Here is a 56,282-nt window from a genome sequence, read left to right on the forward strand (position 1 = left end):
CGCACAATGTCGACCAGGCAACCGCCGGCACGACCGAACTCAGCCGCAATATCGTGGGTGTTCAGCAGGCCGCCGGCCAGACGGGGTCAGCGTCCGGCGAAGTCCTCGCCGCCTCGAAGGTGCTGACCGAAGGGTCGGCAAAACTGAAGGGCATGATCGAGGAGTTTCTTGGAGCCGTCCAGGCAGCCTGAGCGGCTGACACAGGCCTTCTATGCCCGGCCAGATCGGCGCCTGCCTTACATCTGCCAGGACCAGCAGCTTCATCTTGGCCTTGCGCGCGGTCGCCCGCGCCGGGGCAAGTATGGTCTGGGCAGCGCCAAGCGTCAGCATCGGGGTGTTTTGGTGACAGAGAGAAGTGCTGACGCCATCGATTGGGCGGGGTGGGGGAGTGTGTGTGGGGGGGAAATGTCTGTGTTCAACCCCAATGGACCGACCGCAGTCGAAAAGGAATCCAAGGCGCTCGCCTGCATCACGAGGCCCTGCAGGTATTGTCTTTCGTAGCGCTAAGCGCTACTCTTTGAGAGTGATCAAAAGCTTTGCCGACAAGCGCACTGAAGTCGCCTTCAGCGGAACCTTCGATAAGGGCTTCCCGCAGGATATTCAGAAGCGCGCGCGCCGCAAGCTGGAGATGCTGAACGCCGCGACTGTCCTTGACGACCTGAGAAACCCGCCCGGCAATCGCCTGCACGCTTTGACGGGCGACTTCGCCGGGTTCTAAGCCATCTCGATCAACGACCAATGGCGCGTGATCTTTCGCTGGAACGGCCAGGACGCCACCGACGTCGAGATACTGGACTATCATTAGGAGGGATCGAAACCATGGCGACAGTTACATTGGCACCGATGCACCCCGGCGAAGTCCTTCGCGAGGAATTCATGGTGCCGCTCAACCTGACATCCTACAGCCTCGGCAAGCGCCTTGGTATTGACCGGCAGAGGATCGAACGGATCATAAAGGAGAAGGCATCCATGACGCCCGATACCGCCATTCGCCTTGCAAAGGCGTTCAGCGTGACTGCTGAGTTCTGGATGAACCTTCAGGCACGGTATGATCTCCTGACAACGTCCGAAAGACTGAAGCCGCAGATCGAACACATCAAACCGTATCAGCTTGCCGGCTGAAAGACTGCCACAGTCTTCCCGCGAAACATGTCTTGCCCGCCGATAACGGCAATGTGCCTGCGGGCCGGGTGTTCGTGATTGGTAAAGCCCGGCCCGATCGGGCTCACTATGGCCGTCTTGGACCGGACATGTAGCCGGTTTCCAAGCGCGGATGTGGCGGGCAGGTCTGGATGCGGGTGCGGAGCATGACAGGGTTCGGAGCGTGACAGGTTGAGCGTGTTTTTCCGCCCGACGGCATCGGAGAACGCAGCGTTCTTTCCGGCGGCCTGTAACCGGACGCTCTCACAGGGCGAATGCAGCAATGGACAAGGTTGATCGCTTCGCAGCCGCGTTGCGCCCTTTGTGGGTGCGGGCCCAGTCGGGGGACGAGGCAGCCTATGCCCAGGCCTTGCATCTCATTGCCGGGCGCCTGAGAAGCTATTTCAGACGTCGGTTGTCTTCGCTGTCCGACGAAACGGAGGATCTTGTGCAGGAAACGCTGCTCGCCTTGCACGCCAAGCGCGGTACCCATGATCCGGTCTTGCCGGTGTCGAACTGGGTGTTTGCGATTGCCGGCTACAAGCTCGTCGATTTCTGGCGGCGGCATGGGCGGCGCGAAGCCCTGCATCAGCCGCTCGATGTGACGGATGATGACCTGCTTGTTTACGAAACGGGCGTGGATGTCGCTGCCGGCCAGGACATTCGCGTTCTTCTTGATACCCTGCCCGCGCCACAGCGACGGGCGATTGTGCTCACCAGGCTCGAAGGCCTGTCCATGTCGGAAGCATCCAGACGGAGCGGCGTCTCCGTTTCCGCCCTCAAGGTGCAGGTGCATCGCGGACTGAAACAGCTCATGGTGATGGTCAGGACACAGCAATGAATACCAACACATTGATTGCGGGTCTCGCCTCAGGCGCCGGACCCGCCCGCAGAGTGTTCATTGGCCGCGATCTGGCGCTGATCGCATGTTCGGGCATGATTTTTTGCGCCGCCGTTTCGCTTGGCCTGCGTGAATTCGTGCCGCAGGCCATGTGGACCGGCGCGGCGCTCTGGACAAAGCTTGCCTATGCCCTGGCGCTGGCGGCAAGCAGCGCCTGGTGCCTGAATATGCTGGCTTTTCCCGGTAAACGCGCCGCTCCGGCCTTCCGCATCATTGTCATGGTCGTCCTGACCATGGCAGATATCGGCACGGTTTCGGTTCTCAATGTTCCTGTCGGCGAAAAACTGCCCTACATCCTCGGGAAATTTGCACTGACCTGCCCCTGGGCCATTCCTGTGCTTTCGCTCCCGACACTGATCAGTCTCTTGCGGCTGACACGGCGCTTTGCGCCAACCGATCTGCGCTGGGCCGGGTTTGCAGCCGGGCTTCTCGCAGGCTCGCTCGCGGCTGCCGGCTATGCCCTGACGTGCGAGGAAGACGCAATCGGCTTTGTGGCCCTCTGGTACAGCCTTGGCATCATGCTGTCTGCGGGTATGGGTGCGCTGGCGGGGCCACGCCTGCTTCGCTGGTAGGTGAGGCAGGTTTCAAAAAAAGGAATTTCGAGCTGTAACCTTTGCATCGGCCAGGGCGAATGACGGAATGCAGATCGATAAAACGTCGGTCATGCCCCTGTTAAAGCCGGGGAACCCAATCCGTCGGAGAAAATCCATGTCAGTTCTTTCGCAATCCCTGTCGCGCCTGCTTCGTGGCGCGAGCATTGCTGCGGTGGTTTCGATTGCTCCCTTTATGGCCGGTAGTCTGATTTCGGCGCAGGCATATGACATTACGTCAAAGGCTGCGGTCAACGTGACATCTTCCAGAGTAGCGCTTCAGAGCCATGATCCGGTCGCCTACCAAACCGTTGGCAAGCCGGTGCTGGGTCAGGAAAAGTTTTCTGCTGAACATGAAGGGGCGATCTATCGCTTTTCATCAGAAGAAAACCTCAAGGCATTCAAGGCTGACCCGGTCAAGTATGCCCCGCTCTATGGCGGTTTCTGCCAGCAGGGGGCCGCAGGCGGCAAGAAGCTGGATGGCGATCCGACCATCTTCCGGGTTGCCGATGGCAAGCTCGCTGTCTTCTCCTACAAGGCAGCCCTGGACGGCTTCCTGAAGGATCCGGCAGGCAATGCTGCCAAGGCCAATGACAACTGGTCGAAGATCGTGGACAAGACACCGCGCGAGCTTTTCGGCTTCTGATCCAATCTGTGAGCCGCCGGCTTCATGTATACGAAGCCGGCGGTTTCATGCCGCACTTGCGACATGGTGCCTGAATAATCTGAACAGTCTTGATGACTGGCTCCGGGGAGCGCCGCTCGCAAGCTCAATCTGCCAGACACATCACTGAGATTTTCCTGACGTTGTGACATCCGGACGCCCATTTTCCGAGGCAAGCCCCGCCAGCGTCTGCATCCATGAATAGGCCGATAAAATCCAGAAAGCCGATGTCGCCGTGCCGAAGGCAACGCAAACGGCGGCGACGAAATGCGTCGTCGGCCCGACGCGCTGCCAGCCAAACAGCATGATGCCAAGGCAAACAGCATGATGCCAAGGAAGGTGGCTTCGAGAAAGAAGGCGGTCAGTACCTCATAGGCCAGCAACGGCCCCGGCACACTGCCGGCAACATCCGAAAAGACAGCCCGATTGGTGCCGAACTGGCAGCTCATGACCACGCCCGCGACGACGCCCATGCCACAGGCGATGGTGAAGGCAAACGCAAACGCGACAGAATTTCGGCATCGAAGGACATAAGTCACTTAAGCCAGACAAGTTCCAGCGCTCGAAGCCTGTCGCGCATCCACCTTGCATGGATGCACGACTGATGGTCCATGATCGTCACAGCGGCCGTTATGCCTTGCAGATAAAACCACACCCTGTCTGCTCCGTGACAATGCAACGACAGACGGCAAAGACTGCGACGGCGTTCCAACAAATCAATCGACTCGATTTGTCATCGGCTGTAAAGCCGGGTCCCGTCCGCTCACATCAGCTCATTAAAATGGCAAGGTCGAGCGCCTTTGATTTTCTGATAAAAACATCAATAGCTTGCTATCTTATCAAGGATTTACCTCATGACGCCGGTTATCGAGGAACGCGTTTCCAGGCTCATCGCGCGTATTGCATCGCGTGACTATACAATCGGCATCATTGGTCTGGGGTATGTCGGAATTCCGCTCGCGCTCAGCGCAGTCAAGGCAGGATTCCCGATCCTTGGGTTTGATATCGATGACAACCGGGTTGCCCAGATCAATCGCGGTCAAAGCTTTATCCCGCACATCCCGACCGAGCTGATCAACGATGCGGTCAAGGCGGGGCGGTTCTGCGCTACCGCCGACTTCGCCCGACTGAGTGAAGTCGACGCCATCATCATTGCCGTTCCAACCCCGCTGTCGCGGCAACGCGAGCCTGATCTCAGCTTTGTCGAGAGCACGGCGAATTCCATTGCACCGCGCTTGCACAGGGATCAGCTGGTAGTCCTTGAATCAACGACCTGGCCGGGGACAACCGAAGAGGTGATGCGCCCCTTGCTGGAGCGCAGCGGGCTTAAAAGCGGTACCGATTTTTTTCTCGCCTATTCGCCCGAGCGCGAGGATCCCGGCAATCAGACGTTCACCACTTCAACCATCCCCAAGATTGTCGGCGGCGATGGTGCCGACGCCCTGCGGCTGGCCTGCGCCGTTTATGACGCGCTGGTGGTCCAGACCGTGCCGGTATCCTCATCGGCAACGGCTGAAGCCGTCAAGCTCACGGAGAATATTTTCAGGGCGGTCAATATCGCCCTCGTCAATGAACTGAAGGTCATCTACGAGAAAATGGGCATCGATATCTGGGAAGTGATTGACGCTGCCAAGACCAAACCCTTCGGCTTCATGCCGTTTTATCCAGGGCCCGGACTTGGGGGACATTGCATCCCCATCGATCCCTTCTATCTGACATGGAAAGCGCGCGAATTCGACGTCACGACCCGCTTCATCGAATTGGCCGGGCAAATCAATACGAGCATGCCCCTTTACGTCGTCGACAAGGTTGGCGAGGCACTGGACCGGACCTTTGGCAAGGGGCTCAGCGTTTCGCGCGTTCTTGTCATGGGTATCGCCTACAAGAAGAACATTGCAGATATGCGCGAGAGCCCGTCACTGCGACTGATCGAACTCCTGGAACAACGCGGTGCCACGACCGCTTTTCACGACCCCTATGTTCCGGTTATACCGAAAACGCGAGAGCATGCGGCTCTCGCCGGGCGGCAGTCGATTGAGCTTAATGATCATCTCATCAAAGATTTCGACGCTGTGCTCATCGCCACCGATCACGATGCGATCGATTATGCCGCCCTGGCCGCGAGCGCCAGACTTGTTATCGATACGCGAAATGCCTGCGCGCGCGCCGGTGTCAGCGGGGATCATATCATCAAGGCCTGATGTCGGGCCGGGTTTGTCAGGTTATCCAAAATGACCAATTATGCTTTGATCGGCGCAGCCGGTTACATCGCCCCTCGTCACATGCGCGCTATCAAAGCCGTCGGCGGCGACCTCAAAGTTGCCTATGATCCCAACGACTCGGTTGGCGTCATCGACAGTCATTTCCCCCACGCTTATTTCTTTACCGAATTCGAACGCTTCGACCATCATGTCGACCAGCTGCGCCGCGAGGGTGCGGCGATTGATTATGTCAGCATCTGCTCGCCTAACTATCTCCATGACGTCCATATCCGCTTTGGACTGCGTGCGGGCGCGCATGTCATTTGTGAAAAGCCGCTGGTACTGAATCCGCAGGACATTGACGGGCTTGCCAAAGTCGAGGCCGAAACGGGTGGCAAGATCTACACGATCCTGCAATTGCGGCTGCATCCGGCTATTCTGGCGCTGCGCGACAGGATCGCCGCATCTGGTCGCCGCCATGCGGTTGATCTGACCTACATAACGTCGCGCGGGCGCTGGTACCACGCCTCATGGAAGGGCGAAAACGCCAAATCCGGCGGTGTGGCCACCAATATCGGTGTGCATTTTTTTGATATGCTGGCCTTCGTCTTCGGCCCTCTCCAAGGCCAGCAGGCGCATCTGCGCGAGGATAGCCGGGCTGGCGGCTTCCTGCAGTATGAAAAGGCGGATGTGCGGTGGTTCCTGTCGGTTGACCGTGATGATCTGCCGGCGGCCGTTCGCGGATCAAAGCCTACCTATCGCTCGATCACGGTCGATGGGGAGGAGATCGAATTTTCAGAAGGTTTCACCGACCTCCACACCCGCTCCTATGAGGACGTCCTCGCCGGCAAGGGTTTTGGCGTCGACGATGTGCGTTTCTCGATCGAGGTTGTGTCAGCCTTCCGCCACCTGCCGCTCACCAGCAGCGGCGAGCGCCATCCGATGGTTGCCGCCAAAACAAACGGCTGACCGCCACAGAAAAACGTTTCGCATCGACAAAAGCTGGTGCGATAGACCGCACCCGAAGACTGAAGGGCGCCGGTGCGCTGATCTTGCCGGCCATCAACACTATAACGGCCCAACTGCAGTCGATGACGGGCCGGTGCGGGGAATTCGTGCGGGATCGATGCCGGTGAGCTTCTCGTAAAGCGCCGCATCGGTTGCGCCCTCGGTATTGAAAAGAAGCACGCGCGCGGTGTGCCCCAGTTCAAGCACGGTGCGCGCGGTCTCATCATCAAGGCAGGTCATCAGGCCCGCAAGACCCGCCGCCCCGCTTTCCCCGGCAATGATCGTGCAATCGCTTTCTGCTGGCCGGGCAAACTCATTCATCGCGACGATCGCACTGTCTTCACTAACGGCAACAAAACCCTCTGCAAGGGATTGCACGACCTCGAAAGCAAGCGGCGATGGTTCGGCGCATTCGAGCATTGCCATCACGGTTGGCAATCCGTGCGCCACCGTGGTGACGCGGCCTGCCTCAGCGCTTGCCAGCAGACAGGCGGCGCGCTCCGGCTCGACAATGACGATCTTCGGCATCGCCTGCCCGTAAACCGCCAGGGCGTGGGCCGTGACCGCCGCAGCGACACCGCCCACACCGGCCTGAATGAAAATATGAGTCGGTGGTTGCGGCAATTCCTCGAACGCTTCGCCCGCTGTCACTGTGTAGCCCTGCATGACGGTGAGGGGAATATCCTCATAGCCCTCCCACGATGTATCGGAGACGACCGTCCAGCCATGGCGGCTGGCCTGGCGCGCCGCCTCGACAACTGAGTCATCATAGCTGCCGGCGACGCGGACGATCTCGCCCCCGAAGGCGGCGATTGCGGCGGCGCGAGGTTCGCTCACGCCTTCATGCATAAAGATGATGGAGCGGCAACCAACAAGACGCGCGCCGGCGGCGACCGCGCGCCCGTGATTGCCATCCGTGGCGCACACCATCGTCATGCCGGCAGCGATCGCGCGCATGGCAGGTGATTGCATTTCCGCCGGATCGACGGTCCGACCCCACCTCCTCGCCGCTTCATCGGCGACAAGGCGCATCACCGCATAGGCGCCGCCCAACGCCTTGAAGCTGGTGAGACCGAGGCGATAGCCTTCATCCTTCACGTGGAGAGACGCGAGGCCGAGCCGCGCGGCCAAAGCTGGCAGAGCGTGCAGGGGCGTCGGGCGATGGCGCGGGCAGGAAAGCAGAAAACGCGAGGCCTGCGCCCTGCCCTCGTGCCCCAGAGCCAAGAGAAGATGTGGCCTTGGCAGCGGCGCCTGTGCCTTGCGGGTGTTGATCAGGAACATATGACGCCTCTGCCCGATTACGCGTTCTTGCATGTCATAACGCAAAATTGCCGATGCTTGGCAAGGATATCGCCTGATCACGTTGGGCTGGCGGTCAAGTACAGCGCGAGAATCCGCAGCGGTACGAAATTCATGAATTTCGACTTCAAACACTGCACTTGCCGTGATTCAATACCACCGGCGGCGTCATGATGCAGCGAGAGGATACGGGTATGATGGAAGCGTTGATCGACCATGCCCACCATCACCCGCTTGGATGGCCCTGCAGGATGCGCATCTGTGGGCAATATGAAGCGCGCCAGTATGTCGACCTCTGGCAGCCGACGCACCTTGTCAGCATCAAGCAGCGGGAGCGGCCCTATCGTGGCCCGCCGTTTCCAGCCGAGCGCCATCTCGTGCTGGAATTCGAGGATGTCACGGATGCCTCGCACCCTGGCGCACCCACCAACGCGCATCTTGATGCGGTTCTGACCTTCATTGACGCCGTGCCACAGGAGGCTTGCGTCCTCATCCACTGCCTGCAAGGCCTGAGCCGCTCGACCGCTCTGGCCATGGGCCTTCTGGCGCGCGAAGTTCAACCTCTGCGCGCAGCCTATCTGCTGCATGGGCTGCGGCCGCAAGCCGTACCAAATCCATTACTGGTGAGGCTCTGGGATGAGCGTCTTGACCTGCATGGCGAACTGGCGAAAGAAGGTGCCCGCTTCCCCTGTCAGGTGTGGCGACATGGCGACGGGCTGGGGAATTTTCCGCACCGGCGCCGCAAGCGCAGTCATCAATGATCTTGCACGAAAAGCGACCGCGCGCAAACGCGGTCGCCTGTCGTCAACGATTAAGTGCGGCAGAGCATTTGTGTGCCGATCCGCCGCCGCAAGCTCACGCAACCTTGCGCAGCTCGACCTTCGGGAAGTCGATGTCGGTCTTGGCTACTTCATTGATGTAATTGGTCAGCGTGTTGAGGGCGACATGGGCGACGATCTCGACGATCTCGTCATCGCCGTAGCCGGCGGCCTTCACCGCGCTGACGTCGGCATCCGAGACATGGCCGCGCTCGCGCACGATCTTGGCGGCAAAGCGCACAGCGGCATCGGCCTTGGGATCATTCGAGGCGCCGTTACGGTTTGCCGTGATCTCGGCATCGTCCAGCTTGGCGAGGTTCTTGCCCAGATAGGTGTGGGCCGACAGGCAGTAGCCGCAGCCATTGATTTCGGCAACGGCAAGCGCAATGCGCTCACGGGTCTTGCCGTCAAGCTTGCCCTTGCCGAGCGCGCCATTGAGGCCGAGGAAGCCTTCGAGGGCGGCGGGGCTGTTGCCCAGGACGCGGAAGATGTTCGGGGCCGAACCCAGCTGCTTGGTGACGGCTTGCAGCAAAGGCTGGGACGCAGCGGGAGAAGCTTCGATCGAGGCGGGGGTGGCAATGCGGGTCATGGGCGTTTTCCTTTGGTTGAAACTTAGGTCTGAGAAGCGAAACCAGGACTTGTTTCAGGCTCGGCGAGCCCGACGAGCGGTGATATGCACCCTTCCGAGACTGATGAGTATCTGCTAAAATCAGGAAAGATAATCTCATAAAATGGAACAATCCTATGGACCAGCTGGAAGCCATTTCAACCTTTGTCGCGGTCGCCGATGAAGGCGGGTTCTCGGCCGCCTCGCGCCGGCTGCGGGTGCCGCTGGCGACGATCAGCCGGCGTGTCAGCGATCTTGAAGGAGAACTCGGCGCGCAATTGCTGACGCGCACCACGCGCAAGGTCGTGCTGACCGAGATCGGCGCGCAATATCTGTCGACGTGTCGGCGCGTGCTGGAGGACCTGGATGAAGCCAAGCGGCTGGCGGCTGGCGAATATCGCGCACCGCGCGGAGAACTGGTCGTCTCGGCACCAACCGGACTTGGCAATATCCATCTGATGCCGATCCTGACCGAGTTCCTGGCGGCCTATCCTGATATCGATATCGATCTGCGGCTGAGTGACCACATTGTCAGCCTGGTTGACGAACATATCGATGTGGCGCTGCGCATCGGTCATCTCGAAGACAGTGGCCTCATCGCCGCGAAAATTGGCGCGGTGCGCCATGTGGTTTGCGCGAGCCCCGACTATCTCGGTGAATTTGGTGAACCAACCCAGCTCAACGAAATGGCGGACCATGTCTGCGTGACGTTTACGGCCTTTGGCACATCGCGCGAGTGGATTTTTCGCAACAAGGATCGCATCGTGCGGCTGCCGGTCAAATCACGCCTGGCCGCAACCACCGCCGAGGCGGCTGTTCACGCGGCGATCTCCGGCATCGGCATTACAAGACTGCTATGCTATCAGGTGGCGCAGGCGATTGGCGAGGGCAGGCTGCGCCTCGTGCTTCGCCAGAACGAACCAGACCCCTTGCCAGTCAGCTTTATCTACCCCAGCGGACGGCTGGTCGCGCAGAAACTCAAAGCGTTTCTCGAATTTGTCATTCCTCGCCTCAAGGCGCGGCTTGTTTTCGATCATTGATCGGGCGCTGCCGGGATTCGGCTTGGCCCACCGATGCCCACGGCGTAGAAGACACGCAACTCGACCAGATGAACAGGAGCGCTTGATGCAGATCCGTGCTGAATACCACTTGCGCGCCGTGGTCCGGCCGGGTGACGAACCCTTCGTCGCCTCGCCCCTGCCGGGCGTGACCCGATTGATGCTCGATCGCGAGGGCGGCGAAGTGGCCCGCGCAACGACCATCGTGCGCTACGCCAGGGGCTCGCGATTCTCATCGCACGACCACGCGATGGGCGAGGAATTTCTGGTCCTTGCCGGCGTCTTTTGCGACGAGCATGGCGCCTATCCCGCCGGCACCTATGTGCGCAATCCGCCAGGCTCACACCACGCGCCCTTCAGCACCGAAGGCTGCATGATATTTGTAAAACTGCGTCAGTTCGCGCCAGATGATCGCAAACAGCTTGTCGTCGATACGACGACAGCCGCGTGGCAGAATGGCAGCAAGGAGGGTGATCATATCCTGCCGCTCCATCATCACGATCACGAGCGAGTGGCCATGATCCGCCTTGGCGCCGGCAGCCGCTATGAGCCAGCAAAAGATCAGGGCGGGACGGAGATTCTGATCATCGAGGGCATGCTTTACGATGGCGCCAGTGCTTATCCCGGCGGAAGCTGGTTGCGCCTGCCGGCGGGCGATTGCGCCAGTCTGTCAACGCGCGAGGGCTGCACGTTCTATATCAAGAGCGGCCATCTGGGCTGAGACTTGCTGGTGACGCGGATCGTCACAGATCGATGAAAGAGCAGAATGGTCCTTGATAGGTCGGATACTTCCTCGACAGAGAAGTTCGCGGAGGTTCCGGTGGCTGGCACAGCCAATGCAACCCTAACCGCGCCGTTGAACGGGACCAGCGAAGCGTCGGCGCAATGGAACTTCACCCAGTTACCGTACGTTGCCGGGCATCCTGAAAAGCCGGTAATTTGGCGATTATTTCACGCCGGCGAATAAAAAATTTACCATACGATAATTTATCCCGAACAATCTGAATGTAATTTAGTAGTTACATAAGGAATAACTATGACTTACGCAAAAAATTCTACTCAGGATACAGATTTATCCTCACGTCTGAATTTCATGAAGATCGACGCTGAAAGTCGGGAGGCGCTGCGCCGGTTCTGGCCGCATGTTCACAAGGCACTGCCGACCATTCTCGACAAGTTCTACGCGCATGTGACGTCTGAACCCTATCTGGCGAAGCTTGTCGGCAACGATGTGCCGCGTCTCAAGAGCGCACAGGGATCGCATTGGGAAAAGCTGTTCAGCGGGACATTCGACGACGCTTACGTCACCAGCGTGCGCACCATCGGCACCATCCACAATCGGATCGGGCTTGAACCGCGCTGGTATATCGGTGGCTATAATCTGATCCTGGGTGAACTGGCCGGTCTGGTGATGCGGCGGGCGGGTTGGGGTGGGCGTACACGTCACAATCTGATGCGCGCGGTGACCGCTGCGGTCATGCTCGACATGGATATCGCCATTTCGGTCTATCAGGAGGCAATGCTTGCCGACCGGCAGAAGCGCCAGACAAAGGTCGACGCCATCATCGGCGATTTCGGGTCGCGCTTCACCGGCATGCTGGAAGAGATCAGCGGCACGGCGACTGACCTTGCCGCCACGGCCAAAACCCTTTCAGGCGCGGCTGATACATCGGCGGCGCAGCTGACAACTGTCGCCTCAGCCTCGGAGGAAAGCGCTGCCAACATCCAGGGCGTGGCAGGTGCTACCGAAGAAATGTCGGTGACGCTCGCCGAAATCACCCGGCGGGCAAGTGAATCGGTACGCATCACCGGCGATGCGGTGACGCAGACCGAACACGCCAATCAGACGATGCAGAACCTGCAGAAGGTCGCCAATGATATCGGCGCCGTGGTGAGCCTGATCAGCGATATCGCCGGCCAGACCAATCTGCTGGCTCTCAACGCCACCATCGAGGCGGCGCGGGCAGGCGAGATGGGCAAGGGTTTTGCCATCGTCGCCTCCGAGGTCAAGACCCTGGCGCAGCAGACTGCCAAGGCCACTGACGACATCCGCAGTCAGATCGAGCTTATCCAGCGCTCCGCCGGCGCTTCGGTGAAAGACATCGCCACGATCACGACCGTCATCACGACCATCAGCGAGGCGGCAACCGCCATCTCCGGCGTGGTGGAGGAGCAGGACACGGCGACAAAGGAAATTTCGCACAACATCCAGGACGTTTCGACGGCGATCAGGCAGATTTCGCAGAGCCTTTCAGCGTCCAACGAGGCGGCCGGACAAGTCCGCAGCATTGCCGACACGGTCCTTACCGTTTCTGATCGTGTCATGAGGCAGGAACAGCGTCTGCAATCGGCCCTCTCGTCCTTCTTCGACGAGATCCGCGCCGCCTGAAGACGAACATCAGCAAGTTCGGGATGGCGGCAGCATGAATCGCAAGGCGATCGTGCTGGCAACACAGTGCGCTTTGGACTAAAGCCAGATTACGCTTGTCCTTTGACGCTTTTCCAGCCAAGCGCCACTGATCGGCAAGCGCTGCAATTAGCCCGCCTTCCAGCGTCGATGATCGCCACCCTCTTCGCAAGCAAAGCCCGGCGGGGAGACTGACGGAAACGAATGATAAAGGAGACGTCGCGTCCATGGCCGGTTTCGCATGAGCTTTCTCGACAACCTCTTTGGCCTGACTGGCAAGACAGCGCTCGTCACCGGCGGCGCGAGCGGTATCGGACGCATGTGTGCTGAGGCGCTAGTCAGGGCGGGCGCGCGCGTCATGATCGCATCACGCAAGGGTGCGGCGTGCGAAGCGGTCGCAAGCAGCCTCAACGCCTTGGGGGCTCCGGGCAAGGCGGAAGGCTTTGCCGGTGATGTAGCGACTGACGCCGGCGTCAAGGCGCTGGCAGCAGAGGTGGGCAGCCGGGCGACGCAGCTTGATATTCTCGTCAACAATGCCGGACGCAGCTGGGGCGAGCCAATGGAAACATTCCCCTTCGCGGCCTGGGAAAGCGTCATGGCGCTCAACGTCGCCGGCCTCTTCACCCTCACCCGCGATCTGCTGCCGCTCCTGAGGGCTGCTGCCACGCCAGACACGCCAGCGCGTGTGATCAATCTGGGCTCGGTGATGGGGACGCTGCCGCTCGGTGATGGCGCCTATTCCTACGCGGCATCCAAAGCAGCCGTCCACCACCTCACGCGCATCCTTGCCAAGGAGCTGGCCGCTGCGCACATCACGGTCAACGCCTTTGCTCCAGGCCCCTTTGCAAGCAAGATGACGGCATTCGCCACGGCGGACGAAAAACGCCGCGAGAAGGTGGCGCAGGTGGTGCCGCTCGGGCGCATCGGGACGCCCGAGGATATCGCCGGCGCCCTTCTCTATTTGTGCGGGCGCGGCGGGGCCTATATCACCGGGGCGGTGCTGCCGATCGATGGCGGTCTGGCGGTTGGCATCGGCGAAAATCTTTTTCCAGAAGCTGAGTAACAGTGGAGCACGCCGACGATGAGTATTCGATTTGACCAGCGCGTCGCTATCGTCACCGGCGCTGGCAACGGGCTTGGCCGAGCGCACGCGCTGGGTCTGGCGGCGCGGGGCGCCAAGGTTGTCGTCAACGATCTTGGCGGCGCGCTTGATGGCAGCGGCAGCTCGGCACGCGCGGCGGAACGCGTCGCGGACGAGATCAACGCCGCCGGTGGCGAGGCCTTTGCTGATGCCAGTAATGTGGCGGATGCGGCAGCGGTCGAGGCGATGGTCTCCACAACATTGTCGCGCTATGGCCGCGTCGATATTCTCGTCAACAATGCCGGCATCCTGCGCGACAAGAGTTTCGCCAAGATGGAGTTGAGCGATTTCCGCACCGTCATGGATGTCCATGTCATGGGCGCGGTTCATTGCACGAAAGCGGTCTGGGAGACCATGCGCACGCAAAATTACGGGCGCATCCTCTTCACCACATCATCATCCGGCCTTTACGGCAATTTCGGCCAGGCCAATTACGCAGCTGCCAAGGCGGCACTCATCGGCCTGATGAATACGCTTCATCTTGAAGGAGCAAAATACAATATCCGCCTCAACGCACTGGCGCCGGTGGCGGCGACCCGCATGACGCAGGAGCTGATGCCGAAGGAGGCGCTTGGCCTGCTGAAGCCGGAAGCCGTGACGCCGGGTGTCCTCTTTCTGATGAGCGAGAACGCGCCCTCGCGGGTCATTCTTGCCGCAGGAGCGGGAGGCTTCGCCGTGACCCATATCATCGAGAGCGAGGGATTGCAGCTTCCCGGAGACCCCGTAACTCCGGAGGCGATCGCTGCGGCCTTCGCCGATATCAGCGACGCCGAAAACGGCAAGGCCCTGCAGGGTGCCTTCGAGCAGACAGCCAAGTTCGTCACCCGCGCCCTTGCGGCCGCGCCCAAATCATGAGCGGCGCGAAGGAAAGGATCGCGCTGACCTCGATTGCCGCATCGGCCGCGCTGACGATAGGCAAATTCGTGGCGGCCCTTCTGTCGGGGTCGCTGGCGCTGTTGTCGGAAGCGCTGCACGGGCTCATCGATACCGCCGCAACCATCATGACCTGGCTCGCCGTGCGTTTTGGCGACAAGCCCGCCGATGATGACCATCAATTCGGCCATGGCAAGATCGAGAGCATCGCGGCTCTGGTCGAGGTCGGCCTGCTGATCGCACTTGCCGCCGGTGTTGCCTATGAAGGGATAAGGCGGTTGTTCGGGGCCGCCAGCGATGTCGAAGCCTCGCCGCTTGCCATCGGCGTTCTCGTCGTCTCCATTATCGTGGACTTCTTCCGTGCCCGCGCGCTGAACAAGGTCGCGAAGGAAACCGACAGCCATGCGCTGGAAGCGGACGCCTTGCACTTCTCGACTGATATGTGGTCGTCAGCTTTCGTCATTGTCGGGCTCGTTGCTGTGGGCGCCGGCTTTCCCCAAGGCGATGCGCTGGCAGCGCTGGTTGTCAGCATGACGATCGCGATTGCCGCCTGGATGCTCGGCAAGCGGACGATAGATGCGCTGATGGATGCCGCGCCAACGGGGGCAGCCGACAGCGTGCGACAGGCAGCACAAAGTGTGCGCGGTGTCATCGAGGTCGAACAGGTGCGCACCCGCAAGGTGGGCGCGACGCTGTTCGCCGATGTCACGGTGGCGGTGCCGCGCATGCTGCCGCTTGACAAGGTGGCGCAGGTCAAAAGCCAGATCGTCGCGGCGGTTCGCGCAGAGATCCCCGGCGCCGAGATGACGGTGACAACCCACCCGCGGGCGCTTGATGACGAAAGCCTGCTGGAGCGGGTGCTGCTGATTGCGGCAACGCGCCGGGTGCCGGTCCATCACGTGACGGTCCAGCAGATCGAGGAGCATCTGGCGGTCGCCTGCGACATCGAGGTCGATGGCCGCATGAGCCTTGAGGCGGCGCATGTCATCGCCAGCCGCTTCGAGGCGGCGCTGCGCGATGAGTTTGGTGCGCAGACCGAGGTTGAAACCCATATCGAGCCGCTTGATCCGCACGGGATCAGGGGGCGCGATGTGATGGAGGAAGAACGCGCCTCTCTCGCCACTGCGATCACTGCGGCAGCGCGCGCGCACCCGATGCTGGGTGACATCCACGACGTCAGAGTACGCGAAACAGCCAAGGGGCGGGTGGTTCATTTTCATTGCCTTGCGGACCCCAAGCACACGGTGGCCGAGGTCCATCAGGTCATCGATGCGTTCGAGCATGATATCAGGCGCATCGACCCGGGCATCGTCAGGGTTGTGAGCCATGCTGAGCCCCGGCGCGGGGACGCGGCGCGCCCTTGATGCTGCCATCACACCGGCCTAATTCTTGGCTATGAGCACACCCGAATCATCTCCGACCATTCGACTGAGCGACTATCGCCCGCCCGATCATCTCATTGCCCGTGTTGATCTGGATATCCGCCTTGAACGCAAGGCGAGTGAAGTCTTCGCCCGCCTTGGCGTGAAGCCTCATCCGCAAGGGGTGGCTGGCGCACCGTTGGTCCTTCACCGCGACCATGTCATGCCCGCGCGCATTCTGCTCGATGGGCGAGCGTTGCGCGCCGATGAGATCGTGGTTGAGGCAAGACAGCTGATCCTGCACAAGGTGCCGGACAGGCCCTTCACGCTCGATCTCCTGAACGTCGTCGACGCCGAGGCCAATACGACGTTGAACGGGCTTTATCTGTCAAATGACGTGTTCTGCACGCAGTGCGAGGCCGAAGGCTTTCGCCGTATCACGCCCTTCATCGATCGGCCTGATGTGCTGGCGCGCTATCGCACCCGGATCGAGGCAAGAAAATCCGAGACGCGCTATCTTCTGGCAAACGGCAACCCGATTGCCAGTGGGGATCTGGCCGAGGGACGCCACTTCGCGCTGTGGGATGATCCGTGGCCGAAGCCGTCCTATCTCTTTGCGCTGGTGGCGGGCAATCTGGCGCGGGTGAGCGACACCTTCCTCACGCGATCAGGGCGCGAGGTCCGGCTTGATATCTTTGTCGAGGACGGGAAGGAGGAGCGCTGCGCTTTCGCGATGGAAAGCCTGAAGCGGGCGATGGCGTGGGACGAGCAGGCGTTCGGGCGCGAATATGATCTCGATGTCTTCATGCTGGTCGCCGTCAGCGATTTCAACATGGGAGCGATGGAGAACAAGGGTCTCAACATCTTCAACGACAAATATGTGCTTGCCGATCCCAGGCGCGCGACCGACAGCGATTTCATCGATATTGAAGCGATCATCGGCCATGAATATTTCCACAACTGGACAGGCAACCGCATCACCTGCCGCGACTGGTTCCAGCTGTGCGTGAAGGAGGGCTTGACGGTCTTTCGCGACCAGGAATTCACCGCCGCCATGCGCTCTCCTGCGGTCAAGCGGATCATGGATGTGCGGCGGCTGCGATCAGCGCAATTCGTCGAGGATCAGGGTCCGCTTGCTCACCCAGTGCGCCCCAATTCCTATAAGGAAATCAATAATTTCTATACGGCCACCGTTTATGAAAAGGGCGCCGAGATCATCCGTATGCTGCGCACCCTGATTGGCGAGGAGCATTTCTCCACCGGGATGACCCTCTATTTCGAGCGCCATGACGGGCAGGCGGTGACGGTCGAAGATTTCATCACCTGCTTTGCCGAGACAAGCGGGCGCGATCTGGCGCCTTTCATGCGCTGGTATGCGCAGGCTGGCACGCCGGTTGTATCCGTCGATATCGCTTACGATGCGGTGGCACAAACGGCGACCCTGGCCTTCAAACAGACCTTGTCGCCGGCAGCAGGGGACAACGCCTTGCCGCAGACCATTCCCGTCCATATCGGACTGCTCGACCCTCAGGGGCGGGACATGGAGTTGCACACCGCTGATGGCGCAATGGCCGGTAACGTCATCATTCTTGATGAGGCGACATGCAAGGTGACTTTCCATCGCATAGAGCAACGGCCCGTTCCCTCTCTTCTTAGAGGGTTTTCGGCACCCGTTCGCCTTGACGTCTCGCTGTCTGATGATGATCTCGTTTTTCTGCTCACCCACGACAGCGACAGCTTCAATCGCTGGCAGGCAGGTCAGACGTTGGCAACGCGGCAGATGGCGGCAGCGGCGAGCGGCCGGCAGATCAAGGCCGCAGGTGTCAAGGCCTACCTGCATGCTCTGGCACAAGCGATCGAGGCCAGCGGCACTGACGACGCGTTCCTGGCCCTTCTGCTCACGCTGCCAAGCGAGAGCGATATCGCCCGCGAGATCGGCACCAACATTGATCCTGAAGCCATCCATATCGCCAGACGCGATCTGCGTCGGCGCATCGGCTTATCTCTGCGAGAGCAGCTGATCACGCGCTGCACGGCCCTGCCCGCCGATGATGTTCAGTCAATGGGCGGAACGGCAACTGCGCGGCGAGCCTTGCGCAATGCCTTGCTCGATTTGCTATGCACGCAGGCTGATGAACATGTACTCGATATGGCGGAGCGTCAGTTCCGCGATGGCCAGACGATGACCGAGGTTTATGGCGCCCTCATTGCCTTGTCACAGCACGATTGCAGGCAGCGCAGCGAGGCGCTCGCGGCGTTCTATGATCGGCACAAGGGCGACGCGCTGGTCATTGATAAGTGGCTCGCCGTTCAGGCGATGGTGGGCGAAACACAGACATTGAGACAGGTCGAGGAGCTGACCAGGCATCCGGCTTTCCGCCTGACCAATCCAAACCGGGTGCGGGCTTTGCTGTCGACGTTTGCTTTTTCCAATCCCAGCCAGTTCAATCGGCAGGATGGGGCGGGGTATCGTTTCATCGCTGATCAGGTGATGGCGCTTGATCGCATCAACCCGCAGATAGCGGCGAGGCTGGCAACGGCTTTTCGTGCCTGGGCCATACTTGAACCCGGACGCCGGCACCTGGCGCGGGCGGAACTCGAGCGTATCGCCAGCGGTGGTGAGCTGTCGCCGGACCTGGCAGAAATGGTCCAAAGGACGCTTCAAATCTAGGGTCGATGACCCGTCGACAAATTTTCCACAGTCACCGTCAATAAATTATGGACAAGACGATTCGCGTCGATTCTACTCGTGCTGATTCGGCCTGGTGTACGGCGTTTTTTTCATCCAGGACGGCGGATTTCCATCTGTAGCATTCCAAGTAACTGCTTTTCTGGAGAGGCTCTGCATGCCGCGGGAGCTAACTTCGCGCCGTGGCGCGGAGGCGCGCGTTCTGTTGTCTGTGAGGCGTTGGCTTGCGGCGAATGCAGCACGGCTGACCGGCTCAAACTGGCTTCTTCGAAGCAGCGTGCCTGCCCTTGTGATCCTGTTTATCGCGTCCTTCGGCGTTTCAACTTTTGTCGCGCTGTTCCAGGAGCGCGATGACGCCCTCAATGATGCGCGGCTCGACATGCGTCTGATGGCTCAGACGCTGGCAAATGGATTGCGTGACGCAACCGACAAGGAAGAAGCCGGCCGGGCTTTCGACCAGGCGATCAATGCGCTCGGCACGAGCGCCGATGAGCGGCGGATTGGCCAGGGACGCGCCCACCTTCTGATCGATCCGGATGGACGGATCGCCTACTCCACCGCGCCGCAGGACTATCCCCCGGGTACTCTTTTGTTATCGCAAGCTCCCGGTCTGGATTCGCTCCTGCGGTCGGGGGATGTCGGCGGTGTCACTGAGTTTTCCCGGCCTAATGGCCAATTAATGCTGACGGCCATCCAGCGATTGCCCAAGCGCACTGGAACCATTGTCGAGATACAGGCGATGGCCCATGCGCTGGCGCAATGGCGTCAGCGAGCGGTCACCCAGGTCTCATTGTTTATTGTCACCAGCTTCGTTGTCCTCATGCTGGGGTTTGCATTCCACTGGCAGGCATTGCGCGCGCGCGAAGCCAATATTGTCAGCGACAGGACGCGGGCCCGCCTCGATCTGGCGCTGGATCGCGGACGTTGCGGGCTGTGGGATTGCGACCTGCGCAATGGCCGGATCTACTGGTCGACATCGATGTATGACATTCTCGGGCGAACACCGAGCGAGGCAGCGCTGTCTTATGGCGACCTGGCCGAATGGCTGCATGAAGATGATCACTCGATCATCAACGATATGGCCACCAGCGCGGCGACACGCCGCCCCATTGACCGCGAAATACGCCTCGCGCACGCTGAAGGTGGATGGGTGTGGGTTCGAGCCCGTGCCGAGGTGGCGGCCGCGCAAAGCGATGACGATCTCCATCTCATCGGCGTCGCGCTTGATGTCACCGAGCAGCGCACACTCGCAGACCAGCGCAATCAGGCTGACATGCGGCTGCGGGCAGCACTCGACAGCATCGGCGAGGCGTTCGTTCTGTGGGATGCCGATAATCGCCTGATCCTGTGCAATTCCAAATTTCAACAACAGCACGATCTGACCGATGCCCAGGTTGCGCAGGGCAGTCTCTATGACGACGTCATCGCGGCGGGGCGACGCCCGGTCTTTGTTCGAACCACCCGACAGGATCGACGCGTGAGGGCGGAAGCGGGCGTTACCGCCGATCTGCCGGGCGCCGCGCCGGAGAGCGGCGAGACGAGCGCAGATCGGCCTGTACCGACGCTTTCGCGTCACGCCCTCGGTGACGAGAACGCGCTCAACGCCAGTAATTTCGAGGCTTTGCTTGAGGATGGCCGCTGGCTCAACGTCAGCGAGCGGCGGACGCGTGATGGCGGATTTGTTTCGGTCGCGACCGACATCACCGCCCTCAAGCGCAACGAGGAAACACTGACACAGAGCGACCGACGTCTGCGAAAAATGGTCGTTGATCTGACAGTTTCACGGCAGGCGCTGGAAATGCAATCGCGCAGCCTGAGCGAAGTGGCGGAAAAATACGCCAACGAAAAGCGCCGCGCTGATGATGCCAAGCGCAAGGCCGAGGCTGCGAACCTGGCAAAATCCGATTTTCTTGCCAATATCAGTCATGAGTTGCGCACCCCGCTTAACGCCATCATCGGCTTCTCGGAAATCATGCGCCACGCCATGTTCGGACCGCTGGGCTCGCAGCGTTATATCGACTACACGCGCGACATTCATAACTCCGGCCAGTACCTGATGGATGTCATCAACGATATCCTCGACATGGCAAAGCTCGAATCGGGGCGTCGCACGATCAATTGGGAAGAGGTCGACATCGACGAACTGCTCGCCGATGTCGCCCGCGTCATCGGGGTCAAGGCACAAGAGGATTCAATTGCACTCCACGTGCCGGCGCCGACGCATTATCGCATTATCGCCGACCAGCGCGCGCTGAAACAGATCCTGCTCAACCTGTTGTCCAACGCCGTTAAATTTACGCCGCCACGCGGTAATGTCGAAATACTCGCAAAAACAAGCAATGGGCGTCTGCTTATTTCTATTCGCGATGATGGCATCGGCATTCCCAAAGACAAAATCGACAAGCTGGGGCAACCCTTCGTCCAGGTGGAAAATCAATACACCAAATTCCACAAGGGATCCGGACTTGGCCTGGCAATCTCGCGATCTCTGGCGACCATGCAAGGCGGAGACCTGACCATTTCGTCCATGCCCGGCGAAGGGACCACCGTCACGGTCAGCCTGCCGCTGCAAAAGACAGACAAAACCGACTGTTAGGGTCAGGCCCCGTTAATTTGGGCGAAACGGTGGGAGGGACATGGCGCGAGGTTGAGGAGCAAGCCTGCAGGAAGTCGTCTGACTTTCAAAGGCTTGCGACATAAAGATAAAGATCGCGTCATTTCACCCCATCCGAAGGACAAGGCACGAATGGCAAACTGGTTCGTCGACGCCCTCAACCATACCAAAGGGTATGCTTTTCGGGCTTCTCCTGCCATTTTATCCATTCGCGCCATGCCGTTTTGCCTAAATTAATGGGTCCTGACCCTAAGTGTGTCCAGGCTGGCCGTAGCCGCGCGATCCCCACTGACCGGCGAGGACACCGCGAACCGCCTGTGCATGAGTTTCGAGAGCGAGTGCCACAGCCGGCATATCGCTCAGCCCGCTTGTTTCGACCAGCAGAGCACTCAGCGCGGGTGAGGCATCAGCCAGGCTGACACCAGGCTCAAGGCACAGGCGCGACAATTGCAGGAGATGAGTGAAGAAGCGCCATGCTGACGACAGTTTTTCTGCATCATCGGGAGCGATCAACGCGGCGCTCGCGGCTTGGCCGAAAAGAGTGTCGCCAAAATTGCCAGCCAGATCGCGATGGTCCGCAGCATGCCGTAAAACCAGATACTGGCTGAAGAAATCAATATCCGTCAGACCGCCCAGGCGTTGGCGGATATCCCACAGGTCGCGCGGCGGCTTTTCCTTCAGCAGCAGGAGGCGCATATCGACAACATCGCGGGCCATCGGCTCGGGGCTCTGAGGCTGGACGAGGATACGGTTCAGTATTGAGCCGAGCCGGTCGCCGAAGGCGGGATCGTTCGTCGACACAATGCGGGCCCTGGTCAGCGCCATGCGTTCCCACGTCCACGCTTCGCCCGCGTGATATTCACGAAAGGCACGCAGGCTGCTGGCAAGCGGCCCCTTATTGCCCGACGGGCGCAGGCGAAAATCAACTGCATAGGCAATACCTTCAGCCGTCGGGGCTGAAAGGGCCGCCACCAGGCGCTGCGTCAGACGGGTATAATACTCGGCGGCATAGAGGCTCTTGCGGCCATTGGATGGAGCATCGTGATCATCTTCGTAGACGAGCAGGAGATCGACATCCGAGGTCGCAGTCATTTCCCGCGATCCCAGCCGCCCCAGTGCAATGATGGCGTGCGCCGGCACAGGCGTCACGCCGTAGCGCTCGACATGCTCCGCGAGGACACGGTTATGCAGCGCTTTGATGATGACGTCGGCAATACGGCTATAGGCCTTTCCTGCAGCAAGCGGGGAGAGACGACGCGCGACGATATAAGTGCCGACCAGAAATATCATTTCCTGGGTCGTACGCCGCGCCTGATCAAGCGCCTCGCCATAGTCGACATCGTGGCCAAGCCCGCGCTGGACCTGGCTTGCGAGTTCGGCGAGCGGATCGCCACTCTCACCCTGCAGGCTATCGATCAGGCCGTCGATCAATCGCGGACGTCGGGCCAGATCCTGCGACAGGCGGGGCGCGGTTGACAAAATGCGGGTGATCAGATCGAGCAGACCGGGATTGGAGCGCAACAGCGAAAAGAACTGCACGCCATAAGGCAGCTGCGATAAAAAGCGATCAAAGGCCACCAATGTCGCCTCCGGCTCGCCCCCCGCGCTAATTGCTTCGAGGAGGCGCGGGGTGATTTCAGCCAGCCGCGCACGCGCCGGCGTCGAGCGGGTAGCCGGATATCGCCCGCGCTGCCAGCCCTGGATGATGTCAGCGATGCGGTCGGGATCCTCAAAGCCGATCTCGCCGAGCGCTCGGCGTACGTCGACATTTCCAACACCGGATGAGAAATCAACATGCTGCAGCGCCGAGGCGGTCTTCGGCTTATCCTCGAAGAGCACACTGTAATGACCCCTCACGCAGGCCACCGTATCGCGGACCACCCGTTCAAGGGTCTTTGCGGCCTTGAACCCGGCAAACCGCGCGAACGCATCAAGTGCGGCTGGCTCGTCAGGCAAGCGGTGCGTCTGCGCGTCGTCAACCATCTGCAGGCGATGCTCGAGGCGCCGCAACTCGCCATAGGCAGCGGTGAGATCGCGGCGTGTGCTGGCGCTGATCCACTGGCGCTTTTCAAGAGCCGCCATAACGTCCAGCGTCGGTGTCTGGCGCAATGTCTGGTCGCGTCCGCCGCCGATCAGCTGTTGTGTCTGGACAAAAAATTCAATCTCCCGGATACCACCAGCACCGAGCTTGAGATCGCGGCCTGCAATATCAGTCCCGGTCAGATCCTTGGCTTCTTCGATCATGCGCTTCATCGCATGGATTTCGGCAATCGCCGCGTAGTCGAGATATTTGCGCCAGATAAAAGGAGCAACATCGCTGAGGAACAGATCGGCTGCCTCGCGATCGCCAGCAATCGGCCTGGCCTTGATATAGGCGGCCCGCTCCCAGTTCTGACCGATCGACTCGTAATAGTTGCGTGCCAGCCCTGTCGAGATCGCCAGAGGATATGTACCTGGATCGGGACGCAATCTGAGATCGACGCGAAAGACAAATCCGTCGTGATCACGATGTGACAGGATACGGGAAAGCTGTTGGGTCAGCCGGACAAAAAAAGCCTGATGCTCATCGGGCCGGCGCAACGCGACCTTGTCCTGCTCATAAAAGGCGATGAGATCGATATCGGAAGAATAATTGAGTTCGCCCGCGCCCAGCTTCCCCATCGCCAGCAGGAAATATCCGCAGTCTTTCTGCGGCCGCGCGTGCGAAGGAAGCTGGATGTCACCCCTGTCTGCCGCACGGCGCAGCAGGATATCAAGAACAGCGTTCACAGCGTGCTCGGCAAAGTCGCTGAGGCGGGCAATAACGGTCGTCACGTTCCACACGCCGCCGAGATCGGCGAGTGCAATCAGCAGGGCCTGTTCCTGCCGCATCAAGCGAAGATCGTGCATGAGGGCCGCATCGTCGGGCGCTGTTTTGCCAAGCGCCGACAACGCAGTGATCAACCGGTCGAAACTGTGCGCGGGGGTATCGCCAAGGAGGCGCAGAAAGCGGGGCACATCGCGTGAAACAAGATCAAACAGAAAGGGGGAACCGGCAAAGACACCGGCAATGAACGCTGCCAGTTGTTCGTTGTCCGCCAGAAGCCCGCCAAGTTTCGCCTGCTCGTCCTTGTTGAGCGTTTTTATCCAGGCGTGGAAACGCTTGCGGGCTGTGGCGTTCGCCACCGGCGCTGCGTCCAGAGCAATGGCTTTGGCCAGAACACTCATGCCGGCGCCGCCAGTGGCATGGTGATGACCACACGCAATCCCGGCTGGTTATCTTCCAGAAGGAGCGTGCCATGATGCAGGCGTATGATAGCCAGGACCAGTGACAATCCCAGGCCCGCGCCGGGCTGCGAGCGGCTTTTTTCCAGCCGGACGAAACGTTCGAGAACACGGCTGCGATCAGCCTCGAGGATGCCCGGACCGCGATCAGAAACGCTCAGTCTGGTCTGACCATCGACCAGCGCCAGCGAGATGGTGATGGTCGGCGGCGGCAGGCTCGCGGCCGGCCGGCTGAACTTGATGGCGTTGTCGATCAGGTTCGAGAGCGCGCGGGCCAGCAGCTCGCGATTGCCTCGTATCACCGCACTGCCTGGCGCCTCGATCATCAGTTGAAATCCCGCCTCTTCGGCAACCACATCGTAGAGATCGCCAATCCCGTTGACGACGTCACGCAGATCGATGCGTGCCAGACCCGCCGCCCCCTCGCCACCCTCGGCGCGCGCGATCAGCAGCAGCGCATCGAAGGTGCGGATCAACCCATCCGTTTCAGACAGAACCGCAGACAATTCCTCGCGCGCCTGGTCGCTCGTCAGCGTCTGGCGGAGCGCACCCTCGACGCGGCTGCGCAGACGGTTCAGCGGCGTTTTGAGATCATGGGCGATGTTATCTGATACTTCCTTCAGCCCATGCATCAATTCCTCGATGCGCGCTAACATCGTATTGACGCTGCCGCCCAGGCGATCAAATTCGTCACCAGAGCCGGACAGCGGCAGACGCTTGCTGAGATCGCCCGCCATGATGGCGTGGCTTGAGGCCGTCATGTCATCGATGCGCCGGGCGATACGCATCGCAACCAGCGAGCCGCCGCCAAGGCCGAATGCCAGGACAACGATACCAGCAGCAATCGCGGCGTTGACCACGATCGCCCGCAGCCGCGCCTGCTCGGCAAGATCACGGCCGACAACGAGACGAAACCCGCCGGGCATCTCGACGATACGCACAGACGCCTCGCGCTGGCGCGTATCGGATGGATCATCGTGTGAATAGGTAATGAGGCGGGGACCAAGGTCGCTCAGTATACCAGGCTGCAGCGACAGCAGATTGCCGGCAAGCGGCTGGCCCTGGGGATTGGTGAGCAGATAGAGATAGGCGCCGGGGCGGTTGGCGCGCCGGGTGACCGCCAGATAAAGGCCGCGCAGACCGGTCGTGCGGTAGGTCGTTGCCAGTGCGTCAATTTCTTCCTTTAGGGCGGTTTCGCTCTGCTCACGCAACAGGTTCTGGGCCTGATAGGAAATAACCGCAATGAGGGTCGCCGCAACCAGGGCTGCCAGCGCCACAAAGGCCAGAGACAGCCTGAAAGCTGTTGTGCGGATGAGCCTAACGAGACGCGTCACGGACCATGTATCCAGCACCGCGGACGGTATGAAGGAGCGGGCTTGCAAAACCGCGATCGATCTTGCCGCGCAAGCGCGACATGTGAACGTCGATGACGTTCGTCTGCGGGTCGAAATGATAGTCCCAGACGTTTTCCAGCAACATGGTGCGGGTGACGACCTGCCCGGCATGGCGCAGCAGATATTCAAGAAGTCGGAACTCGCGCGGCTGCAAATCGATCTCCTGGCCATCGCGGGTGACGCGGCGAGCGAGACGGTCCAGCATCAATCCGCCAACCTTGAAAATGGTCTGCTCGGGTACGCCTCCCTTGCGTCGCGCCAGCGCTTCGAGGCGGGCAAGAAGCTCGACGAAGGCGTATGGCTTGGCGAGATAGTCATCGCCTCCCGCGCGCAGTCCAACGACCCGATCATCAACCTGCCCGAGAGCGGAGAGGATGAGGGCTGGCGTATCGTGCCCTTCGCTGCGCAAGGCGGCGATCAGCGACAGGCCATCTCTTTTTGGGAGCATACGATCAACGATGAGAGCGTCGTAACTGTTCTCCTCTGCCCTGAACAGACCTTCCTCGCCATCATGGACGACATCGACGGTATGGCCGGATTCTTCGAGGGCGCGCGCCAGATAGCGCGCCGCCTCGCGGTCATCCTCAACAAGCAAGACTTTCATGCGGACATTATGAAGGGTTATCGCCTGATTGCGAAGAGGCGGCGCCAGGCAATTGAAGCCCAACGCCGCCTTCTGGACCAGCCGATAGTGCTCAACCCTGCTGTAGGGGAAGCGGAACAAAGATCGACCGTCCCTTGGACTGGATGCGGGCCAGCACAGATTTTTGCCCGTTTGATCGCGCATCAGCGAGTTTTGCCTGCACATCGGCAGGCTTCGCCACAGGCTCGCCTGCGATATCGAGGATGATGTCGCCAGCCTTTATGCCCTTGGCAGCGGCCACACCACGCGGGTCAACGGCTGCAATCGTGACGCCTTTGCCCTCACCCGTGGCGGGCGACAGGGTAAGTCCGAGACTGCCAAGCGTGGCGGGAGAGCGTTCATCGGGCGCATCAGCGCGCTCCTGATCACCTGGCAGCTTGCCCAGATTAACGGTGAGCGTTGACTTCTGCCCACGGCGTTGAATGTCGAGCTTGTAGCTGGTTCCAGGCAGCAGGGCAGCAACCCGGCGCTGGAGATCGCGGCTGTCGTGCACCGCTTCGCCGTCGATGGCGAGGATGGCATCGCCAGGCTTCACGCCGGCGCGCGCGGCAGGGCTGGAGGGCTGGACATCGGCAACCAGGGCGCCCGTGGTTGCACTCAACCCCAGCGACGCGGCGATCTCATCTGTCACCGGCTGGATCTGGACACCAAGCCAGCCGCGCACCACGGTCCCGTCCTTGCGCAGTTGCGCCACGACGGTCTGGGCGAGCGTCGCGGGGATCGCGAATCCAATGCCAACCGAACCACCGCTTGGCGAGTAGATGGCGGTGTTGATGCCGATGACATCGCCATCGAGATTGAAGGTGGGGCCGCCGGAATTGCCGCGATTGACCGGCGCATCGATCTGCAGGAAATCGTCATAAGGACCAGCGCCGATATCGCGACCGCGTGCCGACAATATGCCTGCCGTTACCGTGCCGCCAAGGCCGAAGGGGTTGCCGATCGCCACCACCCAGTCACCAATGCGGGGCTGCGCGCTGGCAAAATTCACGAACGGAAGCGGCTTGTCGGCGTCCACCTTGAGGAGGGCTAAGTCGGTTCGCGGATCGCGGCCGACCAGTTTGCCATTCAATTTTTGACCATCATCTGTGATGATTTTGTAGGCTGACCCGCCCTCGACCACATGGTTATTGGTGAGGAGGTAGCCATCGTTTGTAATGAAGAAGCCTGACCCCTGAGCCGCGCTCGGGCGCGGAGCCTGCTGCCCGCGCTCGTCGCGGAACTGGCGGAAATAGCGGTAAAGCGGATGATCGGGCGAGAGTTCGGGAATGTCGTTCGCATCGGCGGACGAATTCTGCACATTGTCACGTTGGACGATGACGGCGACCACCGCCGGTTTGACGCGGGCCACCACATCGGCAAAGCCGGTCGGGCGAATGGAGACGGGCGCTTCGGCGCGCGCCGTGCTCAACGCATGGACCGGCAGAGCGCTGCCAGCGGCAAAGCCGCCGACCAGCGCCAGCGCAGCAGCAGCGCCAAGCAGCGCGCGACGATGACGGGACAGGAGAGATGAGTTCTGGTTCGACATGGCATCCTCGACGTTTGCAGGGACCATCACAGGCCCTGAACGTCGCCACCATGGCGCTTGCCGGATTACGTGGATGTTGCGGGCGGATTACGTTTTGGTAAGGCCGGCTGCTCGTCAGAGGCTGCAAGAAGGCGTGACAGCGCCGTTTCTTCCGCTTCGCTGAGGGGGGAGGGCATGGTTGCAGCATCTTGCCTGCGGCGGGCGACAGCGAGCACAGCCACGAAGGCTCCACCACAAAAAACAAGGACCGGTGCCAGCCACAACAGGAGCGTGCGCGCGGTCAATCGCGGTCGCAGCAAAACGAAGTCGCCATAGCGCGCCGTGAGATAGGAAAAAACGGCATCATCGCTATCGCCCGCCACAAGGCGCTCGCGGACAATCAGGCGCAGATCGCGGGCGAGCGGCGCATGCGATTCATCAATCGATTCGTTCTGGCAGACCATGCAGCGCAATTCGCGGGAGATATGGCGCGCCCTCTGTTCCAGTTGCGGATTGGCGAGGATTTCGTCGGGTTCAACCGCCCGAGCGGAACACAGACCGACGAGGATCGCGACAATGCTGACCAGCATACATCGTACAAGCGATGCCCCGCGCCTCATTGCGCCGTCACCGTGGGGGCAACAGCGCGGCGCGCAACAGCCGGAGCGCCTATGCGCAAGCGGCGATCGCTCAGCGAACATACACCACCCGCTGCCGCCATCACCAAACCGAACCAGATCAGCAGGATATTTGGCTTCCAATAGGCGCGCACGCCAACCTTGCCGTCCTTCCCTACTTCGCCCAGTGCGACATAGAGCTGACCAAAGCCGATGCGCAGCTGGCCGGTTTCAGTCGTCGGCACGCGGGAGGCCAGATAGACGCGCTTGGCACTTTCAACATGGCCGAGACTTATGCCGTCCCGCCGGACATCAAAGCCTGCCACCACATCCTGATAATTGGCGCCCGAACGCGGACCGCTCGCAACCAGGCGCAGTTCATAGGCGCCAACACTCATCGTTTCACCCACCCTCAGCGTGCGGATGGTTTCGCTCTCGAAGGTGCTGGCGCTGACAACGCCGATGAGGAATACGCCGATGCCGGCGTGGCCGAGCAAGGTACCAAAAGCCTGACGCGGCAGCCCAGCCAGGCGCGAGAGGGCGGTGCGGGGCGAGGATGTCAACAGACGTGCCCGCAAAATGATGTCACTCACCGCGCCGGCAATCACGAAGGTGCCCAACGCGAAACCGGCAAGTGCCAATAACGGGCCGCCCTGCGTCAGCCAGGCGCCGATTGCGGCTGCGACGAGCGCCAGCCCCGCTGCTGCCAGCAACCGTTCAGCCGCGGCCAGCAGATCGCCGCGCTTCCAAGCCAGCATGGGGCCAAACGGCATGCACAGCGCTAGCGGCACCATCAGCGCCCCGAAGGTCAGATTGAAATAGGGAGGCCCAACCGAAATTTTGTCATCGCTGAAGGCTTCGAGCGCCAGCGGGTAGAGCGTGCCGACGAATACGGTGGCAGTGGCAGTGGCCAGCAGCAGATTGTTGAGCAGAAGGGCAGCCTCACGTGACAGGGGCGAGAACAGACCTCCCGGCCCCAGCTCGCCAGCGCGCCAGGCATAGAGCGCCAGCGCTCCGCCGATGAACAGTGACAGAATGACCAGGATGACAATCCCGCGCGCCGGATCAACGGCGAAAGCGTGGACGGACGTGAGAATTCCCGATCGCACCAGGAAGGTACCCATGAGCGACAGGGAAAAAGCGAGGATCGCCAGCAGCAGCGTCCATACACGCATGGCGTTGCGCTTTTCCATGACGATAATCGAATGGAAAAGGGCGGTGCCGGCAAGCCAGGGCATGAGGCTTGCATTCTCGACCGGATCCCAAAACCACCAGCCGCCCCAGCCAAGTTCATAATAAGCCCAATAGGAGCCAAGCGCGATGCCAAGGGTGAGGAAAATCCAGGCAATCAGTACCCAGGGCCTTACCGCCCGTGCCCAGCCGGCATCGATCCGCCCGGTGACAAGGGCGGCAACGGCAAACGAGTAGGCGAGCGAGAAGCCGACATAGCCAACGTAAAGGAGAGGCGGATGAAGGGCGAGACCAATGTCCTGCAAGACAGGATTGAGCTCGCGCCCTTCGGCGGGAGCCGGATCGAGCCTGAGGAAGGGGTTTGACGTCAGCAAGATGAACAGGAGGAAGGTCGTGGCGATCAAGCCCTGCACGGCAAGCGTTGCGGCCTTGAGATCAACCGGCAGTCGGTTCGAGAATGCCGACAACAACGCCGCAAACAGCGCCAGCGTGAAAGTCCACAGAACCATCGAGCCTTCGTGATTGCCCCAGGCGGCGCTCAAACGAAAGACCAGCGGCATCGTCGAATGGGAATTGCGGAAGACATTCTGGGTGGAAAAATCGGACAGGGCATGCACCGTCAGCAGGCAGGCAAAAGCAATGCCCATCACGACAAACATCACGCCCGCCAGTGCCGGCGCCAGCCGCATGAGCGTGTGATCGGTACGGCGGACGCCCCAGAGCGGTAACGCTGATTGAAGAATTCCCACAGCAAGCGCCAGAACCAGGGCGAAATGACCGATCTCAGCGATCATGATCCGGGTTTTCCTGGACTAACGGGTAATGGTTTTGACTTGTCACCCTGCCACACCCCCTGCCGCTTCAGCGCCTCGGCGACTTCGCGCGGCATATACGTTTCGTCGTGCTTGGCAAGCACGGTGTCGGCTTTGAACGTCCCATCCGGCTGCAATCGACCTTCGGTAATCACCCCCTGCCCTTCCCTGAAGAGGTCGGGCAGAACGCCTACATAGGACACCTGCCGCGTATTGGCACCATCGCTCACGGTGAACCGGACGATTTCGCCCGGCAAGCGTTCGATACTTCCCTCGACCACGAGCCCGCCAAGACGCAAGCGCTGGTCCGGCGCCGGCGGTCGGGCGAGAATGTCGCTTGGTGAATTGAAGAACACGATCGAATCCTGAAGCGCGACCAGAACCAGGCCAGTGGCAGACGCAAGAACGATCCCGACAAAAACGATCAGGGAAAGGCGGCGTTGTTTACGGCTCACGACTTGGAGACTCTCATGAACGATGCACCAATTGCGCGACGAAAGCGTCGAATTCGGCGAGTGCCGCCCGGTTGTCAGCAAGCGCTGCGCGCCCTTCTTCAACCAATGAATCCAAGCCATCGATACCGTTGAGCACCATATGGGCAAGAAGACGGCGGCGCCAAGCAACAACATCGTGTCCAGGTGTTGTGGCAGCTGCCGAGATGCTGAGGCGCAAGGCGGATATCACATCGGCTGGGTTGAGCGATTGTGGCACATCAGCGCCAAGATCATCCAGAAGCAGGCGGGCCAACTGGTCGCGCACAAGCGGCAACCAAGCCGCGTCCGGCAGCGATTTGGCCAGCGCTGAGCCCAGTTTTACGATGGCGTCGTCATGCCGGCCATCCTGCCTCAGGCCAAGGGCCAGAAAAAAATCAACGCGCGGATCGTGGGGAGACACTGACGCGGCGCGCTCCAAGGTCTGGCGCGCGTCGCCGGTGACGATCCCTCCCGAGAGGGCAATCTGCGCCTCGCTGAGCGCGATCAGGCGATCAATCGTCGCTCCTCCGCGAACAATCGCCTGTCCAAGCGCTTCGGCTGCAAGATCAGGTCTACCCAGTTGCGCCTGAACCCGCGCCAAAAGGTCCCACCCTTCGACGCTTTCAGGGTGCTGCGCCAGCTGTTGCTCGACGCGTTGGACAAGACGCTCGACATTCTGGTTTTCAAGCTCCGCGCCGGATGTCAGTTGCATCGGCTTTCCCGCAAGCCTGGGCTGACCGCTGATGACATAGAAAGTCAGTGAGAAAACCGGCAGTACAATCAGCGCCAGCGACGCCGCCACTCGCCGACGCATCAATGACGACAAGCGAGACATCCCGTCGGCGTGCTTTTGCGGCCGGCGCGTGAGAGCCAGCAGGCGCCGCGAGATTTCAGCGCGGCTGGCCTCGGCTTCGTTGGCTGTGAGGTCTCCACGCAGCGCTTCGTCGTCGATCATCGCAAGCTGCCCGCGAAACAGCGCGATATCGGGTGAATTGTCAGGACCCGTATGGCCAACCTGCGACAAGGCCCGCAATATGGCAAAAATGCTGGCGCCCGTCATGGCCGCAATCGCCGCCCAGATCATCATCCCCTCACGACCGGCCCGGCGCCGGCGTCTGTTCTTTAGCCTGAGGCGGCGGATGAGGCGAGCACAAAGCTGACCTGCAATCGGGTGGTATGGAATGATGGGTTATTTTGCCACACGCAAAACCGGTTCATTGGGTCCGGCTGCGGTTCCAAAACTGCGTCGAAGGGCCGTCGCGCGCGTATGCCCGTGAAGCATCTCTGTCATGCGGATTGCCGCATCGCCAAACGCACGTACGGTATTGCGCTGGTCGCCGATGGCGTTGCGGGCATCCTCGACGAGGATACGCGAGGTGTGATCGAGGTAGGTATCGGTATCGTTGAAAACACGCAGCAGCGTTTCGTTGACGCCAAGCTCGGTTGACGACAGTTTGGCGGCATTCAGCAGCTCGATCAGCAGGCAGGTGCGTTCGATATCGACCGGGTCAGGCATGCCCAGACGGCGCTGATCGAAGGCACGCAGCGTCTTGACGCAAGCGCGGATCAGGCGGGGTAATCCATTGAGTTCCCGCGCAATAGCTTCCGACAGACGGGTGCGCATTTCTGTCAGCCGCTTGGCCCAGTCATGCGTTGTCTGGTCGAGGTTTAGAACAGCGCGCAGATTGCGCGACGACATGGCAAAATCGCGTAATGCCGGTGCCAGCGTACCGTCGGACTTCAACTGCTTCAGGCCGTCACCAACCAGAGCTGCAGACCGCTCTGTTTCTGCCAATGATATCTCGATCAGCGCGGCGAAGGGCGATGCGGCGATCAATTTCAGATCCTCGCTGCCGGTGCCGATGACAGCTAATTTGGCCAGTTTAACCGTCGATCCAAGGACGCGCTGGGTCATGACAGCTACATGATAGGGAAGGCGCGGATCGAGCCGCGCCAGATCGACGATCGTGCGCGCCAGTGTTGCGGCGAGTATCGCCTCGTTTGCCGGGTCGGCATCGGTCAGAATGGACGATATTCTTCCCAGCTCACGGGACCGCCTCAAAACAACCGCGACATCCTCGAATTCCTCGAAATTGCGCTCTCCGCCAACCTGTCCGGCAATGCGGCGGCGGTTATCGGGGTTGGTCTTGGTGGCGGTCACGGTCTCGCCCATCGTCCGCGCGATTGCTGCGAGCAGCACCTCTTCGCGCTCCGCCTGGGGGCTCGTTTCGTTTGTCGAATAGGCAGCAATTGCTGCCTTGGCCAGATCACTTTCAATCCACGACCAGATCGGCGCAAGGCTCGCGATACAAATGCGGCCGGGAATTTTACGCTGCAACACCTGCGGGATCAGGAACGGCTCGAGCGCTGTTTGGAATATCTTGTCGGGTGTTGGCGGAGGTTCTTCGGCGGTGGACCCTGTTCCAGGGTCAGCCAGAAACTCTGCGAGCAGATCAAACGTGGGATCGTTGATGCCGGAATTGCGTGCCTCCCCGACCATGCGCGACAATGTTGCCCGCATGCCGGGTGGCAGTGCTCCCAGCAGGGCTCGAAGCTTTTTCGACTTTTCTTCGTCTAGCGCCATTGTTTTGGACGAATATGATATCACCGGCCTGCGAGACTATGCGCTAATAGTTAACCGGTGGTTTTTTGTCCCTTGTTAAGGGGCCGACCGTTTTTCATCGTTTTGTCCAGGTGCCGGCGCCGTCACGGCAGGCATCAATCGTCAACGTTTGTCCACGCCCGCGCACATAGAGCGTGTGGCGCACACTACGACAGGTGCCGGGAGGGGGCGGAATTACGCCCGGGCCGGGGATGACTTCTCCATAATTTCCACTGTCGGGATTGCGCCACGGCGTTGGCTGCCCGGCTCGCCCGAATTCGAGCGAAACGACCTGCGCTTCGGCCGCCCGCCGCAGGTCAATGTCATCCAGCCCCACGTTCTGGCCGGCGAGGACTGCAACAAACCCGGATATGCTTGGCGAGGAGATGCGGGACGGACTTGTCCGTGGCGTCTGGGTTGAGGAGCAGGCAGCAACAATCATAAAACATGATGCCAATACGGCAATTTTTGAAAGAATTTTCATGAAATCCGCCTCAATTGAGATGCGCTTTGCAATTTCAAGCCGATGGCAAATAGAGTTCGCTTCTCAGCCCTCCCTGAGGGCTGGTCGACAGGGTAAATCTGCCTCCGTAGAGCTCGGCCAGATCGCCGACAATGGCAAGTCCCAAGCCGGAGCCGGGGAGTGATTCATCGAGACGCTGGCCGCGCTTCATCGCCTCTGCGCGCTTTTCCGGCGCCATTCCCGGCCCATCATCATCAATGACAAAACGAAGCGTCTTATTTGGTTCCTGCCAAGCCTCGATCATGACGTGCGCCACCGCCCATTTGCACGCGTTGTCCACCAGATTGCCCAGCATATCCTGAAGATCCTGGGTTTCGCCACGAAAGCTGAGATCGTGCGGCAGATTGACCGTCAGGCGAATTTGCCGCGCCTGGTAGATGCGCGACATCGCCCGCTCGATTCCATCGATGACAGGAAGAACAAGGGTGGTGTCGTTGGCGGTCGCAATCCGTGCGGCAGCGCGCGCACGCTGAAGGTGATGCTGGATCTGCTCGTTCATGACGATCGCCTGCTCGCCGACCTTGCGCCAACTCTGATCATTGTTCGCCCGCGCCTCATTGGTAATCACGCTCAGCGGCGTTTTGAGGGCATGCGCCAGATTGCCCACGTGGGTACGTGCCCGCTCGACAATGTGATGATTGGCATCGATGAGCGCGTTAAGCTCATCAGCGAGCGGCGTGATTTCCTTGGGGAAGGTGCCGACAAGGCGCTGCGCGGACCCGGAACGGATGGCGGCAAGCGCTTGCGACATCCGGCGCAGCGGGTTGAGGCCGACACGGACAGTGATGCTGGTCGACGCCACGACCCCAAAGCCGAGTATGGCGAGCACAGTGATCAGCGTTCTCTGGAAGCTTGAAATATCCTTTTCGATTTCATCGGCGTCAGCGGCAACCGACATCACGTAGGCAACGCCAACACCAAAGTCGATTCGGCGCTCGATCATACGAAGGCGCTGATCGCCCGGGCCCGTCACATAGGCTTCGCGGGTGAAGCCACGCGTCTCGGCAATACCAAGATCCTTCAGCGAGGGTAAGGTCTGGTCCCAGAGGGATGGCGAATTGGCGGTTTCCCCCTGCCCTGTGCCGACCGGCCTGATCTGCCAGTACCAACCCGATAGCGGCAAATCAAAGCGCGGTTCGCCAAGATTGCCAAGATTGAAATCATGATCGTCACTCGCAGCGGCAACGCCAGCAACTATCGACTTCAGATAAATGTGCAAACGTGCATCGAAAGCGCGCTCCACCGTGTCACGATAGAGCGAGGACAGCACAATCCCGGCGATGGCCAGTACGGCCAAATTCCACAGCGCGGAAACAACAAAAAGACGTGCTGCGAGGGAGCCCTGCCGCATTGTCGATCAGCGGCGCCCGGGCGTCGCATCGGGCGGATTTAAACTATACCCCAGGCCGCGAATGGTCTGGATCAGATCAACACCCAGCTTTTTGCGCAAGCGGCCGATAAACACCTCGATTGTATTCGAATCGCGGTCAAAATCCTGATCATAAATATGCTCAACCAGCTCGCTGCGGGAGACGATCCGGCCCCTGTGGTGCATCAGATAGGCCAGCAAGCGGTATTCGTGAGACGTCAGTCTGATCGGATTGCCGTCGACCGAGACGCGTCCGGCGCGCGTATCAAGGCGCAGCGGGCCGCATTCAAGCTCACTTGAGGCATGACCGGTGGCGCGGCGCAGCAAAGCGCGCACACGAGCCAGCACTTCTTCCATGTGAAAGGGTTTCGTTACGTAATCATCAGCGCCCGTGTCAAAGCCCTGCACTTTGTCGGACCAGCGCTCGCGCGCGGTCAGCAGCAGCACCGGCATGGTCTTGCCATCGCGCCGCCATTGTTCCAGCACCGACAAGCCATCACGCTTGGGCAGGCCGATATCAAGAACGACAGCGTCGTACGGTTCGGTATCGCCGAGAAAATGGCCTTCCTCACCGTCCATTGCTTTGTCAACAGCATAGCCGGCATCGCTCAATGCGACCACCAACTGCTTGTTCAGATTTGGATCATCCTCGACGACCAGCAGACGCATGATCAACACCTCATGTCATGAGGTCGATTGCGCTGAAGCAACGTCTTTGTCAATCGTCAGCTCAGTTGTCTTCGGCCACAATCTGACCGGTGGCGGCATCGACGACAAGCATGCGAACCTTACCCGCTTTATGGAGAATTGTGAGGTGGTAAACGAGCCGTTCGCCCTTTTCACACAGGTGTGCTCGAAGCATGTCACCCCCAAGATTTTCCTCGAGGACATGCTTTATGCGGGCGAGCGTCAGAGCATGGCCCTTCTGCACCTCGGCCCGCGCCTCGCGAATGCTGAGACAGCGTGCAGTTCCAGCGCGCGGCGCCGGCTGCGCCAGCAATGGCTGCACGACACAGGCGAGAATCAGAACGGTTATCGGCAGTTTCACAGCGGGCAGCATGGGGTGGTGGATATCGCTCAGCGACTGAACTCACCATGAACATGGGTTGAGCGACGCTCGACACGTTGAGCGCGATGTTGTCGCGAATGTACCGCTACCGCACTCCAGATCTTTCGCGCCCCTCCATCAGATACCCCTCGATGCGCTTCAGCTGCTCCGCCATCCGCTCTTGAATAACCAGCACCCTGACCAGCGCATCGTGATCGGCTGGCGCGGTCGCGGTGGCGCGCTCCAGCATGTCAAGGCGGGATCTGTGGCCATTCAGTTCCATATGGATGCCAAGATAGATCGATGCGAGGGCCGCCAGAACGCCGGCAACCGCGCCGATGCCAAAACGCCGCCCGATGATGAAATAGCTACCCTCCAATAATTGAGATTTATTCACTTCGTTGTCTCCACAAGGGCGTTATGGCGGGCGGTGCAGGCTTTCAGGGAGGCTCGATCACGCGCCCATAACGGCACGATATCGCCAGCCGAAAGGGTACGATCAGGAAGCCTGACGGGCGGATTGCACGGCATGGCGAGAGATGGCGGAATGGCCGGCTTCACATAGCGTGTCTCAATGACCGGCATAGTCTGGCTACAGCCGGTCAAGAAGGCGCACGCGGCCACGATCAAGACCGCATGACGGATCAGCGGGAAGTTTTGCATTTTCGGCCTCGATAGCGGCAAGGGTGGCATCAAGCTGGGTGCGGGATGTGATGAGGGCGGCGGCAAGTTCATCGACGCGGGCTTGCGTGCTTGCCAGCAGGGCGGCGGCTTCTGCATTGGCTTTGGCGATCTGCGCTTGCCAGATGCCATCGCGCGCCATCACGGCCTGTTCGACAGCAGCCCGGCGTTGTGCGCCTTCGTGCAGCACGTGCCAGCCGGTCGCGGCAATCAGGGCGGCAGCAAGCGCGCCATAAAGCCACGCACGCCCCGGCAGGAAAGAGAAAAGCGCCGCGATCATGGCTGCTTTTCTCCCATCGGGGTTGTCGTAATGACACGCAGCGCGCCGCCGATGAACGCCGCAAGGAGGATGATCACCCATCCCGGCAGGGACGGGAACAGCTCGCGGACAGGTTCCGCCCAATCCATGAAGGACAGGGCGCCAAAGGCAGCCGACAGGCCGCCGGCGATGATGGCAACGCCCATGGTTCGCCAGCCCTTGAGCTGTTCCCAGAATCCCGGTTTTTCCATAATTCAGGCTCCTGTCGCTTTCTTGGCACGGGCAAGGTAAAGGCGCCGGCTGGCGAGCCCGTTGCGCCCGCCATTGATTGCTTTGGTGATGGCTTCAAGATTGTCAGCATCCGCCTTGGGATTAAGGTTGCGGTCCGTCCAGAACAAAGCGGCAAGCTCGGTGACGTGAAGGAGATGGGCGGCAGCTACTGGCGAGGCTTCGAGGTTCAACCCGGCAAGCTTGCCGAATTTGCGGTAATTGGCACGGCCCGTGAGCTGGATGAGGCCCCGGCCCTTGAAGCGGATGCCATCACCGGGCTGCGTATTGCCAAGATCGCGGCGCCCTTCATAAGCCTTGCCGCTTGCATATTCATTGACGGTGCGAAAGCCATCGCTCTCATGGGCGATCTGCGCAAGGAAATGGGCAAGCCGCAAGGGCGTATTGATCTCATGTTCGCGCTGGATATCCGGCAGGTCGCGGGCAATTGCAGCCACAATCGGCACATGCTTTCCGGCGCGCGGCGCTTGCACGATGGCGCACAGAAGATCGGCGGAAAGATGCTTCATCACCGCAAACCGATGAAAGCTGGCACAAGAAGAGCAAGCAGACAGGCGACCACGACAATGCAGGCGCAAGCGGCGATATCACCACGCATGGGCAGTGGCTCCTTTTTCAGTTATTCGGAAATCCCGAAAGGCTCACAGCACGCGGACGAAACCGACGACGCGCCGGGAATCATAGCTCGACAGTTTGACGCGCCGGCCCTGATTGCCGCCAAGCCCGATCACCTTGCCGCCATGGACGCCGGCAACAATGGTGACGTGATGGCGCATGACGGCGAGATCGCCAGCGCGCGGGCTTGATACGCGCGGACCAAGGCGCAGGGCGTCAATGGCGCGGCGCGAGCGATTGCCGGCCGGCGTGCCGTTCTTGGCGAGCACGAAATTAACGAAGTCACGGCACCACAAACGGGACGGCAGGCCGAGCGACGGCCCGGACCTGCCGACATAGCGGGCGGCAATCGTCAATAGCGGGTGACTGGTAAGGGCCGTGAGGTCGACCGGGCGCTTGCCCTCCCTCACGCGCGGCGCCTTCTGGCGAGGCGCTGGGGTGGCCTGCCGGGCGTCCTGCAAGGGGATATCCCAATTGGGGCTTTGCTCCGCCCTCGCAGGCGCACAGATCAGCACAGCCGCAGCAGCGGCAATGCGGAGGGAAATCCGCATGGTATTCTCCATTGATGAAAAGGGTGTCGGCTTATGCCGGATCGGTATCTGCCAGGCGTTTTTCGAGAGCGATCACGCGCGCTGACAATTCCTGGCACGCCTTGACCAAAACGGGGACGAATTGATCATAGCCAAGGCTCATCACCTCATCACCGCCGGACAGTGCATGGTTTTGCACCGCGCCCCATCCGCGCGTGTCAAAACCCGTTTTAGTAACAGCACTTTCGACCGATTGAGCAATCAGGCCGCTATGGTAGCGCTTGCGCTTTTTGCTCCCGTCACGGCTGATGGCGGCAAGCTTTGAATTCTCCGCCCACAGATCGCGTTGAGCGACATATTCGCTCATTGCCGCCGCGCGCCTCTCAACATCTTCCGCGCTGGCCTCGGACGGCAGGGCAGGCGGGGCGAGCGGAGGTGCTTCGCGATAATCCTCACGCAGATCGTAACGATAATCAACGGGCTCCAGCATGTTGACAAAATCAAGCCCGAGACGCGTTGGCCTGATATCGGCCTTGTCTCTCTCATCCGAACGGTTCTGGACCGTGCCGTAAACGTAAGTGGTGGTGCTGGAATCGCCCAGCTGAACCTGATTACTGCCGGTCACCTGGCTGTTTGCTCCAAGGCCGGAACAATTCAAGGCCGAGCTCACATTAGACAAGGCGTTTGCGCCGACAGCCGTATTGTTATTGCCGGTCAAATTATTTATCAACGCGAGATCGCCGACAGCCGTATTGTTAGAACCTGCGGTGTTATACAGCATCGCCCATCGACCGGTTGCCACATTGCTAGCCCCTGTCGTGTTGCGAAGCAGTGCCGCTTCGCCGACACCCACATTATTGGCCCCCGTTGTGTTGGCAGGCAGCACGTTGACCCCTAATGCAACATTGCTGGCGATAGAGCTTGCGCCATACCCTAATGTTATCTGCCCGACAGTCAGCGCACTCGCAGGAAGGGCCAAAACGCCGATAGAATTAAATTGTGCAAGCCCATTGGCCCCGCCCGCGTTCAGGATCGCCGCTGTACCCAACCCCAGATTTGCGCGCGCCTGCGTCTGTTGCGTGCTTGTAAGCGATTGAGCGACTAGGGCAAGATAGCGACCGTCGGCGGTTATTCGGTTTAACGCATGAGTATCAGCGGTAGCGTTGCTGACTGACAATTGCCCCCCCATCGCTCTTGCCCGAAACGCCTCCACCCATGTGTTGCCGTCAGCGCTCAGTTTCAACACCAGATCGTCATCGCCGATGAGCCCGATCTCAGCGCGCGCCGAGTAGCCATTCTGGAACAGCAATGACGCCGTATTCGCCGTTGCAAGCTTGTTGATTTTAGCGCGCACATCGCCGCTGCCACCCTCGCTTGTCGACTTGGCGCTGACCAGCAGATTATTGCCCTTGAAGGCTAACTCGTTGCTCGCATCCGCTGTCGTCCCGACACCCAACCGGGTCAAATTCTGCAGGCTCGACAAACCGCCGGCATTGACCAGATCAACCCAGTCGACGCCATCGAAACTGAGGACGATACGCTCATCGAGAATGCGTGCCATCCAACCGGCTTGCGGCGCGTAGTAACGCCAGCCGCCATCAAGGAATACCGCCAGATTTTTGTCGCGACCAAGCCAACTACCAGTTGCAGCAGCCGCGATGAGGTGACGTTCACCATCGGCAGGGCTGGCGGGCGGTGACGTCCTGCGGCGACTGCTGACGGCCAGAAAGATCAAAGCATCGAGCGCCGTCAGCGCCTCGTTATGGGTCACGTGCTTTTGCGCCTGCGCCGGCGCGATCAACGGCAGTTTGAGATTGGAGGTGGTCGGCATCGGAATTCCTCACAACAGAGAGAGACAAGCGTCGTGTCAATCACTCAGGGAAAAAGTGTTTGCGTCGTTGACAAGCCCGGCCCGAGCACGGCGCTGAGCTGTGACACGCGAAGAACGATCTCGCGTTGTGGCGTGCCAAAATCAGCCAATTCATCGCTGGCGCCGTAAAGAGCGTTTGGTGACGTCACCATCAGTGATCGCTTCACGGTTGCGCCACTGAGTATGTCGACCTGGTAGGCTTCACTCGCTTCTTCGATCGGCACCTCGGCCAATTGCCAGCTGTCGCCGTCACCGCGGGTACGGCGGATGAAACTGATGTGCACGCCTGTACCATCGCGCGAGGCTTTAAGCCCGGTTGGCGCCAGCGGTCGCAGGCCGATTCCGGTCGGCGTTACCGACAGATTTAGCGCGGCCGGATCATCGAAGAACAGCTTGTCCGGGACCAGACGCCAGGTGCCGGGGCGGGCGATATCATCCGTCGACACCGGGAAGGGCAACAGGGCGTCATCCAGCACAACAAAGAAGGCGTCTGCCGGAACGCTATCAGCCGCAAGAGCCTCACTGCCAAGCTGGCCACGCAGTAGTCCCGTCAGTTCATAGAGCCGCTCGCCGACCAGGCGCGCGCTGGTAAATTGAAGGATCTCCCACTCACCGTTGCCATGACGAAGCGCCGCCACATTGGCGCCATCGAGGATTGCGTCTTCGCTCATGGAGGTCAGCGCACCTGAAGCGAGCTTGACCTGCACCGCTGCAGCGCGGTCGAAGCGCCATACAGGGCCGGGCAAAAGCGGCGTCGCCAGCGTGCCAATGGTTGCAGGGCGCGCCACGTGGGCGGATGCCTGAAAGCCTGCGGTCGTCTGTCGCCACAATGTCAATCCGCCTGGCCAGGGCGTGGCGGTGGCGGCAAGCAAAGGGCGATGAGCCGTTGTATCGCCAGGCCGGCGCGGCAGATCAAGCACGAGCGCAAAAGCCTGACCCGGGCTTGGCAAGCGCTGGCTGAGCGTTGGCCGGCGATTGGTCCCGGTTGGCAGCGACAGCGCCGGGTCAACGGCTTCGGCACTTGCCTTGCGCGGACCGTCACGATCAAGGCTCGTCAGACGAAGCAGACAGGGGCCGCTATTGCACTCAAGGGTAACGATATCGCCGACTTCGAGCGCAAGCGCCGAGGGCGGCAGGCTGAATTCCGCCTTCTCCCGCGCCGCCCAGGCGCGCCGCAGCAAAAGTTCGGCCTGCGCCTCGGCAAACTCAGCCGGCTCGATGAGGCCGACCTCACTCACTGTCTGACGGTTCGAGCCACCTGTCACGCGGCGTGCTGTAACGGCGGCACGTTGAAAATCGCGATCCGCGTCGGCGATGATCAAGGTGACGCTTGCCGGCAACTCGGTTTCCTGGGCACGCTGAAGCCGAGGGCGGTCGTCCTTGCCGTCAATGGCAAGCTCATCGGCGGCCAGGCTGGCAACCGGTTTGTTGCCGCGAGAGGAAGCGATGAGCGCACCGTCACGCTCGCGCAGATCGAGACCATACACTCTGACCAGCGGTTCAATCGCCGATCGTCCCGACATAACCCGATCGACGACATAGCCTTGTGCCACCCCTTCCGCGTCATCGGCGGCGAGTATCGGCCCGGCAAAATGAGTGCTCAGCGCTGGAAGCAACTGATCGAGCGGGGCTGCGCCCAGTCGCCCGTTAAGCCAATGCCCGGTGTGCCAATTGGCGTCATCTCCCCAGATGTCGGCCAGAGCGGGATAGGCTGGCCATGGCCGGGCATCCCAGCACCATACATGGCTGGCTGACGGATCCACCATGTAGCCGTCATAGACCGGGGACAAGGGATTGGCGCTGGCGCCCTCGCTGGTCGTTGGATCAAAATGATCGATGATGACTTCAAGCGCGCGGCGTTGAATGAAATCGTCGCGGGCGCGTGACGAAGCAAACGGAAAACCGGATTCGCTTGAGCGCTGGTCAGGAAACAGGTTGGGTTGGTTCGCACCCTTGTCGACAGCCGGTATGCCTATTTCGGTCAGGCGGATGGGCTTGCTGGCCGGCTGCCAGGCGGTCGCGGTCGTTTCAATCCCGCCAAGGCGCGTGATATGAGGATTGCTCCACCAGCTTTTGAGGTCCTTGGCGCGGTATACCCAGGGTTTTCCATAAGCGCCGTCGCTGATCGCAAGCCGCGTCTGGCGCGCACGCGCGCCGTCATCGGCGTAGTACCAGTCGAACGCCTCGCCGGCGCCAAGCCGGGAGTGGAGATAGGCGCGGCTGGCCGCCGAGGTGGCGATCTTCGCATCCTCGTGATCACCATCGCGCCAATCTGACAGGGGCGCGTAAAGATCAATGCCGACAAAGCTGATGGCGGAATGCGCCCACAAAGGATCGAGGGGAAAATGAACGTCAGCCGAACCATCGCCAGGAACATAAGCGCCGTACTCGGTCCAGTCGGCGGCATAGGAGACTTTAACTCCGGAGCCCAAAACGCCGCGCACCTCATCGGCAAGCGCGATCAGTTGCGCGACGGCTGGAAAGCTCGTCCGCGACGAGCGCACGCGGGTGAGTGACACAAGCTCCGAACCGATAAGAAAACAATCGACGGCACCACTGGCTTTGGCCAGGTAAGCGTTGTGGAGCACCATGCGGCGGTATGACCATTCGACCGGCCCGACATAGACGACATCCTCGCCGCTCAGATAAAAGTCACTCGCTGAGGCCGTCCCGAAAAAGGCTGCAATCTGGTTGGCAGCATCGCTCGTCTTGTCCGGTGTACCTGACCTGCCTGGCGCCGGATCGCAGGTGATCCGGCCTCGCCAAGGGTAGGCTGGCTGATTTTCGCTATCCGTCCATGGATCATCACGTCCGTTGTTCACTGGCACATCCATGAACAGGAACGGCGTCAGCGTGACGCTTAACCCCAGCGCCTTCAACTGGCGCAAGCCGGCGCGCACACTGGCATCAGATGGCGTCCCGCCATAGGCGGCGCGACCATCGATCTGCGAAACGACATGGGCGTTGGCGCGCTCAATACCGCCTACTTTCCAGGTGTCACCCGTCGTGACTTTTGTTGCAATATCGACGCCGGGCGTGACCTGACATGAACCACAGCGCAGATCATCGCCAAACCATCCAACGACGAGGGCTGCATGCTGCAGGTTTGGCGCAACCGCCTTAAGCTCGTTGAGAGACGCAACGAAGTCCGTGCCCATCTGGCCGGTATGGCGGTTCTCGCTGGCGCTTGATCCAAGCCCGAAGTCACGCCGCACTTCGCTCGTGTGATAGGCAAATTCGCCCGCACCTGGAATGATATTGATGGCGCTTAACCGCTCTTCCAGCCGGCCGATGGGGCGTATGACTTCAAATGACAATTGCGGCAGGCGATTACCATAAGGGCCAAGCGGAAGGCGCTCGAACACGACATATGACAGACCACGAAAAGCCGGGACGTCGGGTGTGCCCTGTTTTGCCTGGATCAGGGGATCGGGAGCCTGAGCTTCATCGCCGTGATAAAATCGCAAAACGACCCCTGCCTGATCGAGTGGCTTGCCGTCGGCCCATATACGACCAAGATGTGCGATGCGTCCTTCGCACAAGCCAACGGCAAAATTGCCGAAATAGGCATAGGTCGTTGAAACGGTGCTCGCGCGAGCGGAGCTTGCCGTGCCGCCGCCCTTGCCTCCCCCTCCTCCCGTCGTCTGGCTTTGCGTCTGGCTGGTCGCCACTTCTTCAAACCGCGTCGCCCATATGACCTGGCCGGTGACACGCGCGCGCCCATAGACGAGGGGGATGGATGTTCCTTCGCTCGACGCCTGCACGTTAAGGTCGGTGAGACGCGGGCCGTCAACCTGCCTTGCCCCGCCTGACGATCCACCGCCGGTCAAAGCCTGGTCGATAGCAGCGCCGGCAAGTGACCCGACGAGGCGGCCGGCAAAGGCACCGAAGGGTCCAGCAACAGCGCCGCCAACAGCAGAGCCGGCGGCTGAGAGGAGAAGCGTCGTCATGGCCTCAGCACTCCGGGAAAGGAGAAGACACCGGCGATGCGCCGGCGCCACCACGGGCCGATGGCGGTCTCGACCACCGCAGCACCGTCATAGGCGTGGATCATGCGGTCGGGCGCCGTGACAATCGCCAGATGCTTGGCTGGGAAGGCCAACGCCCAGCGGAACGCCAGGACATCGGCAAGCTGAAACTGATCGCCATCGTGAGGTTCAAGATGACGGGCGGCTGCCTGCAGCAGAATCTCGTCTGGCCGTTCCTCCGCCCATAGCGCGGAATAGGCTGGCGGTTCTTCGCTCGCGCGACCGATAACGGCTTCATAGACGCCTCGCACCAGTCCCAGACAATCGCAGCCGATATGCTTGACACCGGCTTGATGACGGTACGGCGTGCCGAGCCAGCTTCGTGCCTCGGCAATGATGGCGGCAGGATCGATCTTGCTCATATCAGCGCACCGCCATCATTGGTTTCTCCGCTGCGGGCATAGCCTGCGACGAAGTCGTTGCCCGGCAGAAAGGGAAAGCCGCGAAAATTAACGGCATTCGCATAGCGGTTGACGCAGGTCTCAAACCGCTTGTCACAACCAGCCAGCGCATCGAAGCTGTCGCCTTGCGCCGGCATGCGGGCGGGCTGCTCCCAGAGATCGAGAACGCGGCCGAAGCCATCATCCTGATCATTGCGGATTTCGGCGCGACGGGAGATATTTTCGCCGCTCGCCCAGCGCAACGAACCGCGCGCGAGATAGCCTGCGGGCACGCTTGTTGGCCCTGAAACGCGAATGCGTCGTGGGCCCATCACCTCGATGATGCTCCCCTGACCACCAAAACGCGGGTTGCTGCTGTTAACGCCACAGCGAGCATCAGCGAAGTCCGCATCGCAGGTCGACGACACGATGCGCCCGCGCTCCTGATCAAGCGTATGCGACAGGCTACGGATTTCGGCCTTGAAGGCGCTCCCCATACGGGTGATCTCACCGATACTGCCGACTTCCAGCAGAAGCCGTTCGTCCGGCGTTGACCAGTTGACGAGCCACACCTCGACACGCGCGTTATCATAAAGGCCGGCCGCAAGGTCGGCCTCATCAAGAACTGCCGACACGAGCGCACCGGAAATATCTGATGTATCGACCGACAGGCCAAGCGAGGCCGGCATGTCGCTTGCCGTGAAACCCGCCGCCGGCTCATGGCTGGTGCCACCGAAATTCAACGGTTGATCATGATCGGTGAAGCCAAGGATACGGCCATCGCTACGGGCGATCCGCCAGCATCGCGCGAGCGTCGTCGTCTTGCCGGCAAGATGCGCGGCGAGACCGGAAGAGAGTTGTCGCATCACAAAAATCCAATGCTGGCGGAACGGTTCTTTTGGCGATCACACGATAATTTCAACGAGGGGAATTGACGGTATCTGACCGGCCCGAAAGCCGTCGAAATTGATGTTGAGCTGGTCGCTGTCAAAGCGAACGGGAACATCAAACGAGAAACCTGCGCTGACAGTAGCGCCGCTCCCGGGACGGGCGTCCGCCGGGAAAGTGACGATGCCGGTCGCCGGATCGACATCAAAATCCCGCCCGGCAGTTTTTTCGCTGCCATTGATCGCGACGCGGACACTTCCAAGGACGGGCTTACGGATCGGGCGGACGTAAAGCGTTGCGCCAACGCCATATGATTTCTGCAACTGGAAAGCGGCTGTCGTGCCATCGCCCACGCCGATCAACTGATCGAGAGGCGTGACAGCGTGAGCAGGCGCGGCTGATGCGGCGTCTAGCGGATCGCGGAAACGAAAGCCAAAAAGACGCCCGCGCCGCTCCTCGAAGAAACTGACAATCCGCCCAAGATCCTCGAGCGAACGCACACCCGGACCCGCGTCATAGCGGCGGCGCGAATGAGCCCATCGCGCGTTACGCTCTTCGGCGCCGGAGCCTAAAGTGACGATCTCGGTGCGCCGCTCAGGCCCGCCTTTGGCATTGAAGCCGATGGCAAGAGGAAAACGCACTTCGTGAAACGATGGCAGCGCCGGCATGACGAGCGGCTCCTGAGGCAGGGGTCTGGCAATGATGATGTTCAGAGCGAGCGGCGACCGCGACCAACGAGGCGGGCGATGCTGGCGGCTACTTCAGCTTCCGAGCGACGGAAGCCTTCGACATCGGGAGTTTGAATATTGATCGTAATGTTCGCAGCGTCATCGCCGCCGCCAAGACCGCGCACGCCCAGCCGCCCATCGGGGCCACGTCCCAGGGGAAGGATCGCTTCCGCGCCTGCCTCGCCGGCAAGTCCACGTCCGCCACCAAGCGGAAAGAAGGTGGGCGATGAGATCACACCCCCTTGAGCAAACGGTAACAGGGATGCACCCTCTCCCGCGCCGTCGCTGGCGCCGTTCTGCCCGGTTGCCCCTCCTCCGCCGAAAAGGCCGCCAACACCTTTCGTCAGCGATTTAAAGACGTCGCCAAAGCTCTGCTCGAGCGGCTTCAACGCGTTCGATACGGCAAGTCTGGCGAGGCGCTGCGAGATCGAGCCAACAACATCGCCGAGCGATTTACCGCTGACGGCGACATCGGTGAAGGCCCTTGTCAGCGTTCTCGACAGGCCCTTGCCCAGGCTCTCGGCATTCGACACTTCGCGGCGAAAGCCCGACGTATCGAGTGTGAGCGATGTCGGCACAGTCTCAGTTTCGGGATCGGTGGCCATTACGTTTCATCCGGGTAGAGTTTCAACAGGTCACTCAAGCGGGCGCGGCTCAGTGGCCTGGCGCGGCTACCGGTCTGGCCGGCGACGGCGCCAGCGATCTCACGCGGCGTCAGGCGCCAGAAGGCATCGGGCGGCAAATGCCATTGAGCAAAGCCCAGCGCCATCACCTCATCCCATGGGAAGGGGACGCGGGAGGCCGGGAGGGAGCCTCCCGCGCCGGACGAGGGCGGGCCGCAGGCGCCTCCCGCCCGCTCGTCGATGGTGATTGTTCACTGGCATCGTCGGCGCCAAAGGTAACAGCAAGCAACTCGGCAACGATGCGGACATAGCCTGCAGCGCCGCCATCGACCTGCATCTCGCCAACGTCATGGATCGTCAGCGAGTGGCCACCGCCGCGTAATCCCGCAGCGATGATCTTCAGCGCGTCGCTGGCGGCGATCCGCCCCTGTTCGAAGCGCTCGGCAAGTCCCAGCAGATCGGAGGCGCCAAAGGCATTCTCGAGCTCGGCCAGCGCACCAAGGGTGAGGCAGAGCGTATACGGGCGGCCATCGAGCTCGGCCTCGATTTCGCCCCGGCGTCGATTGACCATGGTTCAAACCATGGCTGTGAAGACCAGATATCCAGCGCTTTCAAGCGTCAGATCAAAGGTCATTTCGCGATCGTGGCTACCGGCATATTCAAGGGCCGTCACCTGGAAAGGGCCGTCGATGCTTCCAAATTCAGGAATGACGACACGCCAATTGGCGATGGTCCCGTCGAAGAAAAGGCGGCGCACTTCGGCGTCCGAGCTCTGGTCGCGGAAAATGCCGGCGCCAGACAGGCGCGCGCGCTTGGCTCCGGCGCCGGCAAGCAGCTCACGCCATTGGCCGGTACTTTCGGCAGTCGTGACATCGACGGTCTCGGCACCGAAGGAAATGGTGCGGGTGCGCAGGCCGGCAACAGTGACGAACGACCCCTGGCCGGCGCTGTCGACCTTGAGCAGGAGGTCGCGTCCCTTTTGAGCAGACATGGGTTGAAACTCCTCAGCTGATGGGTTCGCTAATGGCGCGGAACGTGATGGAGGCGCGCGAGGTCAGGGCATCTGCCTCGCGGCGAATGTCGGCGGTATCAAATCTGAACAGGACAAGATGGTGACCGGTGAGTGACAACGACGCCGTCGTGAGGGCGGCGCTGATTGCTTCGGCAAGCACATAGGCTTCGCGCAATCCGGCGCTGCGCGAATAGGCGGAGATGGTGAAAATATGCTCTTTGCCGAAACTCTCACTGCTTGAAAAATCACGCAGCGTGTGCGGGCCGACGATCACATAGGGATAGGGTGGGCGCGCAGGCGGGGCGTCATAGATCCGCTCGCCGCCAAGCAGCGAGCGTAGCGTCGCATTTGCCTTGAGCGTCGCAACGCAGGCCTGCTGCAAGGCAAAGCCGGGTGAAGGAAGCATTGGATTATCCCTCGGAAAGAGAGCATTTACGGTTGGATTTCTTCAACCAGGATGAGCCGGTAGCCTGGTTCGGCGGAGCGGTGGGCGAGGATGCGAAACAAACGATCCCCGCCCAGTCGCAAGCGATGATCGAGCGATACCGCCGGCCCGTTTCGCAAGCGCAGATGGTGGGTGGCACGACTTTCCAGCGCGCCGTCGCTGAACCTCGTCGCGAGGCCAAGCGGCGTCATATCGGCCCATAAGGCGCCAGCCGGAGTAAAGGTGCGTACAACGCCGCCCGCTCCATCGTCGAGATCAGAGGCAGCTTCCAGGACGAAGCGGTGGCGCAGTCTGCCGGGATCGCTCACCACAGCACCCGATAAGGTGCGATCAGGGCGTCGACGACTGGAGGGGTCGGCGCCAGATTGGCGATATCGCTGTCGTGCCGATGCTCAAACCACAGCGCAGCAAGACGAAGGATCGCCTGCTTGAGGGGCGCCGGCACAAGAGCCGCGTCACCATACCCGGCCACGACATCGATCTCGATGCCATTCCCGTTACGGCCCGGCTGCCGGCCGACACCATCGACGATCAGCCTTGGGGGAACATGAGCCTGATCGAGGCGGTATTGCTGCGGTTCAACGATCTGCGCCACGCCCAGCTCATCATAGACACGTATGGCAAGCACGCGTGCGACGGGCGCCAAAGGCAATTCGACAACGCGTCCGAACGGCGAGGCGCGACTGCGCTGCGGCCAGACGTCAAGATAGACACGCCAGTTCTGCGTCACCAGGCGACGGCGCGTCAACGCCTCGACATGGGCACGGGCGGCCGCGATGAAGCTGATCAGGAGCGCATCTTCATCATTGGTCTCAACGCGAAGCTGGGATTTGAGATCGGCAAGAGTAACGGGTTCTTCCCCCGGCGGCACAAGAAGGGCGGACGGCATGGGCGGGTCCCTTGTGGGCAAGAGCTGGAGCAAAGCGGGAGGCGGCAACGCGCCTCCCGCCAGATTGAAGATCAGGTCGTGGCGATCTTGAGGAGCTTGATGGCGTTGAAATCCTGCACGCCGCCGCCGACACGCTTGGTGGTATAGAAGAGGATATAGGGCTTGGCGGAATAGGGGTCGCGCAGGATGCGGGTACCGATGCGATCAACGACCAGGTAGCCGCGGCGGAAATCACCAAAGGCAATCGGCGTGGTGTCGGCGCCGACATCCGGCATGTCTTCTGCTTCGATGACGGGGAAGTTCATCAGGCTCGCAACGCCGCCCGGCTGCGCCGGCGGCTGCCATAGATACTGGCCCTGCGTGTCCTTGAACTTGCGGACCGCTGACTGCGTACGCCGGTTCATGACGAAGCTGGCATTCTGGCGATAGCCAGCGCGCAATGCATAGACGAGATCGACAAGACGGTCGGATGGATTGAGCGTCACGAAATCTGCCGCCGCGCCACTGGTCACGTAACCCAGCCTGCCCCAGCTCCAGCTTGCTTCAGCGACAATCGTCGAGGTGAGAAAACCTCGGGGTTGCGAGGTACCGTTGCCCACAACGAACGCACGTCCTTCCTGTTCCGCAAAAGCCGTTTCAACTTCGTCAGCAATCCAGCGTTCGATGTCGACTGCGCTGTCATCCAGAAGGGCGCCGGTTGCGGCCGGCATGGCGTAAAGCTCGAGCGTGGGGAAATCGAGCGCATTGAGCGTTGGCGTTGTTGTTTGCGGTCGGGCAACCTGTTCGCCCACCCAGCCTACCGCAAAACCGGTCGAGGCGAAGGGTTTGCGGAAGGTGGCGCTCGACACCTGCCGCACGGTTGCAATGCGGCGGATCGGCGAGATCTGCGCCAACCGTGCGCCGATCATGGCATCGACTTCAGGTGTCACGGTATAGCCGCCATCGGGATTGGACTCGATCGACAGTGCCTTTGCTTCAAGGCGACCGAGAGCGCCCGCATCGCCGCGTCGGATATACGCCTGGAACGCACGTCCATGCTCACCAACCAGACGCGGTTCACCACCTTCCAGCTGCGGACGGGCGGCTTTCAGCGCGAGGCTGCGGATCCGCTCATCCTGACGGTTGAGGTGCGCATCGATGCGTTCGAGCTTTTCGTCCAGCAGGACATCGCTCGTGCCACGACGCTCGATTTCATCAAGCCGTTCATCGTTGACTTCTTTAAAATCCTCGAACGTCTTGGCAGCCGGAAAGGCTTTGGTTTCACTGCAGGCATAATTGGTCATGGGCGATCCTTTCGTTCCCAATGAGACGACAAAACAGAGTGCGACGGACAGTGTCAGGCGCCGATGCGGGCGCCTGGAAGCATGGGAAAGGTCACAACCGAGATTTCCCAAAGATCGATACGTTTCAGGCGCCGCAGACGGCGTTGCGGCTCACGCACCGCCTCGGCAGCGCGAAAGCCGATCGACAGGCCGTCGAGGGCGCCAGCACGGATGAGCGCAAATACATCGCGCGCACGCGCAACCTCCGGCAGGAGCTTTCCTGTCACCCGCAGGCCGATGCGGTCTTCCTCCAGCGCGAGCCACACGCCGATCGGCTCAGAGGGATCGTGCTGGTAGAGGCATTTGACGCCACCTGGACCGCGCGATGCGAGGCTCGCTTGAAAGGCGCCTGGCGCAACGATGTCACGCGCCTGGTCGGGGCGATCAAAGAGCGACGCATAGCCGGAAAAGACGCCCTCGGCGGTGATAGCAGGGGGCGGCAGGCGTGGTGTCGACATAGCCATAGATCATCTCCGGAAAATGAATTGGGTTGCGCGCCGGCTCACAACGAGGTGTCTTCCGTTCCGCCGTCAGCACGTTGCAAGCGGCCATAGCCAACGGCTTCGCGCTTTTCGTCATTGGTCAGAAAATCGGCCGCGCCAACGCGTTGCCACAGCGCCTCGCGATCGGCCGACAGGGCGTCGACGGCATCGCTGTCGACATCAAGCCTGACGGTTCCCAGAAGCGGTTGCAGCCAGTGTTCAATGGCGCCGAGCACACGCCCCAGAAGCGGCATCACCGTCTGGCGATAGAAGGCGCGATTGGCCTCGACGTAATTCGAGTATGTCGCGTCTCCCTTGATGCCGAGCAGCTGCGGCGGAACACCAAAAGCCAGCGCCACCTCGCGCGCGGCCGCATTCTTGGCCTCAACAAAATCAAGATCGCGCGGCGACAGCGACAGGGCTTTCCAGTCAAGCCCGCCCTCCAGAAGGAGCGGGCGACCCGCATTGGCTGCTCCGGAAAAGCTGTCGGACAATTCCTCTTTCAAGCGCTCGAATTGTTCACGGCTCAGCGTGGCGCCGGAGCTTGGTGCATAGACGAGAGCGCCTGAAGGCCTTGCCGAATTATCGAGAAGAGCCTTGTTCCACGCAGCCGCCGCGTTGAGCGTATCGAGCGACACGCCGGCCGCCTCCAGAGGCGCCAGGCCATAATGATCATTGACCGGATGGAAAAAGGCGATGTGGAGGATGGGCGACACATCGCCAGCGGGAACCTCCTGGCGGAAGCGCATGGTCTGGCTGCCGACTGTATAATCATAGGCTTCCGGCCACCCGCGCACGCCCGGCACAACCTGCATGCGATCGGGACGAAGCGCAAAAAGCTCGGCTGGCCGTCCATCGACGAACGCGGCCTCGATATAGGCGTTGCCGGCAAGCAGAAGATGGCTGACGACAGCCTCCAGGAAGGCGGCGCGCGACTGGCGCGGATTTGGCCGCTCAAGAAGTGACAGGACCGGATGGGTATCCAGTTCATCGCGCCCGTCGCGTGCCAGCAAGGGAACCGCCGCTACCTGCTCGGCAATGAGCCGGACGCAACGAAAGACAACCGGGTTCTTGGCGTAACCCTCGCGGGCGAGGCTCGCATAATCGCGCGGCAGCCAAACCGCACGACCTGGTTCGCTCATCGCGATCAGCGGGCCGGCAAGCGAGGCCTTGGTCGCAGGCACGCGCTCAGCGCTTGCCCACCGCAGGAAGCGGGGCATATTCCACACCATCGACATGCTCCAGTGGAAAGAGGGTCACAAACTGCGCAAACGCGGCGCTGCATCAGTCGTCAAACGGAGTGCGGTCAGCGCCCAGACGAGAGCGTCCAAGCGATCGGGGCTGCGGCCACCGGAAAGACCATCCACACCAAAATCACACAATTCATCTTCAAGCGCGGGAAAGCAGCCAACGTGACTGATACGCCCTTGCGCATAGAGCGCGGCGATGGGCTCGGCGCGCAGGACCTTGCCGCGCGTCGCGCGCACCGGCGTCACCACCACCTGCGGGTCGACCGCGGCGATGACGGCGGCGACCATATCGCCACCCTGGTTGACTTCCGCCACGAGCGCATCTGCTTCGTGGCGATGATAAAGCGCGACCGCGCGCGCTGCCCACTGGTCGGGGCGGGCGTTACTGATCGTGGCATCGTCAAGCACGTAACCTCTGCCATCAGCCCCCTGTCCCGCCGCGACGATGCCGGTTGCATCGGCGTTGCGGCGTGAGGTGGCCGCCGGGTCGATGGCGATCACAATACGCTTCAAGTGTGGCGCTTCCTGGCGCCGTGCAGCTTCGATGATCTCGCGCGTCCACAACGCGTCCGCACGCTCGGTGATGATGTCGCCGTCAAGCTCCTGACGCCCCAATCTTGTCCCGCCATATTTTCGCTGCATCGCCTCGAGGAACGCCGCTGGCAAATAGGGATTGGCGGCGGTTCCAGCCCTTGTCACCACACAGTCCGGTGCATTTAAGAGCTGCTGCAGGAGTGGCAGCGGGCGAGGTGTCGTCGTCACCAATTGCCGTGGCCGGACGCCGAGGCGCAAAGCAAATTGCAGATTGTCCCAGCACCGCTCCGCGTAGCGCCATTTAGCGACTTCGTCGGCCCAGGCGAGGTCGAATTGCGGCCCTCGCAGGCCATCTGGTTCGTCAGCCGAAAAGACCTGAGCGATCGTTCCGTTTCGCCATTCGAGGCGCCGGCGCGAGGGTAGCCAGCTTGGCCGCTCTCCCGGAGGATAGACAGCGAGCAGGCCCGACACGCCGTCAATCATCACGTCGCGCACATCCGCGTAGGTTTCACCAATGAGTGCAATGCGGGACGGCGGATCAGCGCCCATCACGCGTGACCTGATCCACTCGGCACCGGCGCGCGTCTTGCCGGCGCCACGCCCGCCCATAAACAGCCAGGTTCTCCAGTCCCCCGGCGGCGGCAATTGCTCAGGGCGCGCCCATTCCTTTTCAAACGCAAAGAGCCAGGCGGCTGCTTCGCGATCACTCAGCCCCTTCAGGAAGCGGTCCCTCATCCGTCGCGTCGGCAAGGCGAGATAGGCGGCGCGCAAGCTCTTCATGGATAGACGCCGCATCTCCGCCCATCTCCACATTTGTTGCCGGCGTGAGCTGGCTATCGAGTGCGGCGAGACGCTGCAGCGTTTGGACAAGCACGGTGAGGCTCTTGACATCCCCCTCGGCGGTGCCGGGCGCGGCATTCGCAAAGGCGGTAATCCGCCGCTCAAGCCCGGCGTAAAGGCGCGCCTGCAAGGCCGGACGATGAAAGCAGGCGGCAAGGCCAGGACAAAGACGGTGACAGTCAGCCGGCGCTGATTTCCCTGGCACGGCAGTGATGACATCAGCGCTGACCGCCATTGCCGCCTTGTCTGCTCTGCTCCAACCGGCGCGGCGGGCGTGGCGGGCAATCGTTGTGCGGTGCAGAGAAAACCGGTGCGCCAGAGCAACAAATGTTTCGCCTGATTCGAATGCCTGACGTATCTTCACCCAGTTTTGCGATCCTGCCTGACGGCTGGCCATAAGGCGGCGACCTCGTTGAGGAGCAATGACAGCACACGTGTTCGTCCGCCTCGGGGCGGTCAGGACATCGGTGCAGCGCGCAATTTCGGAATATAGCGAGGATGCCTGAAACCAGCGTTCACGTCAAGAATATATTCCTAGGTATAAATACCTATATCATGAAATCGCTTTTCCTATGACCCGGATTTGGGCGTCATGACAGGATCCCAGGTAATGGCGTGCAGCTCATAATCCTCCACTGCAACATCGCTTTCGCGCGCCGACACACGATTTCTGACCGATATGCCAGCCTCATGGACCGTCTGGCGCGATCCGGACACTAAATGGTGCCACCAGTACAGCGGCCTGCCCTGATCAACGAGAACGTAGGCGCATGTCGGCGGCAGCCAGGGTAATTCGCGCACGCCAGCAGGCGTCAGCTTGACGCAATCGGGCACGCGTTTCGACCGGTTGTCGTAGTCACCGCAACGGCATGCCTTGCAATCGAGAAGATCGCAGGCAACCGACGTCCAGATGATGGTATCTGTTTCCTCGTCAATTATTTTGTTGAGGCAGCAGCGGCCACAGCCATCGCATAGCGATTCCCATTCCTGGGAGGTCATCTCATCAAGTGTTTTTTCTTCCCAGAACGGAGCGGCCATGTGAAACTGTCCCAAACGCGAGCGGCCAGCGATGACTTGTTTTCGCCGTCCTGTCATGCTGAAAGAGCGATCGAGGCAGCGCCTTCCTGCCAGAAACCCGTTCTGTTCGTTGATTTCCGCGATTTCGGTTGATAGGCCATGAAAATTCCAGCTGATCAGGACAACAGGCAGACAGGCGCGCCCGATCCGCAAGCGGCCGTCGACCTCAGGTCTATGGCGCCAAAAACAAAAAAAAGCCGTTGGTCTTTCGGCCTTCTCGAAATCGATTCGATGATCGATGACACGCTCTATCGCTGCGGCGCGGTGCTCAAACAAAGCTATGACGGCTTCACCGTGTTCATGGACAGGTTCGGGGTTGTCGGCGTCAAGCGTATCGCCGTGGAATTTGCTTCGGACGGTCTGACATTTGCTGTCCTTGGCGGCATGCTTCTGCTTGCCTTTGCCAAACCCGCCTTTGAATACGCGAAGGTCGATTGGCGCAGCGCGCAGGATTATGCCATCGTCTTTCTGGATCGCGCCGGTAACGAAATCGGCCAGCGCGGGATCAGGCATACAGAGTCCGTCAGGCTCGAAGATATTCCCGCCTATCTGGTTCAGGCGACTCTGGCGACGGAGGATCGTCGCTTTTTCGAACATTTCGGCATTGACGTTCCTGGCACAGCGCGGGCTATCGTCGAGAACGCGCGCCACGCTGGCATCGTGCAGGGCGGCTCGTCATTGACGCAGCAACTTGCTAAGAATCTATTCCTTTCCAATGAACGCACCA

56 protein-coding genes and 3 pseudogenes (1 of these 59 running past the window's edge) are annotated in these 56,282 nt (G+C 60.8%); 19 read left to right on the forward strand and 40 right to left on the reverse strand.

Features of this window, described 5'->3' with window-relative positions; all coding sequences use genetic code 11:
• From ACINK1_RS00005 to ACINK1_RS00030, 6 genes and pseudogenes are all read left to right on the forward strand, one after another.
• Positions 1-191, forward strand: a pseudogene (locus ACINK1_RS00005) (methyl-accepting chemotaxis protein); the annotation flags it as partial.
• A gap of 332 nt (positions 192-523) precedes the next feature.
• The gene (locus ACINK1_RS00010; RefSeq protein ID WP_376799718.1) at positions 524-718 is read left to right on the forward strand and encodes a type II toxin-antitoxin system RelE/ParE family toxin; all 195 of its coding nucleotides are present in this window, start codon (positions 524-526) and stop codon (positions 716-718) included.
• 101 nt (positions 719-819) lie between these two features.
• Positions 820-1,122, forward strand: coding sequence for a HigA family addiction module antitoxin (locus tag ACINK1_RS00015; protein ID WP_376799717.1), 303 nt, complete (start codon positions 820-822; stop codon positions 1,120-1,122).
• A 301-nt stretch (positions 1,123-1,423) separates the two neighbouring features.
• On the forward strand, positions 1,424-1,981 hold the full coding sequence (locus ACINK1_RS00020) for a sigma-70 family RNA polymerase sigma factor (RefSeq protein WP_376799716.1): 558 nt from the start codon (positions 1,424-1,426) through the stop codon (positions 1,979-1,981).
• Entirely contained in the window at positions 1,978-2,613 is a 636-nt protein-coding gene (locus ACINK1_RS00025) for a DUF1109 domain-containing protein (protein ID WP_376799715.1), read from the forward strand. Before ACINK1_RS00020 ends, ACINK1_RS00025 begins: the two co-directional genes overlap by 4 nt.
• Before the next feature lie 136 nt (positions 2,614-2,749).
• Complete coding sequence (locus tag ACINK1_RS00030; RefSeq protein ID WP_376799714.1) at positions 2,750-3,277, forward strand: YHS domain-containing (seleno)protein; 528 nt, start codon at positions 2,750-2,752, stop codon at positions 3,275-3,277.
• A gap of 189 nt (positions 3,278-3,466) precedes the next feature.
• On the opposite strand, the pseudogene ACINK1_RS00035 reads toward ACINK1_RS00030, so the two are convergent.
• Positions 3,467-3,786: pseudogene (locus tag ACINK1_RS00035) on the reverse strand (cytochrome ubiquinol oxidase subunit I); the annotation flags it as partial.
• 363 nt (positions 3,787-4,149) lie between these two features.
• On the opposite strand from ACINK1_RS00035, the gene ACINK1_RS00040 reads away from it, so the two are divergent.
• Positions 4,150-5,496: a nucleotide sugar dehydrogenase gene (locus ACINK1_RS00040; protein ID WP_376799713.1), complete on the forward strand. Its 1,347-nt coding sequence runs from the start codon at positions 4,150-4,152 to the stop codon at positions 5,494-5,496.
• A gap of 30 nt (positions 5,497-5,526) precedes the next feature.
• Positions 5,527-6,465 carry a Gfo/Idh/MocA family protein gene (locus ACINK1_RS00045; RefSeq protein ID WP_376799712.1) on the forward strand — a complete coding sequence of 313 codons (939 nt, stop codon included), beginning with the start codon at positions 5,527-5,529 and terminating at the stop codon, positions 6,463-6,465.
• Between the two features lie 99 nt (positions 6,466-6,564).
• Here ACINK1_RS00045 and ACINK1_RS00050 read toward each other — a convergent pair whose 3' ends face one another.
• Positions 6,565-7,785, reverse strand: coding sequence for a diaminopropionate ammonia-lyase (locus ACINK1_RS00050; RefSeq protein ID WP_376799711.1), 1,221 nt, complete (start codon positions 7,783-7,785; stop codon positions 6,565-6,567).
• Positions 7,786-7,973: 188 nt separating this feature from the next.
• Between ACINK1_RS00050 and ACINK1_RS00055 the strand changes: the two genes are divergently transcribed.
• Positions 7,974-8,564, forward strand: a complete 591-nt coding sequence (locus ACINK1_RS00055; RefSeq protein ID WP_376799710.1) for a phosphatase — start codon at positions 7,974-7,976, stop codon at positions 8,562-8,564.
• Between the two features lie 94 nt (positions 8,565-8,658).
• Here the strand turns inward: ACINK1_RS00055 and ACINK1_RS00060 are convergent, their stop codons facing one another.
• Positions 8,659-9,210 (reverse strand): carboxymuconolactone decarboxylase family protein, encoded by a 552-nt coding sequence (locus tag ACINK1_RS00060; protein ID WP_376799709.1) that lies wholly within the window; start codon positions 9,208-9,210, stop codon positions 8,659-8,661.
• Positions 9,211-9,365: 155 nt separating this feature from the next.
• Here ACINK1_RS00060 and ACINK1_RS00065 point away from each other — a divergent pair, with 155 nt between their 5' ends.
• The 8 genes from ACINK1_RS00065 (at position 9,366) to ACINK1_RS00100 (ending at position 21,353) form a co-directional block, all read left to right on the forward strand.
• The gene (locus ACINK1_RS00065) at positions 9,366-10,268 is read left to right on the forward strand and encodes a LysR substrate-binding domain-containing protein (RefSeq protein WP_376799708.1); all 903 of its coding nucleotides are present in this window, start codon (positions 9,366-9,368) and stop codon (positions 10,266-10,268) included.
• 85 nt (positions 10,269-10,353) lie between these two features.
• Entirely contained in the window at positions 10,354-11,007 is a 654-nt protein-coding gene (locus tag ACINK1_RS00070; RefSeq protein WP_376799707.1) for a cupin domain-containing protein, read from the forward strand.
• Between the two features lie 315 nt (positions 11,008-11,322).
• A complete protein-coding gene (locus ACINK1_RS00075) occupies positions 11,323-12,675 on the forward strand; it encodes a protoglobin domain-containing protein (protein WP_376799706.1) in 1,353 nt (450 codons plus the stop codon).
• A gap of 259 nt (positions 12,676-12,934) precedes the next feature.
• Positions 12,935-13,756, forward strand: coding sequence for an SDR family oxidoreductase (locus ACINK1_RS00080; protein ID WP_376799705.1), 822 nt, complete (start codon positions 12,935-12,937; stop codon positions 13,754-13,756).
• Positions 13,757-13,774: 18 nt separating this feature from the next.
• Positions 13,775-14,689, forward strand: a complete 915-nt coding sequence (locus ACINK1_RS00085) for an SDR family NAD(P)-dependent oxidoreductase (protein ID WP_376799704.1) — start codon at positions 13,775-13,777, stop codon at positions 14,687-14,689.
• Positions 14,686-16,071, forward strand: coding sequence for a cation diffusion facilitator family transporter (locus ACINK1_RS00090; RefSeq protein ID WP_376799703.1), 1,386 nt, complete (start codon positions 14,686-14,688; stop codon positions 16,069-16,071). Before ACINK1_RS00085 ends, ACINK1_RS00090 begins: the two co-directional genes overlap by 4 nt.
• Before the next feature lie 31 nt (positions 16,072-16,102).
• Positions 16,103-18,739, forward strand: coding sequence for an aminopeptidase N (pepN, locus tag ACINK1_RS00095; protein WP_376799702.1), 2,637 nt, complete (start codon positions 16,103-16,105; stop codon positions 18,737-18,739).
• A gap of 307 nt (positions 18,740-19,046) precedes the next feature.
• Positions 19,047-21,353, forward strand: a complete 2,307-nt coding sequence (locus ACINK1_RS00100) for a PAS domain-containing sensor histidine kinase (protein ID WP_376803590.1) — start codon at positions 19,047-19,049, stop codon at positions 21,351-21,353.
• A gap of 267 nt (positions 21,354-21,620) precedes the next feature.
• Here ACINK1_RS00100 and ACINK1_RS00105 read toward each other — a convergent pair whose 3' ends face one another.
• The 13 genes and pseudogenes from ACINK1_RS00105 to ACINK1_RS00165 form a co-directional block, all read right to left on the reverse strand.
• Positions 21,621-24,578, reverse strand: a complete 2,958-nt coding sequence (locus ACINK1_RS00105) for a bifunctional [glutamine synthetase] adenylyltransferase/[glutamine synthetase]-adenylyl-L-tyrosine phosphorylase (RefSeq protein ID WP_376800556.1) — start codon at positions 24,576-24,578, stop codon at positions 21,621-21,623.
• Complete coding sequence (locus ACINK1_RS00110) at positions 24,575-25,969, reverse strand: ATP-binding protein (RefSeq protein WP_376800557.1); 1,395 nt, start codon at positions 25,967-25,969, stop codon at positions 24,575-24,577. The genes ACINK1_RS00105 and ACINK1_RS00110 overlap by 4 nt, the downstream gene beginning before the upstream one ends.
• Positions 25,953-26,633: a response regulator transcription factor gene (locus ACINK1_RS00115; RefSeq protein WP_376800558.1), complete on the reverse strand. Its 681-nt coding sequence runs from the start codon at positions 26,631-26,633 to the stop codon at positions 25,953-25,955. The genes ACINK1_RS00110 and ACINK1_RS00115 overlap by 17 nt, the downstream gene beginning before the upstream one ends.
• A gap of 91 nt (positions 26,634-26,724) precedes the next feature.
• On the reverse strand, positions 26,725-28,227 hold the full coding sequence (locus ACINK1_RS00120) for a Do family serine endopeptidase (RefSeq protein WP_376800559.1): 1,503 nt from the start codon (positions 28,225-28,227) through the stop codon (positions 26,725-26,727).
• 38 nt (positions 28,228-28,265) lie between these two features.
• A complete protein-coding gene (locus ACINK1_RS00125) occupies positions 28,266-28,799 on the reverse strand; it encodes a cytochrome c-type biogenesis protein (RefSeq protein ID WP_376800560.1) in 534 nt (177 codons plus the stop codon).
• Positions 28,796-30,781, reverse strand: coding sequence for a heme lyase CcmF/NrfE family subunit (locus ACINK1_RS00130; protein WP_376800561.1), 1,986 nt, complete (start codon positions 30,779-30,781; stop codon positions 28,796-28,798). The genes ACINK1_RS00125 and ACINK1_RS00130 overlap by 4 nt, the downstream gene beginning before the upstream one ends.
• Entirely contained in the window at positions 30,778-31,254 is a 477-nt protein-coding gene (gene ccmE / locus ACINK1_RS00135; RefSeq protein WP_376800562.1) for a cytochrome c maturation protein CcmE, read from the reverse strand. Before ccmE ends, ACINK1_RS00130 begins: the two co-directional genes overlap by 4 nt.
• Positions 31,255-31,267: 13 nt before the next feature.
• The gene (ccmI, locus tag ACINK1_RS00140) at positions 31,268-32,359 is read right to left on the reverse strand and encodes a c-type cytochrome biogenesis protein CcmI (RefSeq protein ID WP_376800563.1); all 1,092 of its coding nucleotides are present in this window, start codon (positions 32,357-32,359) and stop codon (positions 31,268-31,270) included.
• Between the two features lie 102 nt (positions 32,360-32,461).
• Positions 32,462-33,856, reverse strand: coding sequence for a hypothetical protein (locus ACINK1_RS00145; protein WP_376800564.1), 1,395 nt, complete (start codon positions 33,854-33,856; stop codon positions 32,462-32,464).
• A gap of 94 nt (positions 33,857-33,950) precedes the next feature.
• On the reverse strand, positions 33,951-34,316 hold the full coding sequence (locus tag ACINK1_RS00150; RefSeq protein ID WP_376800565.1) for a hypothetical protein: 366 nt from the start codon (positions 34,314-34,316) through the stop codon (positions 33,951-33,953).
• 76 nt (positions 34,317-34,392) lie between these two features.
• Positions 34,393-34,785 carry an ATP-binding protein gene (locus tag ACINK1_RS00155; RefSeq protein WP_376800570.1) on the reverse strand — a complete coding sequence of 131 codons (393 nt, stop codon included), beginning with the start codon at positions 34,783-34,785 and terminating at the stop codon, positions 34,393-34,395.
• Positions 34,721-34,927, reverse strand: a pseudogene (locus ACINK1_RS00160) (hypothetical protein); the annotation flags it as partial. The pseudogene ACINK1_RS00160 and the gene ACINK1_RS00155, both read right to left, overlap by 65 nt.
• A gap of 827 nt (positions 34,928-35,754) precedes the next feature.
• On the reverse strand, positions 35,755-36,435 hold the full coding sequence (locus ACINK1_RS00165; RefSeq protein ID WP_376800566.1) for a response regulator transcription factor: 681 nt from the start codon (positions 36,433-36,435) through the stop codon (positions 35,755-35,757).
• On the opposite strand from ACINK1_RS00165, the gene ACINK1_RS00170 reads away from it, so the two are divergent.
• On the forward strand, positions 36,434-36,865 hold the full coding sequence (locus ACINK1_RS00170) for a hypothetical protein (protein ID WP_376800567.1): 432 nt from the start codon (positions 36,434-36,436) through the stop codon (positions 36,863-36,865). The genes ACINK1_RS00165 and ACINK1_RS00170 overlap by 2 nt on opposite strands.
• A 55-nt stretch (positions 36,866-36,920) precedes the next feature.
• On the opposite strand, the gene ACINK1_RS00175 is transcribed toward ACINK1_RS00170, so the two are convergent.
• The 24 genes from ACINK1_RS00175 to ACINK1_RS00290 form a co-directional block, all read right to left on the reverse strand.
• A complete protein-coding gene (locus ACINK1_RS00175; RefSeq protein WP_376803150.1) occupies positions 36,921-37,211 on the reverse strand; it encodes a hypothetical protein in 291 nt (96 codons plus the stop codon).
• Positions 37,208-37,399 carry a hypothetical protein gene (locus ACINK1_RS00180; RefSeq protein WP_376800569.1) on the reverse strand — a complete coding sequence of 64 codons (192 nt, stop codon included), beginning with the start codon at positions 37,397-37,399 and terminating at the stop codon, positions 37,208-37,210. The genes ACINK1_RS00175 and ACINK1_RS00180 overlap by 4 nt, the downstream gene beginning before the upstream one ends.
• A 7-nt stretch (positions 37,400-37,406) precedes the next feature.
• Positions 37,407-37,775 (reverse strand): hypothetical protein, encoded by a 369-nt coding sequence (locus tag ACINK1_RS00185; protein WP_395759925.1) that lies wholly within the window; start codon positions 37,773-37,775, stop codon positions 37,407-37,409.
• Entirely contained in the window at positions 37,772-38,005 is a 234-nt protein-coding gene (locus ACINK1_RS00190) for a hypothetical protein (protein ID WP_376799981.1), read from the reverse strand. The genes ACINK1_RS00185 and ACINK1_RS00190 overlap by 4 nt, the downstream gene beginning before the upstream one ends.
• Positions 38,006-38,008: 3 nt before the next feature.
• Positions 38,009-38,551, reverse strand: coding sequence for a glycoside hydrolase family 19 protein (locus tag ACINK1_RS00195; RefSeq protein ID WP_376799980.1), 543 nt, complete (start codon positions 38,549-38,551; stop codon positions 38,009-38,011).
• Positions 38,552-38,683: 132 nt separating this feature from the next.
• Entirely contained in the window at positions 38,684-39,208 is a 525-nt protein-coding gene (locus ACINK1_RS00200) for a hypothetical protein (RefSeq protein WP_376799978.1), read from the reverse strand.
• Positions 39,209-39,239: 31 nt separating this feature from the next.
• Positions 39,240-41,018, reverse strand: a complete 1,779-nt coding sequence (locus tag ACINK1_RS00205; RefSeq protein WP_376799976.1) for a DUF2793 domain-containing protein — start codon at positions 41,016-41,018, stop codon at positions 39,240-39,242.
• 44 nt (positions 41,019-41,062) lie between these two features.
• The gene (locus ACINK1_RS00210) at positions 41,063-45,007 is read right to left on the reverse strand and encodes a glycoside hydrolase/phage tail family protein (protein WP_376799974.1); all 3,945 of its coding nucleotides are present in this window, start codon (positions 45,005-45,007) and stop codon (positions 41,063-41,065) included.
• Positions 45,004-45,447, reverse strand: a complete 444-nt coding sequence (locus ACINK1_RS00215; protein WP_376799973.1) for a peptidase P60 — start codon at positions 45,445-45,447, stop codon at positions 45,004-45,006. The genes ACINK1_RS00210 and ACINK1_RS00215 overlap by 4 nt, the downstream gene beginning before the upstream one ends.
• A complete protein-coding gene (locus ACINK1_RS00220) occupies positions 45,444-46,331 on the reverse strand; it encodes a DUF2163 domain-containing protein (protein WP_376799971.1) in 888 nt (295 codons plus the stop codon). Before ACINK1_RS00220 ends, ACINK1_RS00215 begins: the two co-directional genes overlap by 4 nt.
• Positions 46,332-46,370: 39 nt before the next feature.
• Positions 46,371-47,021, reverse strand: coding sequence for a DUF2460 domain-containing protein (locus ACINK1_RS00225; RefSeq protein ID WP_376799970.1), 651 nt, complete (start codon positions 47,019-47,021; stop codon positions 46,371-46,373).
• 41 nt (positions 47,022-47,062) lie between these two features.
• Positions 47,063-47,686: a phage tail tape measure protein gene (locus ACINK1_RS00230; RefSeq protein ID WP_376799968.1), complete on the reverse strand. Its 624-nt coding sequence runs from the start codon at positions 47,684-47,686 to the stop codon at positions 47,063-47,065.
• A complete protein-coding gene (locus ACINK1_RS00235; protein WP_376799966.1) occupies positions 47,686-47,850 on the reverse strand; it encodes a phage tail assembly chaperone in 165 nt (54 codons plus the stop codon). Before ACINK1_RS00235 ends, ACINK1_RS00230 begins: the two co-directional genes overlap by 1 nt.
• Complete coding sequence (locus ACINK1_RS00240; RefSeq protein ID WP_376799965.1) at positions 47,850-48,275, reverse strand: gene transfer agent family protein; 426 nt, start codon at positions 48,273-48,275, stop codon at positions 47,850-47,852. The genes ACINK1_RS00235 and ACINK1_RS00240 overlap by 1 nt, the downstream gene beginning before the upstream one ends.
• Positions 48,276-48,278: 3 nt before the next feature.
• Positions 48,279-48,695, reverse strand: a complete 417-nt coding sequence (locus ACINK1_RS00245) for a phage major tail protein, TP901-1 family (RefSeq protein WP_376799964.1) — start codon at positions 48,693-48,695, stop codon at positions 48,279-48,281.
• A 13-nt stretch (positions 48,696-48,708) separates the two neighbouring features.
• A complete protein-coding gene (locus tag ACINK1_RS00250) occupies positions 48,709-49,122 on the reverse strand; it encodes a DUF3168 domain-containing protein (protein ID WP_376799963.1) in 414 nt (137 codons plus the stop codon).
• A gap of 26 nt (positions 49,123-49,148) precedes the next feature.
• Entirely contained in the window at positions 49,149-49,469 is a 321-nt protein-coding gene (locus tag ACINK1_RS00255; protein ID WP_376799961.1) for a head-tail adaptor protein, read from the reverse strand.
• Positions 49,466-50,050, reverse strand: coding sequence for a head-tail connector protein (locus ACINK1_RS00260; protein WP_376799959.1), 585 nt, complete (start codon positions 50,048-50,050; stop codon positions 49,466-49,468). Before ACINK1_RS00260 ends, ACINK1_RS00255 begins: the two co-directional genes overlap by 4 nt.
• Before the next feature lie 71 nt (positions 50,051-50,121).
• Complete coding sequence (locus ACINK1_RS00265) at positions 50,122-51,333, reverse strand: phage major capsid protein (protein ID WP_376799958.1); 1,212 nt, start codon at positions 51,331-51,333, stop codon at positions 50,122-50,124.
• Positions 51,334-51,386: 53 nt separating this feature from the next.
• Positions 51,387-51,836, reverse strand: a complete 450-nt coding sequence (locus ACINK1_RS00270; RefSeq protein WP_376799956.1) for an HK97 family phage prohead protease — start codon at positions 51,834-51,836, stop codon at positions 51,387-51,389.
• 38 nt (positions 51,837-51,874) lie between these two features.
• On the reverse strand, positions 51,875-53,086 hold the full coding sequence (locus tag ACINK1_RS00275; protein WP_376799954.1) for a phage portal protein: 1,212 nt from the start codon (positions 53,084-53,086) through the stop codon (positions 51,875-51,877).
• 24 nt (positions 53,087-53,110) lie between these two features.
• Positions 53,111-54,373, reverse strand: coding sequence for a DNA-packaging protein (locus ACINK1_RS00280; RefSeq protein WP_376799996.1), 1,263 nt, complete (start codon positions 54,371-54,373; stop codon positions 53,111-53,113).
• A complete protein-coding gene (locus tag ACINK1_RS00285) occupies positions 54,342-54,875 on the reverse strand; it encodes a hypothetical protein (RefSeq protein ID WP_376799952.1) in 534 nt (177 codons plus the stop codon). The genes ACINK1_RS00280 and ACINK1_RS00285 overlap by 32 nt, the downstream gene beginning before the upstream one ends.
• Positions 54,876-55,048: 173 nt before the next feature.
• Positions 55,049-55,516 (reverse strand): YcgN family cysteine cluster protein, encoded by a 468-nt coding sequence (locus ACINK1_RS00290; protein WP_376799950.1) that lies wholly within the window; start codon positions 55,514-55,516, stop codon positions 55,049-55,051.
• 423 nt (positions 55,517-55,939) lie between these two features.
• Between ACINK1_RS00290 and ACINK1_RS00295 the strand changes: the two genes are divergently transcribed.
• Positions 55,940-56,282 carry the 5' portion of a transglycosylase domain-containing protein gene (locus ACINK1_RS00295; RefSeq protein ID WP_395759938.1) on the forward strand. The gene runs 1,601 nt beyond the window's last position, so 343 of the gene's 1,944 nt are visible here — the first part of the coding sequence; its start codon is at positions 55,940-55,942; its stop codon lies beyond the right edge, outside the window.

The sequence above is a fragment of the Raskinella chloraquaticus (SeqCode) genome (assembly GCF_021731865.1).
GTDB lineage: Bacteria > Pseudomonadota > Alphaproteobacteria > Rhizobiales > UBA4765 > Raskinella > Raskinella chloraquaticus.

Excerpts from the sequence above, each read along its gene's own strand:
- ACINK1_RS00015 (WP_376799717.1), top strand. The coding sequence starts at position 820 with ATGGCGACAGTTACATTGGCACCGATGCACCCCGGCGAAGTCCTTCGC.
- ACINK1_RS00020 (WP_376799716.1), top strand. The coding sequence starts at position 1,424 with ATGGACAAGGTTGATCGCTTCGCAGCCGCGTTGCGCCCTTTGTGGGTG.
- ACINK1_RS00025 (WP_376799715.1), top strand. The coding sequence starts at position 1,978 with ATGAATACCAACACATTGATTGCGGGTCTCGCCTCAGGCGCCGGACCC.
- ACINK1_RS00030 (WP_376799714.1), top strand. The coding sequence starts at position 2,750 with ATGTCAGTTCTTTCGCAATCCCTGTCGCGCCTGCTTCGTGGCGCGAGC.
- ACINK1_RS00040 (WP_376799713.1), top strand. The coding sequence starts at position 4,150 with ATGACGCCGGTTATCGAGGAACGCGTTTCCAGGCTCATCGCGCGTATT.
- ACINK1_RS00045 (WP_376799712.1), top strand. The coding sequence starts at position 5,527 with ATGACCAATTATGCTTTGATCGGCGCAGCCGGTTACATCGCCCCTCGT.
- ACINK1_RS00050 (WP_376799711.1), bottom strand. The coding sequence starts at position 7,785 with ATGTTCCTGATCAACACCCGCAAGGCACAGGCGCCGCTGCCAAGGCCA.
- ACINK1_RS00055 (WP_376799710.1), top strand. The coding sequence starts at position 7,974 with ATGATGCAGCGAGAGGATACGGGTATGATGGAAGCGTTGATCGACCAT.
- ACINK1_RS00060 (WP_376799709.1), bottom strand. The coding sequence starts at position 9,210 with ATGACCCGCATTGCCACCCCCGCCTCGATCGAAGCTTCTCCCGCTGCG.
- ACINK1_RS00065 (WP_376799708.1), top strand. The coding sequence starts at position 9,366 with ATGGACCAGCTGGAAGCCATTTCAACCTTTGTCGCGGTCGCCGATGAA.
- ACINK1_RS00070 (WP_376799707.1), top strand. The coding sequence starts at position 10,354 with ATGCAGATCCGTGCTGAATACCACTTGCGCGCCGTGGTCCGGCCGGGT.
- ACINK1_RS00075 (WP_376799706.1), top strand. The coding sequence starts at position 11,323 with ATGACTTACGCAAAAAATTCTACTCAGGATACAGATTTATCCTCACGT.
- ACINK1_RS00080 (WP_376799705.1), top strand. The coding sequence starts at position 12,935 with ATGAGCTTTCTCGACAACCTCTTTGGCCTGACTGGCAAGACAGCGCTC.
- ACINK1_RS00085 (WP_376799704.1), top strand. The coding sequence starts at position 13,775 with ATGAGTATTCGATTTGACCAGCGCGTCGCTATCGTCACCGGCGCTGGC.
- ACINK1_RS00090 (WP_376799703.1), top strand. The coding sequence starts at position 14,686 with ATGAGCGGCGCGAAGGAAAGGATCGCGCTGACCTCGATTGCCGCATCG.
- pepN (WP_376799702.1), top strand. The coding sequence starts at position 16,103 with ATGAGCACACCCGAATCATCTCCGACCATTCGACTGAGCGACTATCGC.
- ACINK1_RS00105 (WP_376800556.1), bottom strand. The coding sequence starts at position 24,578 with ATGAGTGTTCTGGCCAAAGCCATTGCTCTGGACGCAGCGCCGGTGGCG.
- ACINK1_RS00115 (WP_376800558.1), bottom strand. The coding sequence starts at position 26,633 with ATGAAAGTCTTGCTTGTTGAGGATGACCGCGAGGCGGCGCGCTATCTG.
- ACINK1_RS00120 (WP_376800559.1), bottom strand. The coding sequence starts at position 28,227 with ATGGTCCCTGCAAACGTCGAGGATGCCATGTCGAACCAGAACTCATCT.
- ACINK1_RS00125 (WP_376800560.1), bottom strand. The coding sequence starts at position 28,799 with ATGAGGCGCGGGGCATCGCTTGTACGATGTATGCTGGTCAGCATTGTC.
- ACINK1_RS00130 (WP_376800561.1), bottom strand. The coding sequence starts at position 30,781 with ATGATCGCTGAGATCGGTCATTTCGCCCTGGTTCTGGCGCTTGCTGTG.
- ccmI (WP_376800563.1), bottom strand. The coding sequence starts at position 32,359 with ATGATGATCTGGGCGGCGATTGCGGCCATGACGGGCGCCAGCATTTTT.
- ACINK1_RS00145 (WP_376800564.1), bottom strand. The coding sequence starts at position 33,856 with ATGGCGCTAGACGAAGAAAAGTCGAAAAAGCTTCGAGCCCTGCTGGGA.
- ACINK1_RS00150 (WP_376800565.1), bottom strand. The coding sequence starts at position 34,316 with ATGATTGTTGCTGCCTGCTCCTCAACCCAGACGCCACGGACAAGTCCG.
- ACINK1_RS00155 (WP_376800570.1), bottom strand. The coding sequence starts at position 34,785 with ATGTCGCGCATCTACCAGGCGCGGCAAATTCGCCTGACGGTCAATCTG.
- ACINK1_RS00170 (WP_376800567.1), top strand. The coding sequence starts at position 36,434 with ATGATCAACACCTCATGTCATGAGGTCGATTGCGCTGAAGCAACGTCT.
- ACINK1_RS00165 (WP_376800566.1), bottom strand. The coding sequence starts at position 36,435 with ATGCGTCTGCTGGTCGTCGAGGATGATCCAAATCTGAACAAGCAGTTG.
- ACINK1_RS00180 (WP_376800569.1), bottom strand. The coding sequence starts at position 37,399 with ATGCCGGTCATTGAGACACGCTATGTGAAGCCGGCCATTCCGCCATCT.
- ACINK1_RS00185 (WP_395759925.1), bottom strand. The coding sequence starts at position 37,775 with ATGATCGCGGCGCTTTTCTCTTTCCTGCCGGGGCGTGCGTGGCTTTAT.
- ACINK1_RS00190 (WP_376799981.1), bottom strand. The coding sequence starts at position 38,005 with ATGGAAAAACCGGGATTCTGGGAACAGCTCAAGGGCTGGCGAACCATG.
- ACINK1_RS00195 (WP_376799980.1), bottom strand. The coding sequence starts at position 38,551 with ATGAAGCATCTTTCCGCCGATCTTCTGTGCGCCATCGTGCAAGCGCCG.
- ACINK1_RS00200 (WP_376799978.1), bottom strand. The coding sequence starts at position 39,208 with ATGCGGATTTCCCTCCGCATTGCCGCTGCTGCGGCTGTGCTGATCTGT.
- ACINK1_RS00205 (WP_376799976.1), bottom strand. The coding sequence starts at position 41,018 with ATGCCGACCACCTCCAATCTCAAACTGCCGTTGATCGCGCCGGCGCAG.
- ACINK1_RS00210 (WP_376799974.1), bottom strand. The coding sequence starts at position 45,007 with ATGACGACGCTTCTCCTCTCAGCCGCCGGCTCTGCTGTTGGCGGCGCT.
- ACINK1_RS00215 (WP_376799973.1), bottom strand. The coding sequence starts at position 45,447 with ATGAGCAAGATCGATCCTGCCGCCATCATTGCCGAGGCACGAAGCTGG.
- ACINK1_RS00220 (WP_376799971.1), bottom strand. The coding sequence starts at position 46,331 with ATGCGACAACTCTCTTCCGGTCTCGCCGCGCATCTTGCCGGCAAGACG.
- ACINK1_RS00225 (WP_376799970.1), bottom strand. The coding sequence starts at position 47,021 with ATGCCGGCGCTGCCATCGTTTCACGAAGTGCGTTTTCCTCTTGCCATC.
- ACINK1_RS00230 (WP_376799968.1), bottom strand. The coding sequence starts at position 47,686 with ATGGCCACCGATCCCGAAACTGAGACTGTGCCGACATCGCTCACACTC.
- ACINK1_RS00235 (WP_376799966.1), bottom strand. The coding sequence starts at position 47,850 with ATGGCGCTGGGCTTTGCTCAATGGCATTTGCCGCCCGATGCCTTCTGG.
- ACINK1_RS00240 (WP_376799965.1), bottom strand. The coding sequence starts at position 48,275 with ATGGTCAATCGACGCCGGGGCGAAATCGAGGCCGAGCTCGATGGCCGC.
- ACINK1_RS00245 (WP_376799964.1), bottom strand. The coding sequence starts at position 48,695 with ATGTCTGCTCAAAAGGGACGCGACCTCCTGCTCAAGGTCGACAGCGCC.
- ACINK1_RS00250 (WP_376799963.1), bottom strand. The coding sequence starts at position 49,122 with ATGCTTCCTTCACCCGGCTTTGCCTTGCAGCAGGCCTGCGTTGCGACG.
- ACINK1_RS00260 (WP_376799959.1), bottom strand. The coding sequence starts at position 50,050 with ATGCCGTCCGCCCTTCTTGTGCCGCCGGGGGAAGAACCCGTTACTCTT.
- ACINK1_RS00265 (WP_376799958.1), bottom strand. The coding sequence starts at position 51,333 with ATGACCAATTATGCCTGCAGTGAAACCAAAGCCTTTCCGGCTGCCAAG.
- ACINK1_RS00270 (WP_376799956.1), bottom strand. The coding sequence starts at position 51,836 with ATGGCTATGTCGACACCACGCCTGCCGCCCCCTGCTATCACCGCCGAG.
- ACINK1_RS00275 (WP_376799954.1), bottom strand. The coding sequence starts at position 53,086 with ATGGTGTGGAATATGCCCCGCTTCCTGCGGTGGGCAAGCGCTGAGCGC.
- ACINK1_RS00280 (WP_376799996.1), bottom strand. The coding sequence starts at position 54,373 with ATGAGGGACCGCTTCCTGAAGGGGCTGAGTGATCGCGAAGCAGCCGCC.
- ACINK1_RS00285 (WP_376799952.1), bottom strand. The coding sequence starts at position 54,875 with ATGGCCAGCCGTCAGGCAGGATCGCAAAACTGGGTGAAGATACGTCAG.
- ACINK1_RS00290 (WP_376799950.1), bottom strand. The coding sequence starts at position 55,516 with ATGGCCGCTCCGTTCTGGGAAGAAAAAACACTTGATGAGATGACCTCC.